The organism is Sinomonas cellulolyticus (assembly GCF_014656475.1).
Taxonomy (GTDB): domain Bacteria; phylum Actinomycetota; class Actinomycetes; order Actinomycetales; family Micrococcaceae; genus Sinomonas; species Sinomonas cellulolyticus.
In genome coordinates this window covers 1-57,101 of the sequence record NZ_BNCM01000004.1, presented here as the reverse complement: position 1 = coordinate 57,101, position 57,101 = coordinate 1, and the positions used below count along the sequence as shown (strand labels likewise).

Below are 57,101 nucleotides of genomic sequence, written 5' to 3'. Positions count from 1 at the left end.
CGGCTCGCCGCGGCGGCCCTTCCCGGTTCCCTGCAGTATTTCCAGGCCAATTTCCTCCCGGCCAGCATCGAGGACGTCTTCGACCAGCTTGTCGGAGAACCGATCGAGGTCCTGGTTCTCGGGCCGGACCTGCGCTCCGAAGATGTGTTCACCTTCGCTGCGGCGGTAGATGCCCGTCACCCCCACGTCAGCGTCATCTACGCCGCACAGCCGACGCCCGAACTTGCTCTCTCCGCGATGCGTTCGGGTGTGCGGGACATCGTCATCCCTGCGGCAGACGCCGAGGCCCTCCGCAGCCACCTTGAGCAGGCTGCATCGGCGGCAGCCTCACGACTCGCCGTGGCTCCAGTACCATCCACCCTGGACGCCGAATCTGGAGGGAGTCACGGCCGCATCATCGCCGTCATGTCGCCGAAAGGCGGGGTCGGCAAGACGACAATCGCCACGAACATCGCGGTCGGCCTCGGGAAGATCGCTCCGATGTCCGTGGTCATCGTCGATCTGGACCTCCAGTTCGGCGACGTCGCGAGCGGCCTCATGCTCAACCCCGAGCGCACGATTGTGGATGCGGTAGGCGGCCCCATGGACTCGCTCTCGCTCAAGACGTATCTCAGCGCGCATCCGACGAACATCTATGCCCTGTGCGCTCCGCGGAACCCGGCTGACGCCGACCGGATCAGTCCCGATCAGGTAGCTGAGCTGGTCAAGCACCTTGCGGTCGAATTCCAATACGTGGTCATCGATACCTCACCGGGACTCGGTGAGCACGTCCTTGCAACCTTGGACCAGGCCACGGACGTGGTGTGGGTATGCGGCATGGATATTCCGAGCGTGCGGGGCCTCAAGTCGGGTCTCGAAATCCTCAACGAGCTGCACATGCTGCCCGAGCATCGACACGTGGTCCTCAACATGGCAGACAAAAGGGCCGGGATTTCCGTACAGGACGTCGAGGCAACGCTCGGCGTGCCCGTCGACATCGTACTTCCCCGCTCGCGGTCGCTGCCGCTCTCGACTAACCGGGGCGTCCCCGCCCTCCAGGACGGCCTGCGAGATCCAGCAGTCAAGGGGCTGCGCAAGCTCGTCGAGCGCTTCAAACCCCAGTGGGATTCCCGTGAGCACAAGCAGCTCCACCGGCGGGCGGTGTTCCAGTGAGCCTGTCCCGGCGCCTGATCGAGGCGAAAGGAGATGTTGTCCTCGGACGGGAAGCCGCCCCTGAGCCTGATGCCTCGACCGAGATGCTCGCACCGAGCCCCCACTCGCCCGCGCCGTCCAAGCTCTCGACCCGCGTCGAGGCGAAGGCGGCCGCCGACGCGGAGGCACGCCTCGCCGTTCACGAGATCGCCACGGCCGGCGGCGTGCGCGCCAGCCAAGCGCTGCGCGATCTCAAGGGCAAGGTCATGAGTGAACTCTACGACCATGTCGGCGGCCGCATTACCGACTCCTCGTTGAGTGAGGCAGACCTCAACGACTATGTGCGAACCGAGCTCAGCGAAGTGGTATCCACCCAACAGGTTCCGCTGACCGCAAGCGAGCGCGATCGTCTCATCGATGAGGTCATGGACGATGTCCTCGGCCTCGGTCCCATTCAGAGGTATATCAACGATCCGTCCGTGACCGAAGTCATGGTCAACCGCGCAGACCAGGTCTACATCGAACGTCACGGACAGCTGTTCCCGACCGAGACGACCTTCACCTCCGAGGAGCAATTGCGTCGCGTGATCGATCGCATCGTCTCTAGAGTGGGCCGACGTATCGACGAGTCCTCGCCGCTGGTCGACGCGCGTCTCTCGGATGGGTCGCGCGTCAACGCGATCATCCCACCGCTCGCGGTCAACGGATCATCGCTGACCATCCGCAAGTTCTCGCGTGAGGCCCTCAGCGTCAAGCGCCTCATAGAGCTCGGTACGCTCAATCCGGAGATGACCGAACTGCTTCGTGCGTGCGTGCAGGCGCGAATGAACATCATCGTGTCCGGTGGCACCGGCACCGGCAAGACGACGCTACTCAATGTCCTTTCATCCTTTATCCCCCACAACGAACGCATCGTCACTATCGAGGATGCGGTGGAACTCCAACTCCAACAGGATCATGTGGTCCGACTCGAAAGCCGGCCGCCCAACATTGAAGGCACAGGGGCTATCACGATCCGCGACCTTGTGAGGAATTCCCTGCGCATGAGGCCCGACCGCATCGTGGTCGGCGAGGTGCGTGGCGGCGAGACGCTAGACATGCTTCAGGCCATGAACACGGGCCATGACGGCTCCCTGTCCACCGTTCACGCGAACTCGCCGAGGGATGCGATCGCCCGCCTCGAGACCCTAGTTCTGATGGCAGGCATGGACCTTCCGCTGCGCGCCATCCGGGAGCAGGTGTCCTCGGCAGTGAACCTGATCGTGCACCTGACCCGTTTACGAGACGGCACCCGTCGCGTCACGCACGTCACTGAAGTGCAGGGCATGGAGGGTGACATGGTGACGCTTCAGGACGCGTTCCTCTTCGACTACTCTGCTGGCCTGGACGCCAACGGGCGCTTCCTCGGCAGGCCGATTCCCACAGGCGTCCGCCCGCGCTTCACAGAGCGCTTTGCCGAGCTCGGTATACAGATCAGTCCGAGTATCTTCGGCCAGCACTACGGAAGGGTGTGATGCACATGGACTCTCCGATCATGCTCGTCGCAGGTCTCCTCGCCGCCTATGCCGGACTCATCGGCCTCGTGCTGGTGTTCTACAAGTCTCGTCGCACAGTGGCTCCAGGGCGGAGGAGACCCGCCGTGCCCCAGAACGGGAGCACTGCGCTAGCCAAGCTCACGGATTCAGCCGTTGGGGCGATCAACAGATCTCTGCGTGGACGCCAGCTCCGATTCATCCAAGCCGACAAGTTCGAGCAGGCGGGCGTCAGGTTCAGCTTGGGCGATTTCCTCATCATCTGCGGTGCGGTCGCGCTGGTCGGCGGGATCTTGGGGTTGGTCCTCGGCGGCCTCGGGCTGGGGATCGTGCTGTTCCTCATCGCGCCGCTCGGTCCGCTGATATGGCTCAATCTCAAGGCGTCGAAGCGCCAAGCAAAGTTCGCCGACCAGTTGCCGGACACTCTGCAGATGCTCTCCGGGAGCATGAGAGCCGGTCACTCGCTATTACGTGCTATCGATGCTGCAGCAGAAGAGGCTGAAGCGCCAATGGGGGAGGAACTCCGTCGAGTGGTTAATGAGACCCGTATCGGAAAGGATCTCGTCGATTCGCTGCTCGAGACTGCGGGGCGTATGAAGAGTGAAGACTTCCTCTGGGCAGCGCAAGCCGTGGAAACCCAGCGTGAAGTGGGCGGCAACCTCGCCGAGGTTCTCGAGAACGTGAACGACACGATCCGCGAACGAGCCCAGCTGGCACGCCAGGTGCGGGCGCTGAGCGCGGAGGGACGCATGTCTGCCCTGATCCTCGTCTCCCTCCCGATCGTGCTGCTGGTCCTCGTTTCAGCGACGAATCGATACTATGCAGCAACGTTCTTCACGACCGCCCCTGGCTGGCTGATGCTGGGCATGATTGCCATCCTTCTGACGATCGGTTCGATTTGGCTCAGCATCCTCATCAAGCCGAAGTTCTAGGAGGAGGTCCAACGTGACACCACTCGCCCTTGCAGCGGTCCTCGCAATCGTGATTCCCCTCAGCTACCTCACTTGGACGCTCGTCGCCACCGACCGCTCAGCTCGGCGCAGCATCGAAATCAACCTCGGCCTCGTCAAGGGCGGTCCGAAGCACTCCTCCGTGCCGATGTCGGAGCGGCTCCGGGAGCTTTCCCGGAAGGTAACGCCCTCGGGATACACCGCCAAGCTGGACAAGCGACTCGCCGCCGCAGGCAGGCCCAAGGCGTGGCCGCTGGATCGCGTGCTCATGGCCAAACCACTTCTGGCGCTCGGCGGCTTTGCCTTCGCCCTCTTGTTCTTCTTCGCCCTGCGGGATCCTTCGTTCTGGTCGTTCGTGCGGACCGCCTCCCTGACGGTCTCCGCCTACTTCGTACCAGATCTGCTGCTGAAGAATACCGCAGAGAAGAGGCGGGCAGCCATGCAGATCGCTCTCCCGAACGCTCTGGATCAGATGCTCATCTCGGTCGAGGCGGGAGTCGGCTTCGAGGCAGCGCTGAACCGTGCCGCGGAGAACTCAAGCGGTCCGCTCGCCGAAGAGTTCGTGCGGACGCTCCAAGATGTGCAGGTGGGCCGTTCCCGCCGTGAGGCCTATCTCGATTTGGCAGAACGCGCCAGCTTCCCCGAGCTCCGCTCGTTCCTCCGCGCGGTGGTACAGGCGGATGAATACGGGATCGCCATTGCAAACGTGCTTCGCACGCAGGCCAAGGAGATGCGGATCAAGCGACGCCAGCGTGCGGAGGAGCACGCGATGAAGATCCCTGTAAAGATTCTCTTCCCGCTGATCTTCGCCATCCTGCCGGCGCTCTTCATCGTGGTCCTCGGCCCCACAGTGTTGAGCATCATGAAGATCTTCGGCGGCTAGACCGATGGTTCCCGAGAGCGACCGTGGACTCTGGCACTTCGACCAGGCTGCCACCTCGGTTAGGACCCTCCTCGGCCTGCCATAACAACTGCCCGTGCACGGGCACCACAGCGGGGGCCCCCTCCCGGCACCCAGAACCAGGAGGGGGCTCCTCTAATTTTCTCAAGTCGCGTCCCCCGCGCCTACACTGAGGCGGGCTCTTCTCGGACAGCGCTCACCGAGACTCCGGTCGGGAGCGCGAGGACCGCATATGTCGCTCCTGCCGCTGCTCACTCGTGCAAAAGACTCGTAGCCTGAGAGCACTGCGGAACTTCAAGTAACGACAATCCACGAAGTTCAGGGCGACACAATGAGAGGCATCATCGTAGCGTTCATCTCCTACGGCACAGCCGTCAACGACTTCCTCTTCGGACTGTGGCTGGCCACGAAATGGTCGGCTCCGGGATGGAAGCACTTCGCGGCCGCAGGCTCGGTGTTCATGGCCATGAACGTGGTGATGCAGGTCCTCGTCGGCTAGTAGCATTGACCGCCGGTAATGCTGCAGTAACGGCTCCCTTCGTATCCTCCGTAATCAGTCGGAACGCACTCCCCTGGTTCGCACCCAACCTCCCCCAGCGTCCCGACCAGAAGGAGCCAGCGATGTACAAGTTGCTTCGTGCGACGGCGACTGCGGCCGTGGCCGCAGGTGCTCTGGTCGCTTCCCCGGCCCTCGCGCTGGGAGCTGGGGTCAGCCCCTCCACCGTCACTCAGAATGTCAACCCCGGCGACACGATCCACGTCGCGAAGACGGTGTCCACACCAACCATCCCGCCCAAGCCCGACATCGTGCTCGTCGTGGACTCTACGGGCAGCATGGGCGGAGCCATCGGCAACGTGAAGACCGAGATGGGCAACATTGTCTCCACGGTCCAGACCGCCCAGCCCGATGCTCAGTTCGCGATCGCCGACTACAAGGACTTCCCTCCCTTCAGCTCGGATCCCTACGGCTTCCGTGTTGATACTGACCTCACCGGGTCCGCGGCGACCGCCCAGGCAGCCGTGAACTCGATCTCCGCGGGGGGCGGCGGCGATACCCCCGAGTCCCAGCTCAATGCCCTGTGGCAGATCGGATCCGGTGGCAATGCCATCACCTTCCGTCCGGGATCCTCCCGCATCGTCGTGTGGTTCGGCGACGAGTACGGGCACGACCCGAGCAACGGGCATACCCTCGCCGACGCCATCGCATCCCTGAAGGGCGTCGACGCGAAGGTCCTCGCCCTCAGCGTCGGGGCCGACCAGCTCGACGCGACCGGCCAGGCCACGGCGATCACCACCGCCACCGGCGGAACGCTCACGACCGGCATCCCCGCCGGCGGTGTCTCCGACGCCATTCTCTCGGGCCTGTCCAACCTGCCCGCCGAGGTCACCGCGAGCACCACCTGCGACACAGGCCTCAGCATCGCCTTCAGCCCCGCCCTGCCGCAGACCGTGCCAAGCGGTACGGACCTCACGCTTGACGAGGCCATCACCGTGGCCGCGGACGCGCCCCAGGGTTCGACGCTGAACTGCACCACGTCGTTCAAGATCAATGGCGCTGATGCGGGTGACGCCTTCAAGCAGACGGTTGCCATCACGGTCAACGACGTGACCCCGCCGACCGTCTCGTGCGGCCCGGGCGTGAATCCCGACGGCAAGGCGGTGCCCGGCTACCAGCAGGCCGGCTTCTACCAGATGGTCGCCGCAGACAACCTGCCCGGCGTGACAGTCAGCATCAAGGACGACGTAACGGGCACGACCTTCGGACCGTACGACCCCGGGACGTACTTCAAGCTGACCCAGGCCCCCGGAACCTCCGCCTCCACGGTCACGCCGTTCGAGGGCGCGGTGCCGTGGCAGTTCACCTTCAAGGGCGACGCGACCCTCACGGCCACCGACGCCGCGGGCAACACAACAACGGCAACCTGCACGGTTCCACCGAAGCAGAAGTAGCCGCACGCTAGGCGCTGAGGGCCCGGCCGCTAGGCCGGGCCCTCAGTGCCTCACTGCGTTGGCACCCGCACTGCCCAGCCGCGCCCAGTGCGCGTACCCTGAAGAGGCCTCGGGACTGCTGGACTGGATAGGCAGTCTCGAAAGCGATTCGCGTTAGAGGGCGTCGTGGGCGGGTAAGACCGCGGACAACGACCATACAACTCAGGCAAGTGCAATGAGAGACATCCTGCTAGCCCTCATCTCCTACGGCGCAGCCTTTGACAGCGCCCTCCTCGGGCTCTGGCTGGCCGCGCGATGGCCCGCCCCCGGATGGAAACAGTTCACCGCCGCGGGCTCGCTGTTCATGGGCATGAACGTCGTGATGCAGATCCTCATCAGCTAGCGCCCGGCCAGCGGCTCCCGCAGCGCCCGCGTGAGCTCGGCCCGCTCGGCCATCTCGGCGGCCGACTCCGGGTATCCGACCTCCTCCAGCACCAGCGGGTGCGGGGGCGCCAGGCGCGTCTTCGCGTCCCGCACCCGCGCGAGCATCCGCTCGTGCAGCCACTCCACCGACTCGAGCCCCTCCCCGACCCGCAGGGCCGAGCCCACGAGGGCCCGGACCATGTTGTGGCAGAAGGCGTCCGCCCGCACCCGGGCGACCACCACGCCGTCGTGCGCCCGCTCGAAACCGAACTCCTGCAGCGTCCGCACCGTGGTGGAGCCCTCGCGGGGCTTGCAGAACGCCAGAAAATCCTGCAGCCCCAGCAGCTGGTCCCCCGCGGCATTCATCCTGTCCACATCCACCGATGCCCGGTGCCAGAGCGTGATACCCCGCAGCACCGGGTCCCAGTTCTCGGGCCGGTCCGCGATCCGGTAGGAGTAGCGCCGCCACAGCGCGGAGAACCGCGCGTCGAAGCCCACGGGAGGCACGACGGCGCCACGCACCACGAGCGCGCCAGTCTCCTCCCCCAGCACCCGACTCAGCGCCCCGTGCAGCCGCCGCACGAGGACGTCCTGGGGCTCGTCGGAGGACCGCCGCGCAAGCCCTTCCCACTCCCGCTGCGTCAGGTCCAGGTGAACAACCTGACCGCGGGCGTGCACCCCGGCGTCCGTCCTGCCGGCCACGACCACCCGCACCGGACGGCGGATGATGAGCTCGAGCGCGTCCTCCAATGCCCCCTGTGCCGTGCGCCGCCCGGGCTGCACGGCCCACCCGCTGAACGGCGCGCCGTCGTACGCCACGTCCAGCCGGACGCGCACGAGGGGAGAAGTCATCCCACCAGTCTAGAGAGCCGCAACGCCGGGACCCTGGTCGTGGACACCGAGACGCAGCGAGGCCCCCGTTCCCAGGACTGGGAACGGGGGCCTCGCCGTGCGTCATCCGCCCCGTGTGCCGGAGCGGATCAGCGGCTCACTTGGAGCGCTTCTCGGCGTTCTCGTTGGCAGCAGCCTCGGCCTCGGCGGACTCGGCCTCGGAGGCCTGCTCGCGGGCAGCCTCGCCGGCGGCCTCAGCCTCGGCGGCCTCGTCCTTGACGACCTCGGTCTCCGACTCGGCGACCTCGGCCGCGGGGGCCTCAGTCTCCTCGACCTCGACTGCCGGAGCCTCGACGGTCGGCTCCTCGACGGGGGCCGCCTTCGAGGTGGCCTTCTCGGCCTCCTTCACGACGCCCTGCTTCGCCGAGACCGGCTCGAGCACGAGCTCGATGACCGCCATGGGAGCGTTGTCGCCCTTGCGGTTGCCGATCTTGGTGATGCGGGTGTAGCCGCCGTTGCGCTCCGCCATCTGCGGGGCGATCTCGGTGAAGAGCTCGTGGATGATGCCCTTGTTCGTGTTGGTGCGGGCCGAGATGGCGGCCTGGACACGGCGGCGCGAGGCGAGGTCGCCGCGCTTCGCGAACGTGATGAGGCGCTCGGCCACCGGGCGGAGGCGCTTGGCCTTCGTCACGGTCGTGGTGATCCGCTTGTGCTCGAAGAGCGCGGCCGCCAGGTTGTTGAGCATGAGGCGCTCGTGCGCCGGGCCACCGCCCAGACGCGGACCCTTGGTGGGTGCAGGCATTGTTGTTCTCCTGTTGTGGACCGCCGCCGATTCTCACCGGAGGCGGGAAAGTTACTTAGAGCTCGTCGTCGCCGTACGCGGCGTCGTCCTCGTCGCCCGCGGCAGCGCGGGCGGCCAGGGGATCAAACCCGACAGGCGAGTCCTTCAGCGAGAGGCCCAGCTCGAGGAGCTTGGCCTTGACCTCGTCGATCGACTTCGCGCCGAAGTTCCGGATGTCCATCAGGTCCGCCTCGGAACGGGCCACGAGCTCACCCACGGTGTGGATGCCCTCGCGCTTGAGGCAGTTGTACGAACGCACGGTCAGGTCGAGGTCCTCGATCGGGAGGGCCATGTCCGCGGCGAGGGCGGCGTCCGTCGGGGACGGGCCGATCTCGATGCCCTCGGCAGCGGTGTTCAGCTCGCGGGCGAGGCCGAACAGCTCCACCAAGGTGGTGCCTGCGGAGGCAACGGCGTCGCGCGGCTTGATGGCCGGCTTCGTCTCGACGTCGACAATGAGCTTGTCGAAGTCGGTGCGCTGCTCAACACGGGTCGCCTCGACGCGGAACGTCACCTTGAGGACGGGCGAGTAGATCGAGTCCACCGGGATCCGGCCGATCTCCGCGTCCGCGGACTTGTTCTGCGCCGCGGACACGTAGCCGCGGCCGCGCTCGATGGTCAGCTCGAGCTCGAACTTGCCCTTGGAGTTCAGGGTGGCGATGTGCAGATCCGGGTTATGGATCTCCACGCCGGCCGGCGGCGCGATGTCCGCGGCCGTCACGACGCCGGGGCCCTGCTTGCGCAGGTACGCGACGACGGGCTCGTCCTGGTCCGAGGAGATCGAGAGGCTCTTGAGGTTCAGGATGATCTCGGTGACATCCTCCTTGACCCCCTCGACCGTCGTGAATTCGTGCAGCACGCCGTCAATCCGGATGCTGGTCACTGCCGCCCCCGGGATCGAGGACAGCAGGGTGCGGCGCAGCGAGTTGCCGAGGGTGTAGCCGAAGCCCGGCTCCAGCGGCTCGATGACGAATCGGGAGCGGTTCTCGGAGACTACTTCTTCAGACAGGGTGGGGCGCTGTGCAATGAGCACTGGGTTTTCCTTTCAGGAAGCATCCGCTATATGACGCAACACAGATGGATGGAAAAGGGTCTGACTAAGTAATGAAGCCGGGCGGGTGGCCACGCGAGGCGAGGCGGCGCCGTCGTGCGCAGTCTCCTGCGCACGACGGCGGGCGGTCGCCTCTCGCGGGCCGGTCCAGCCGGCCCCGGAACCTGTTAGACGCGGCGGCGCTTCGGGGGGCGGCAGCCGTTGTGCGCGCTCGGGGTCACGTCCTGGATGGAACCGACCTCGAGGCCGGCGGCCTGGAGTGCACGGATCGCGGTCTCGCGGCCCGAGCCCGGGCCCTTGACGAACACGTCGACCTTGCGCAGGCCGTGCTCCTGGGCGCGCTTCGCGGCGGACTCGGCGGCCTGCTGCGCGGCGTACGGGGTGGACTTGCGGGAGCCCTTGAAGCCGACCTCGCCGGCCGAGGCCCACGAGATCACAGCACCGGTCGGGTCCGTGATGGACACGATGGTGTTGTTGAAGGTGCTCTTGATGTGCGCCTGACCGAGCGCGATGTTCTTCTTGTCCTTACGACGCGGCTTGCGGGCCGACGTCGCACGAGTCTTCGGGGGCATTTAGCTCTCTCCTACCTGAAGTTGTGGGTGACGCGGGCCGCTATCAGCGGCCGGCCTTCTTCTTGCCGGCGACCGTGCGCTTCGGGCCCTTGCGGGTACGAGCGTTGGTCTTGGTGCGCTGGCCACGGACCGGGAGCCCCCGGCGGTGGCGCAGGCCCTCGTAGCTGCCGATCTCGACCTTGCGGCGGATGTCGGCGGCCACTTCGCGGCGGAGGTCACCCTCAACCTTGTAGTTGCCCTCGATGTAGTCGCGCAGCTGGACCAGCTCGGCGTCCGTGAGGTCCTTGACCCGCACGTCCGCGCTGATGCCAGTGGCAGCGAGCGTCTCCTTCGCACGGGTGCGACCCACGCCGTAGATGTAAGTGAGCGCGATTTCCAGCCGCTTTTCGCGGGGAATGTCAACGCCAGCGAGACGAGCCATATCGGCGGTTCTCCTTGTGTATTCCGGAGGTGGTAGGCAGTACACCCGCTCTGTCTCGAGCGGCCCCAGCCTCCGGGCCGGGGGTTAGCTGTCCGGGCCCATTCGTCCCAGCGCAGCTTGTGCTGCCTTCTCTAGTTATTGCGTGGGCGTTGCCCGAGCAGGTTCTCGTGAGGAGAAATCAGCCCTGGCGCTGCTTGTGGCGCGGGTTCTCGCAGATCACCATGACCCGGCCGTTACGGCGGATCACCTTGCACTTGTCGCAGATCTGCTTGACGCTCGGCTTGACCTTCATGGCTCTTCCTTTGCGTGCTTACTTGTAGCGGTAGACGATACGGCCGCGGGTCAGGTCGTACGGGCTGAGCTCCACCACTACGCGGTCCTCCGGGAGGATGCGGATGTAGTGCTGACGCATCTTCCCCGAGATGTGAGCGAGAACAACGTGCTTGTTCGTCAGCTCAACGCGGAACATCGCGTTGGGCAGCGCTTCAGTCACGACGCCCTCGATCTCGATGACACCGTCCTTCTTGGCCATAGCCTCCGCTAACTGTTGGTGCCGCCGGGCGCGCGTGGCCCCTGGCGGACGTGTATGGTTTCTTGACTGGCATCCCCCGCCTCCCGTCAAAAGGGCATGGGAGGGCCGACAGCCAACACACAACTGTACGCCGTTCGGGCCGGGAAGTTAAATCCGCCCATGGTACACGGCACGGCTGTCGGCGCGGCGGCGGTGGGAGGACGCCGGGATCACGCACCACCTGGGGGGAAACACATGGCGGAAACCGTCCCGCGGCGCAACGCCGCGGTCTACATCGACCTCGAGAACCTCTTCGGAGGGTACTCGAAGAGCGTCGGCTCAGTGCCGCTCGCGCAGATCGCACAGCAGCTGAAGCGCATCCTCGCCTCGGACGCCGGGACCCGGACCACCTCGATCCGGGCCTACGCGAACTGGTCCCTGCCGGCCATGCAGGCCTACCAGCGGGACCTCCTGGCCAGCGGCATCGAGGCCGTCCAGGTCTTCTCGTTCACCCAGGACGTCAAGAACGCCGCGGACCTCCAGCTGTGCGTCGACGCGCTTGCCGAGGAGCGGGACCGGCCATGGACGGAGACGTTCGTGATCGTCAGCGGCGACGGCGGGTTCGTGCCGCTGGTTCGGCGGCTGCGGCAGCTCGACAAGCGGGTCATCGTGGCCTCCACCAACCACCCCGCTGCCGGGACGGTCAACCACCTGCTCGCCTCCGCCGCGGACGAGTACCACGTGCTCAACGTCGCCGGGACGGTGACGGCCGTGGCTCGGGAGACGGACACTGCAGGTGCACCGACGGCGACGGCTCCCGAGCCAGCGGTCGCTGCGAAGGCGGCACCGAAGCCGCCGACCGTGAAGGCTGCCGGGGTCAGCGCGGCCGGGATCGCGAAGGCTGGGAGACCGACGCTGGAGCAGTACCGCGGCGAGATCCGCAGGGCCGTCAAGCGCGTGCCCGGGCTGCTCGTGGGAGGTGCCGTGGACGGCAGCCGGCTCGGGCAGCACCTGCGGAAGAAGTGGCCCGGCACAACCTTCAAGGACTTCGGGTCGGCAACCCTCGGCGGCTTCGTAGAGGCACACTGCGGCCTGACGATCCGCCGACCGGTTCCGGCCAAGAAGCCTCAGCCGACCGCCACGGCGCCAGCTTCGGCACCGCCAGCAGTCCCCCCGAAGGCTCCTGCCGGGAACCCCGACCAGGCGACAGTAACCGCGGAAGCCCCGGCCACGCCGTCGTCCGCCTCCCCGTCAACCAAGGCGCAGTATCTTCGCGCGGTCCGCATGACCTTGCAGCGCGGACCCCTAGCGGAGGCCTTGAACGCCGAGGGACGGGTTCACTTGGCCACGGTCGGCTCGGCGATCAGAACTCAGTGGCCCGACCTGACTCCAAAGGATGCGGGCTACCCCAAACTCCTCACAGCAGTCGAGGAGGCCCTCGTGGGGACGCCGTGGCGGCTCAGGAAGGAGGGCGTCATCACGGAAGTAGTGAGCACCGCGTACCCGCCCGCCACGCTGCCCACCGGAGGGTCATCCACATAGAGGTGGCCGAGCCACCATCATGGGTGTCAGCGACTCGACGATTGCGGTATGGATCATCTGCTGCTGGAGCTCGAGACACGCCGCGGCGTCGCCCGGACGCGTGACCTCCTCGCGGCGGGCATTACCGAAAGGACTATCCGAGCGGCGATCTCGAGGGGTCTGGTGATTCGTGCCGCGCGCGGCGTGATCGCTCTGCCGGGCGCGGATCCTCTTCTCGTCCGGGCCATCGCCACCGGCTCACTCCTGACCTGCGTGTCCGCGGTCACGAGCTACGGATTATGGCTCGTGCACGAGCCCGACAAGGTCCACATTCAACGCAAGGACGGGCGCTACACGTCGGAGCGTGCCGTGGTGCACCGGCGCACATGGGTGCCTGCAGAGCCCGGAAGCAATGTTGCCTCCCTGGCGGACGTGGTGCTGCACTGCCTCGAGTGCTTGCCCGAACTCGAGGCTCTCGTGGTCGTCGAATCCGCGATCCAGCGCGGGCTCTCCATCGACTTCCTCAAGAGCAGGCTCCCCGGACCCCGCAACGGGCGTGCCCGAGCTGTCCTGAATCTTGTAGACCGCGGAGCTGACTCGCTGGTTGAGACGCTTGCAAGGGAACTCATGCGCAGAGCTGGGCTCTACGTCGAGCCTCAGGTATACGTCCCGGGTGTCGGCTGGATGGACACCATCGTGGAGCGGTGCGTCAATGTCGAACTCGACGGCAAGACCCACGAGAAGCCCGCGAACCGGGCCAAGGACTATGCACGTGATGCCAGCGCACAGGCCCTCGGGTTCAGTGCCCTTCGCTTCAGCTACAGCGACGTGGTGCACCATCCCCAGCGCTTCCTAGCCCAGGTTGGTCGAGTAGTGCGCCGACGTCTCGCGCTCGGCGACCTCCCGGTCTACTGAGCTTGAGCACACGTAGGAAACTCCCCAGCCTTTCCCTTCAGGCTCATCGCGCCCAGAGCTGAGATTCGCGTGATCGCGTGGCCGGAAAGGCAAAGGTGGGGAGTCTCCGACGCGAAAGCTGGGGAGTTTCCGACGCCAGCAGCGGAGGCCCCGCCCGGCCCGGCCACCCGCCCCACCCGGCCGGCTCCCCAACCAGTCCCCCTACACCCCCGGGAACCGGTCCCAGCTGCCGGCCGGCGTCGTCACCGGCGTCGCCGAGCGGACCCCGTCCAAGATGGCCGCGCGCAGGGCGTTGGCCGCCGCGATCTGCACCGACATGAGCCCGACCACGCGCGCCGCGTCGGTAGAGCGGTCAAAGTCGATGCCCCCCGTGGACGCCCCGAACACCGTGTCCCCGTCAACCTGCGTGTGGCTTGGGTCGAGGGCCCTGGCCAGCCCAGCGTGCGCGGCGGTGGCGAGCCGCTGGCACTCGGCCGGGCTCAGCGCGGCATTGGTGGCCACCACCGCGATGGTGGTGTTGAGGTCGTCGCCGCGCATCGGCCCGAGGACACCGCCTGGCCAGTGCTCCTCGAGCACCTCGCCGCCGGCTCCGTCCAGCACGGGCATCCCGGCGGCATTGACCACGGCGAGCGCCCCCACCACGATCCCGTCGGGCAGCGAGACCTCCGGCGCCCCGGGTGGCCCCGGAACGGGGCCTCCGGGAAGCCGGACCGAGGCCATCCCCACCCCGCCCTTGTACCTGTTGCGGCCCAGCACGGCGCCGGTTCCGGCCCCGACGCAGCCGCGCGGACCGCCGTCGGGCGCGTCCTCGAGCCCCACGCACGCCGCGGCCGCCTCGAAGCCCATCGCCGCGTTGGGCCGTGCCGCGAAGCTGCCCCCGCGGCCGAGGTCGAAGATCACGGCGCCGGGCACGATCGGCACCACGCCGCCCAGCACCGGATAGCCCTGCCCCTGCGACTCCAGCCATTCCTGCACCCCGGACGCGGCCGCAAGGCCGTAGGCGCTCCCGCCGCAGAGCACGATCCCGTCCACGGTCTGGACGAGGGTGGAGGGATTGAGGGCGTCCGTGTCGATGGTCCCCGGACCCCCGCCGCGCACGTCGACCCCGCCAGTGCTGCCCGGCGGAAGCACGACGGCGGTGACTCCCGTGAGCCATCCGTCCTCCGTCCGCTGTGCATGCCCCACCCGGATACCGGGCACATCGAGAAGGGATCCCATGGGCACCATTCAAACCCGGCGCTGCGCCGCGCCTCAATGGTGTGGCGCAGGCCACTGCCTACACTAACCAAATGTGAACTCTTGGATACGGGCGGTGGAATTCCTCGAATGATGCCCCCGATTCCGGCCTGCGGGGCACGAGCCTCGTGGTCCACTACTCGGGGGCCCTCTGTCACGACCTACCACTTCTTGAAGGAAAACGCTTGTCAATGTCCCACCCCCCTTGCAGGATTCATGCATGAGCGAGACGACAATGGAGCGTCGCAAGGGCGCCGCCACGCCACGAGGAGGGCGCCGGAAGTTCTCGGGCCGCACTCGCCGCGAATTCTTCATCTTCCTCGCGTTCGCCCTTCCGAACCTCGTGCTCATCGCGGTCTTCATCTACCGGCCGCTGTTCGCGAACCTCCAGTACTCGTTCCTCGACTGGACGCTCGGCTCGAAGACCGCGCAGAACATCGGCTTCGAGAACTACGCGACGTTCTTCGGCAGTGACGACGCCCCGCGCGTCCTGGGCACCACGGCGGTCTTCACGGTCCTCACCGTGGGCCTCTCGATGGTCCTGGGGCTTCTGGTTGCCCTGGCGCTCAACGCGAAGGTCAGGGGCACCACGTTCGCGCGCTCCGCCGTGTTCGCCCCCTACGTCCTCTCCGGCGTTGGCGTCGGCCTCGTGTGGATGTTCATCTTCGACCCGGGCTACGGGGTCCTCGCCTGGTTCCTGCGCGGAGTCGGTGTGGCGAGCCCGCAGTGGTTCAACGATCCGCAGCTCGCGCTGACCATGGTGATCATCGTCTACGTATGGAAGAACCTCGGCTACTGCGCCGTGGTGTACCTCGCGGGGCTGCAGTCCCTCCCACCGGACGTCATGGAGGCCGCGTCGCTCGACGGCGCGGGTGCGGGCCGCCGCTTCCTGAGCATCAGCCTGCCGCTCCTCTCCCCCACGACGTTCTTCCTCCTCATCACCACGATCCTGTCGAGCCTGCAGGCCTTCGACCTCATCAGGATCATGACCCCGCTCGGCAACGGCACCAGCACGCTGATCTACGAGGCCTACATGCAGGCCTTCGGCTCGTACAACCGTGCCGGGTACTCGGCGGCGATCTCGGTGATCCTGTTCGTGATCCTGCTCGTGGTCACGGTCGTCCAGATCCGCTTCGTCGAGAGGAAGGTGCACTACGCATGACAGCCCCCGCACCCCTCACCGTCACCGAGACGGCGGGCGCTCCCGAACGGCCCCGCCCGTTCTCCTCCCAGAACCTGGTCCGGACGATCGCCGGCGGCTACGTGCCGCTCATCGTCGCGACCCTCATCGTGGCCCTGCCGCTGCTGTGGATGGTCCTGAGCTCCTTCAAGACGCCCGGGGAGATCGTGACGACGGAGCTGAAGCTCCTGCCGCAGTCAGTCAGCCTCGACAACTACAGCACCGCGATGACCACCGTCCCGTTCGCCCGGTTCTTCCTCAACTCGACGATCGTCACGGCGGTGGGCGCCATCGTGAAGGTCACGCTCGCGATCATGACGGCCTACGCGCTCGTGTTCGTGCGGTTCCCGTTCAAGAACATCATCTTCATCCTCATCCTCGTGGCCCTCATGGTGCCCTCGCAGGTCTCGATCCTGCCCAACTACGTGCTCATCGCGAGCATCGGCGGGAAGAACACACTCTGGGGCATCATCCTCCCGGGCCTCGGCACCGCGTTCGGCACCTTCCTGCTGCGGCAGCACTTCATGACCCTGCCGGCCTCCATCCTCGAGGCGGCTGAGATCGACGGGGCAGGCCACTGGAAGCGCCTCTGGAGCATCGTGGTCCCCGTGTCCGTGCCGTCCATCGCCACCGTGGCGCTCGTGACCATCGTGTCCGAGTGGAACGACTACATCTGGCCGCTCATCATCACCGACAAGCCGGAGGTCATGACGCTCCCCGTGGGGCTCACGCTCCTGCAGAACTCCGAGAGCGGCACGGGCTCGTGGGGCATCCTCATGGCCGGAGCCGTGCTCGTGATCGTGCCCGTCCTCATCGTCTTCGCGATGCTCCAGCGCTACATCGTGGCCGGCCTCACCCAGGGCTCCGTCACCGGGTAGCGCACCACACCCCAAAAGCACCCAGCACCCCAACGAAAGGCACCCACCATGTCATTCCGACTCGACCGCCGACATTTCCTGGCCCTCGCCGGAGCGGGGACAAGCGCCGCGGCGCTCGCCGCGTGCGGCGGACCCGACACGTCCGGCGGCAGCGCCACGTCGGCGGCGGCTGACATCGACTTCAAGGACGTCAAGCCGGCCGGCAGCATCGACTTCTGGTCGAACCACCCGGGCAAGTCCGAGGACATCGAGAAGGAGCTCGTGGCGAAGTTCCAGGCCGCGAACCCGGGCATCAAGGTCAACCTCGTCACCGCGGGCTCGAACTACGAGGAGATCGCCCAGAAGTTCCAGACGGCGCAGGCCGCGAACTCGGGGCTCCCCGGCGTGGTGGTGCTCTCCGACGTGTGGTGGTTCCGCTACTACCTCAACGGCAACATCATCCCGATGGACTCCGTGAACAAGCAGCTCGGCGTCAACCTGGCCGTCTACCGCGACTCCCTCGTGCAGGACTACCAGTACGCGAACAAGCAGTGGGCCATGCCGTATGCGCGTTCCACGCCGCTGTTCTACTACAACAAGGACCACTTCAAGGCCGCGGGGCTGCCTGACCGCGCACCGACCACCTGGGCCGAATTCGGGGAGTGGGCTCCCAAGCTCAAGGCCGCCTCGGGGGCGCAGTACGCCTACATGTACCCCGCTCTCGCGGACTACGCGGGCTGGACCCTGCAGAACAACCTGTGGGGCTGGGGCTCCGGCTGGTCCAAGGGCTGGGACATCACGTGCGACTCGGACGACGCCGTGGCCGCGATGCAGTGGGTCCAGGACTCGGTGTACAAGGACAAGTGGGCGGGCGTGTCCTCGAAGGACTCCTCGGCCGACTTCGGCGGCGGGATCACCTCGGCGACGATCTCCTCGACCGGCTCCCTCGTGGGCGTGCTGAAGACCGCCAAGTTCAACGTGGGCGTGGGCTTCCTCCCGGGCGGCCCCAAGGCCACCAAGCCCGTCTGCCCCACCGGCGGCGCGGGCCTCGGCATCCCGTCCGGCATTTCCAAGGAGCAGCAGCTGGCCGCGGCGATGTTCATCAAGTTCGTGGGCCAGCCGGAGAACGCCGCGGCCTTCTCGGGCGCCACCGGCTACATGCCGGTCAACAAGTCCGCCGACATGACGGCCGTCCTGGCCAAGACCCCGCAGATCCAGACTGCGATCGACCAGCTCGCGGTCACCAAGGTCCAGGACAACGCCCGCGTGTTCCTGCCCGGCGCCGACCAGGAGATGGCCAAGTCGGTGGCGAAGATCGTCACCCAGCAGGCCGAGGTCAAGGCGACGATGTCGGACCTGAAGAAGACGCTCCAGGGGATCTACGACAAGGACGTCAAGCCGAAGCTGAAGTCCTAGTTCCGACCGCACCATCGCATGACGACGGCGCCGCTCCCCGGCTGGGGAACGGCGCCGTCGCTCGTGGTGGACGGACCGAGGGGTCAGATCCGGACTACGAGCTTGCCGCGCACGTGGCCTCCCTCGAGGGTCCGATACGCCTCGGCGGTCTGGGCGAGATCGAACACCTCGGCGACCTCGACCCTCAGCCGTCCATCGGCGGCGAGCTGGGCCAGCTCAGCCAGCTGGAGCGGGTCGGGGCGGACCCAGACGTACTGGCCGCCGTAGAGGTCGCGGGCGCGGGTGTCCGTGACCGAGGCGACCATGCCGCCGTCGCGCAGCAGCTGTGGCACGGTGTCCAGCGCGCCGTTGCCCACGAAGTCGAGGATCACATCGAAGCCCTCCGGGGCGAGCCCGCGGGCGGCCTGCACGAGCCGGTCGCCGTACTCCACCGGTTCCGCCCCCAGGGAGCGGAGGTACTCGTGGTTGCCCTCCGAGGCCGTCCCCACCACTCTGGCACCGGCCAGGCGGGCGAGCTGCACCGCGTAGGAGCCCACGCCTCCAGCCGCTGCATGGATGAGCACCGTCTGCCCCGGCGAGACGCGTGCGCGACGCACGGTCTGGAGCGCGGTGAGCCCCGTCAGCGGGAGGGCCGCGGCGTCCTCGAAGCTCAGCGTCGGCGGCTTCAGGGCGAGGGTCCGCACGGGCACCTCGACGAACTCGGCGAGCGTGCCACCGGAGATGACATCCTTGCGGGCGTAGGCGAGCACCTCGTCCCCCTCGGAGAGCTCAGGGGTGTCGAGTCCCGGCTTCACGACCACGCCAGCCACATCCCAGCCGGGGACCGCCGGGAACACCGTGTCGATGACACCCTTCAGATAGCCCTCGCGGGCCTTGTAGTCCACGGGGTTCAGGCTCGCCGCCTTGACCTGGACGAGCACCGAATCGGAGCCCGGGTGCGGGGTGGGAAGGTCCTTCAGCTCGAGGACGTCAGCGGATCCGAAGCGTTCGTATGCAATGGCCTTCATACCTGTGGCGAACACGGCGCAGGCCGGAGGCATTCCCCGGGCGGGTCAGCCCGCGGGGATCGGGACCGGGGTCACGCCGAGCGGCACGAGCTCGGAGGCTCCTCCGTCCTCGGCCGTGAGGACCCAGATCCCGCCGGAGTGGCGCGCCACCGAGTGCTCCCACTGGGAGGCATGGGCGCCGTCCGTGGTCACGACAGTCCACTCGTCGTCCAGTGTCTTCGTGTCGATCGAGCCCCGCACGAGCATGGGCTCGATCGCCAGCGCCATGCCGGGCTTGATCTTCGGCCCGCGGTGCCCGGTCCGGTAGTTGAGCACGTCCGGGGCCATGTGCATGGCAGAGCCGATGCCGTGGCCCACGTAGTCCTCGAGGATGCCGAGCGGCGCGCCCTCCTGAGCGCTGACGAAGTCGTCGATCGCATCGCCGATGTCCCCGACGAACGATCCCTTCGCGAACGCGGCGATGCCCCGCCACATCGCCTGGCGCGTGATCTCGGAGAGCCTGACGTCCTCCGGGTCGCCCTCGCCCACGATGACGGTGCGCGCCGAGTCCGCGTTCCAGCCGCGCACGATGCAGCCGCCGTCGATTGAGACGATGTCCCCCTCCGCGAGCTTCCGGGGGCCGGGGATGCCGTGGACCACCTCGTCATTGACGGAGACGCAGATGTGCTTCGGGTAGCCGTAGTAGCCGAGGAAGTTGTACTGGGCGCCCGCCGCGTCGACGACCTCGGCGAAAGCGGCGTCGACTTCATCCGTAGAGACGCCGGGCACGGCGGCGGCCACCGCCGCGTCCAGCGCGCGGCTCAGCAGGACGCCTGCCTCCGCCATGATCCGCAGCTGCCCGTTGTTCTTGTACTCGATCTTCCGCTGGCTGCCCACAGCCGTCCTTCCTCGTTCCGATCCCCACAGTGGCGAGGCGCCGCCCGCGGGACATACCCTCGGACGGCGCCACGCGTCGTCGTGCCTGAATCCCCTGCCCTACGAGGCGGACTTGACCGACTCGATCGCGGCCAGCACCCGCTCGGTGACCTCATCGATCGCGCCGATGCCGTCCACGCGGGTCAGGGTGCCGCGGTCCGCGTACTGGGACACGACCGCCTCGGTCTGCGTGTGGTACAGGTCGAGCCGGTGGCGGATCACGGCCTCCGTGTCGTCGCTGCGGCCCGTCTCCTTGGCGCGGTTCAGCAGGCGCGCCACGAGCTCGTCGTCGTCGGCGGTGAGCTGCAGCACCACGTCGAGCTGCTGCCCGTTCTCGGCCAGGACCCCGTCGAGGTACTCCACCTGCGCGACCGTGCGGGGGTAGCCGTCCAGGAGGAAGCCGTTGGACGCGTCGTCCTCGGAGAGACGGTCGCGGACCATCTTGTTCGTCACCGAGTCCGGCACGAAGTCGCCGGCGTCCATGTACTTCTTGGCCTCGATGCCGAGCGGCGTCTGCTCCTTGACGTTGTAGCGGAAGATGTCTCCCGTGGAGATCGCCACGATGCCGAGGCGCTCTGAGATCCGTTCCGCCTGGGTGCCCTTGCCGGAACCGGGCGGGCCAATAAGGAGCATTCTCGTCATCGCAGTAGTCCTTCGTAGTGTCGCTGTTGGAGCTGCGCATCGATCTGCTTGACCGTCTCCAGGCCCACGCCCACCACGATCAGGATCGAAGTGCCGCCGAACGGGAAGTTCTGGTTGGCACTGACGAGCACGAGGGCGATGAGGGGGATGAGAGCCACGATGCCGAGGTACAGGGACCCCGGAAGGGTGATGCGCGAGAGTACGTACTGCAGATAGTCCGCAGTGGGCCGGCCGGCACGGATGCCGGGGATGAACCCGCCGTACTTCTTCATGTTGTCGGAGACCTCTTCAGGGTTGAAGGTGATCGCGACATAGAAGTAGGTGAAGAAGATGATCAGGAGGAAGTACGCGACCATGTAGACCGGGTGGTCACCGCGCGTGAAGTTGTTGTTGATCCACTCGACCCAGGGCGCCGGCGCCGAGCCGTCGTGCGGCGTGTTGAACTGCGCGACGAGGGCCGGCAGGTACAGCATCGACGAGGCGAAGATGACCGGGATGACGCCCGCCATGTTCACCTTGATCGGAATGTACGTGCTCGTCCCGCCCACCGTGCGGCGGCCGATCATGCGCTTCGCGTACTGCACCGGCACACGCCGCTGCGACTGCTCCACGAAGATGACCAGCGCCATCGTGATGAGGCCGATCACGAGCACGATGAAGAACGTGCCCGGGCCCTTCGACGTCCAGATCGCGCCGAGCGAGGAGGGGAACTGCGCGGCGATCGAGGTGAAGATCAGCAGCGACATGCCGTTGCCGATCCCCTTCTCGGTCACGAGCTCGCCGAGCCACATGATGAGGCCCGTGCCCGCCGTGAGGGTGATGACCACAAGGATCGTCGCGATGATCGACGTGTCCGGGATGATCGGCAGCTGGCAGTTGGGGAACAGCTGGCCCGAGCGGACCAGCGAGACGAGCGTGGTCGCGTTCAGCAAGCCCAGCGCTATGGTGAGGTAGCGGGTGTACTGCGTGAGCTTCGTCTGCCCGGACTGGCCCTCGTCATACAGTTCCTGGAACCGCGGAATGACCACGCGGAGCAGCTGCACGATGATGCTCGCCGTGATGTACGGCATGATGCCCAGGGCGAAGACCGAGACCTGGAGCAGCGCCCCGCCCGAGAACAGGTTGAGCATCTGGTAGATGCCCGTCTGCTCGCCCTGCACCTGCGGGGAGAGGCACGTCTTGACGTTGTGGTAGTCCACGCCCGGGCTGGGGATGAATGCTCCCAGCCGGAAAATGGCGATGATCGCCAGCGTGAACAGCAGCTTGCGCCGCAGGTCGGGCGTCCGGAATGCCCGGCCGATCGCAGAAAGCACGCTTCTCCTCCCCCGTGTCGAGGAATGTCGAGTCGTCGCTCCGAGACACGGGTCAGTGCTTCGGAGATGAAGGTCTAGCTCTTGAGTTTAGCGCACACAGGGGTGCGCTCCGGCGCGAGGGGCCACGGACAGCGTCGAGCGCCCCTCCCCCGCGGCCGCCGTGGCGCCGCGACGCGAGAGGGCCCCGGCCGCCGTCGTGCGTGATGCACGACGACGGCCGGGGCCCTTGCGCTGTCAGCACCCGCAGGTGCCCACGCGCCTCATCAGAGGACGGTCGTGGACCCACCCGCGGCGGCGATCTTCTCCGAGGCGGACGCCGAGAAGGCGTGCGCCGTGACATCCACCTTGACGGTGATGTCGCCGGAGCCGAGGACCTTGACCGGCTCGTTCTTGCGAACGGCGCCCTTGGCCACGAGATCCTCCACCGACACGGAGCCGCCCTCGGGGAACAGCTCCTCGAGGCGGTCCAGGTTCACGACCTGGTACTCGACCCGGAACGGGTTCTTGAAGCCGCGCAGCTTCGGCAGGCGCATGTGCAGCGGGAGCTGCCCACCGGCGAAGCCGGCGCGGACCTGGTAGCGGGCCTTGGTGCCCTTGGTGCCACGGCCAGCGGTCTTGCCCTTGGAGCCCTCGCCACGGCCCACGCGGGTCTTGGCGGTCTTGGCGCCGGCGGCAGGACGCAGGTGGTGGACCTTGAGAGCGGTCGACTTCTCAGTCTCGTTCTTCTCTGCCATTACTTCGCCTCCTCAACCTTCACGAGGTGCGGAACCGTGTTGATCATGCCGACCGTCACGGCGTCGGCCTTGCGGGTGACCGTGTGGCCAATCCGCTTGAGGCCGAGCGAGCGGAGCGTCTCGCGGTGGTTCTGCTTGGCGCCGATGACGCCCTTGATCTGAGTGATCTCCAACGTGGCGTCGGAGGGAGCCAGGTTCTTCGCCATGACTCATGCACCTGCCTTCGTGTTCATCAGGTTCCGCACGAGGGCAGCCGGAGCCACCTCGTCCAGAGCCAGGCCACGGCGGGCGGCCACGGCCTGCGGCTCCTCGAGGTTCTTCAGCGCCTGAACCGTCGCGTGGACGATGTTGATGGCGTTGGAGGACCCGAGGGACTTGGACAGGACGTCGTGGATGCCCACGCACTCGAGGACGGCGCGCACCGGACCGCCGGCGATCACACCGGTACCCGGGGCGGCCGGACGGAGCAGGACCACACCAGCGGCGGCCTCGCCCTGCACGAGGTGCGGGACGGTGGTGCCGACGCGGGGCACGCGGAAGAAGGACTTCTTGGCCTCCTCCACGCCCTTGGCGATGGCCGCGGGGACCTCCTTGGCCTTGCCGTAGCCGACGCCGACCATGCCGTTGCCGTCACCCACCACCACGAGGGCGGTGAAGCTGAAGCGACGGCCGCCCTTGACGACCTTGGCAACGCGGTTGATGGTCACCACGCGCTCGATGAACTGGTTCTTCTCGGCGTCACGGTCGCGGTTGTCGCGGCCGCCACGGCCACCGCGATCGCCACGGCCCTGACCGCGGCCCTCGCCCCGGCGGCCGCCGCGGCGGTCCTCGGTGGCGGGAGCGGTCTCAGCAGCCTGGGCTGCGTTCTGCTCGGTCACGTTAACCTTCTCTGCGTTTGCGTTCTCTGCGGTCACAGGGCCAGCCCACCTTCACGTGCGCCGTCCGCGATCGCAGCCACGCGGCCGTGGTACTTGTTGCCACCACGGTCGAACACGACGGCCTCGATGCCGGCGGCCTTCGCACGCTCGGCGATGAGCTCGCCGACGCGCTTGGCCTTGGCGGTCTTGTCGCCATCGAAGGAGCGCAGATCGGCCTCGAGGGTCGAGGCGGAGACCAGCGTGATGCCCTTGGCGTCGTCGACGACCTGGACGAACACGTGGCGCGAGGAGCGGTTCACCACGAGACGGGGACGCTCGGCAGAGCCGACGACCTTCTTGCGGAGGCGGAAGTGACGGCGAGCCCGAGCCTGCTGCTTGGACTTGGCGACGCGCTTCTTGTTGATGCCCAGAGCCATGGTTACTTACCAGCCTTTCCGACCTTGCGGCGGACAACCTCGCCGGCGTACCGGATGCCCTTGCCCTTGTACGGGTCGGGCTTGCGCAGCTTGCGGATGTTGGCAGCCACCTCGCCCACCTGCTGCTTGTTGATGCCGGCGACCGAGAACTTCGTGGGGTTCTCGACCGTGAACGTGATGCCCTCGGGGGCCTCGACGTTCACCGGGTGGGAGAAGCCGAGCGCGAACTCGAGGTTCGAGCCCTTGGCCTGCACGCGGTAACCGGTGCCGACGATCTCGAGCTTCTTCTCGTAGCCGTTCGTCACGCCCTCGATCATGTTCGCGATCAGGGTGCGGGTCAGGCCGTGCAGCGAGCGCGAGAGGCGCTCGTCGTTGGGGCGCGTCACCGAGAGGGTGGCGTCGTCGAGCGAGACCTCGATGGGGCTGGCCACAGTGTGGCTCAGCTCGCCCTTGGAGCCCTTCACGGTCACCACGGAGCCGTCGATCTTGACCTCGACGCCGGCCGGGACGGTGATGGGGAGACGTCCAATGCGGGACATATCTTCTTCCTTCCTTCCCTTACCAGACGTACGCGAGGACTTCGCCGCCCACGCCCTTCTTGGCGGCCTGACGGTCGGTCAGGAGCCCAGAAGAGGTAGACAGGATGGCGATGCCGAGGCCGCCCAGCACGTGCGGGAGGTTCGTGGACTTCGCGTACACGCGGAGGCCCGGCTTGGAGATGCGGCGGACACCGGCGATCGAACGCTCGCGGTTGGGTCCGAACTTGAGGTCCAGGGTCAGCTTCTTGCCAACCTCGGCGTCCTCTTCCTTGTAGCCGGCGATGTAGCCCTCGGCCTTCAGGATGTCAGCAACCCGGACCTTGAGCTTCGACGACGGCATGGTCACCGAGTCGTGGTAGGCCGAGTTGGCGTTGCGCAGACGCGTCAGCATGTCTGCGACGGGATCAGTCATAGTCATTGTGGGCTCATGCCCTTCCTCGTGCCGGTTTCCGCTGGGAGCGTGCGGTCGGAGCCGCAGATCCCAGTGGACCTTTCACGTAGTGATTCAGTCTTCGTTCTTGAACGGGAAGCCGAGGTGCTTCAGAAGCGCACGGCCCTCGTCGTCGGTCTTCGCGGTCGTGACAACCGTGATGTCCATGCCGCGGAGGCGATCGATCTTGTCCTGGTCGATCTCGTGGAACATCACCTGCTCGGTCAGGCCGAACGTGTAGTTGCCGTTGCCGTCGAACTGCTTGCCCGAGAGGCCGCGGAAGTCGCGGATACGGGGCAGGGCGAGCGTGACGAGGCGGTCCACGAACTCCCACATGCGGTCGCCGCGGAGCGTCGCGAAGGCGCCGATGGGCATGCCCTCACGGAGCTTGAACTGGGCGATCGACTTGCGGGCCTTCGTGACCTGCGGCTTCTGGCCCGTGATGAGGGTCAGGTCGCGCACAGCGCCCTCGATGAGCTTGGAGTCCTTCGCGGCGTCGCCGACGCCCATGTTGACGACAACCTTGACCAGGCGCGGGACCTGGTTGACGTTCTCGTACTTGAACTCCTCCTGGAGGGCGGACTTGATGGTCTCGGCGTACTTCGTCTTGAGACGAGGGACGACCTTCACCGGAGTCTCGACAGTCTCAGTCATCAGATGTCCTTCCCGGTGGCCTTGGAGTAGCGGACGCGCACAGTCTTCTTCACGCCGTCCTTCTCCACGGTTTCCACACGGAAGCCGACGCGGGTCGGCTTCTTGGTCTCGGGGTCCACGAGGGCCACGTTCGAGATGTGGATCGGAGCCTCGACCTGCTCGATGCCGCCGGTCTTGGTGCCGCGCTGCGACTGGCCCACCTTGGTGTGCTTGGTCACGCGGTTGATGCCCTCGACGAGGACGCGGTTCTCAGCGACGAACACCTTCAGGACCTTGCCCTGCTTGCCCTTGTCGCCACCCTTGTCCTGCTTGGTGCCGGTGATGACCTGGACGAGGTCGCCCTTCTTGATCTTTGCGCCCATGAGTCAGAGCACCTCCGGAGCCAGCGAGACGATCTTCATGAACTTCTTGTCGCGCAGCTCGCGGCCCACCGGGCCGAAGATGCGCGTGCCACGGGGATCGCCGTCGTTCTTGAGGATGACGGCTGCGTTCTCATCGAACTTGATGTAGGAGCCGTCCGCGCGGCGGCGCTCCTTCTTGGTGCGGACGACGACGGCCTTGACCACGTCGCCCTTCTTGACGTTGCCGCCAGGGATCGCGTCCTTGACGGTGGCGACGATGACGTCGCCGATGCCTGCGTAGCGGCGGCCGGATCCACCGAGAACGCGGATGGTCAGGATTTCCTTCGCACCCGTGTTGTCGGCGACCTTGAGCCGCGACTCCTGCTGAATCACTTCTACTCCTTACGTCTCGCCGGTTCTCGCACTGCGGTGACGCTGCAGGCGAGCCTTGCGGAACGGTTGATGGGGCGTCTCTCGACCCGCCTGGATGTGGCCAGAACGGGCCTGAATCACCGTGCCGGACGCATGTGTCCCCTTCCTGCCCGAGGACAGCGCCGGGGCGCTCCCCTTCGGCAGAAGGGCATTATGCGGTGGCACGATGGTTCACGAGGTTTGTGACGGCATGGCAAAGCCAGCCGTACAAGCTCAATATCGTACCACGGGGCGCGTGTCCACCCCGAATCCCTTGGGCCACGCCCGGGCGGCCGAGCCGGCACGCGCACGACGCCGCCGGGCTGGCCCGCACGAGGCGCGCACCCGCCGTCGTCCGCGCACGCCGCGCAAAAGCCGCCTTCTCGCCGTGTAGCGCTCCCGTCGCCGGCTCACCGGCGAAAAGCCGCCTTCTCGCCGCCGCGCCAGATCCGCAAGTCCGGGTGCCAGAGTGCGCACGCACCGCGACCGCTAGATCGCAATGGCAGCACTCAGCTTCGGGCGAAGGCCGCCTTCAATAAGCCGAGCCCTCAGAAGAGCGGGGCGTTCGAGTTCGGCCCACGTCCACCGCAGCACGGGCCGACCGGATGCGAGGAGCCGATTCTCCCTCCGCTTCTCGCGCCGGATCACGGCCATCGCGTCTTCCCCCGGATGCAGCGCGGCATTGAAGTACTTCCCCCAGCCATCGAACTCGCCCACGCGCTCGAGGTTGAGTTCCGGCGCCACCTCGAGACCGGGCGGCCATGTGAAGTCGGTCCGCCCGATGAATCCGGCTGCATCGGAGTGCTCCACTTGAAGCAACGGCTCCTGAAACCCGAACAGCAGCATGATCGCCCTGCTCACCGACTCCCCCGGCGACTCGGCTCCGACTCGTGCCAGCCTCGCGGTGGTCTCGACCCGCCGCCGATGTGTGTCGTACTGGAGGTTGTCGATGGCTGAGGTAATCGGTGCCCTATCAAGTAACGGAACGCTCGGCTCCCGCCGCAGCAGTCCGTCCGCCACGGTGAGCGCCCGCGCGAACTTGCCGTGGATCAGGGTCTCCACCAGGGCCACCTCTGGTGCGACCGTGAGGTGTCCATCGGTGTCCACCGGATCTATAGAGGCGTGAAAGTGCCGTCGTACCGGCACGGAAGGAACCGACCGCGCTCGACGTGCCATGTCCGTCGAGCCGCGAACGTCGAAGGGCGAGGATGAAACGCCCAACCTGGACCGCGACGTCGTCGCCACATCGATTGTGGTCGGCGCCTTAACCACCGGAATTCCGTCGAGGAAGAGTGCCGTCTCGCCGCAGAAGACGGCTCCCGGGTTCGCCCACGCAAACGCTTCGAGTGTCAGGCGGAAACGAGCCACGTCGTCCAGCGCGACCCATTGCTCTGTCGGGTAGTAGCTACCGCGTCGAATCCGGACAAGGTCTCCGGCCGCAAAGGGCCGGCGCGGGTCGTATTCGCGCGACAGCGCACCGGAGATCGGGTCAACGGGATGTGCTCGAGGATCGCCCATGCCACCATCCTCCGGACATCGAGGACCATCGTGCACCCTGCGGGCCCTCCATGTGGATACCCGGGATGATCGCCCGGAGGCGCTGCTCTCCCGCCCAGGTGCCAGCCGACGCGGTGCCGGCCGCCCCCAGCGCCAGCCTCCCCGGTGCCGACCGCAGATCGCGGCGAAAGCGCGGCTTCTCGCCCTCAAGCCGGCGAAACGCAGGCTACCCGGCGAAAAGGCGGCTTCTCGCCCCGGACCCCGCACCGCCCCGGAACGGCGGAAGGCCCGCTCCCTCGCGTCGAGGGGACGGGCCTTCCGGCACAGTGCGGGAACCGCGAGGTGGCCTACTTGGCCTTCTCGAGGATCTCGACGAGGCGCCACCGCTTGGTGGCGGACAGCGGACGGGTCTCCGCGATGAGAACCAGGTCGCCGATGCCGGCGGTGTTGTTCTCGTCGTGGGCCTTGCGCTTCTCGGTACGGCGGATGACCTTGCCGTACAGCGAGTGCTTCACGCGGTCCTCGACCTCGACCACGATCGTCTTGTCCATCTTGTCGGACACGACGTAGCCGCGGGCGGTCTTGCGGTAGCCGCGCTGCGGGGCAGCGTTCTCCGTCACGTTCATCTCTTCGCTCACTTGGCGTCCTCCTCGGCAGCCCCAGCCGACTCAGTCTCAGCCGACTCAGCCTTGGCAGCCTTCTTAGCCGCCTTCTTCGAATCCTTCGTCTCGACGACCGCGGGGGTCGCCTCGGCACGGATGCCGAGCTCGCGCTCGCGCAGGATCGTGTAGATGCGGGCGATGTCCTTCTTGACCGCGCGGAGGCGGCCGTGGTTCTCGAGCTGGCCGGTGGCCGACTGGAAGCGCAGGTTGAACAGCTCTTCCTTGGCCTTCTTGAGCTCCTCGAAGAGGCGCTCGTTGTCCAGCTGGTCGAGCTTCTCAGCCGTCAGGTCCTTCGAACCGACTGCCATTCTCATTCACCACCTTCGCGGCGCACGATGCGCGCCTTCAACGGGAGCTTGTGGATGGCGAGGCGCAGGGCCTCGCGGGCCACCTCGTCAGAGACACCGGAGAGCTCGAAGAGCACGCGGCCGGGCTTGACGTTGGCGATCCACCACTCCGGAGAACCCTTACCGGAACCCATGCGGGTCTCGGCAGGCTTCTTGGTCAGCGGACGGTCAGGGTAGATGTTGATCCACACCTTGCCGCCACGCTTGATGTGACGGGTCATCGCGATACGAGCGGACTCGATCTGGCGGTTGGTCACGTACGCCGGCGTGAGGGCCTGGATGCCGTACTCGCCGAAGGTGACCTTGGTGCCACCGGTGGCAGCGCCGGAACGACCCGGGTGGTGCTGCTTGCGGTGCTTCACACGACGCGGGATAAGCATTTAAGCCTCTCCTCCTTCTGCTGCCGGAGCAGCTGCCTCGGCGGCCGGAGCAGACTCGGCCGCGGGAGCGGACTGAGCCTGGCGATCGCCAGACGGACGACGACGGCGCTCGCCACCGGCGCGGCCGGGACGGTCGCCGCGGTCGCCACGGCCACGGGACGGAGCGGCGGCCGCCTGGGCCGCGAGCTCCTTGGAGGTCACATCGCCCTTGTAGATCCAGACCTTCACGCCGATGCGGCCGAAGGTGGTCTTGGCCTCGTAGAAGCCGTAGTCGATGTTCGCGCGGAGCGTGTGCAGCGGCACACGGCCCTCGCGGTAGAACTCCGAGCGGGACATCTCGGCGCCGCCGAGGCGGCCCGAGCAGGCGATGCGGATGCCCTTGGCGCCGGCGCGCTGCGCCGACTGCATGGCCTTCTTCATGGCACGGCGGAACGCGACGCGGCTCGAAAGCTGCTCCGCGACGCCCTGGGCGACGAGCTGGGCCTCGATCTCGGGGTTCTTCACCTCGAGGATGTTCAGCTGGACCTGCTTGCCGGTGAGCTTCTCGAGCTCGCCGCGGATGCGGTCCGCCTCGGCGCCGCGGCGGCCGATGACGATACCCGGACGGGCCGTGTGGATGTCCACGCGGACGCGGTCACGGGTGCGCTCGATCTCGACCTTGGCGATGCCGGCGCGCTCCATGCCGTTGGTCATGAGCTGGCGGATCTTGACGTCCTCGCGGACGAAGTCCTTGTAGCGCTGACCCGGCTTGCTGCTGTCGGCAAACCAGTGCGAGACGTGGTCGGTGGTGATGCCGAGTCGGAACCCGGTCGGGTTGACCTTCTGTCCCATTTAGCGGGCCTCCTCGTTCTCGGGCGTCGCGACGACCACAGTGATGTGGCTGGTTCGCTTGTTGATGCGGTACGCGCGGCCCTGGGCACGCGGCTGGAACCGCTTCATGGTCGGACCCTCGTCGACGAACGCCTCAGAGATGTAGAGGTCGCTCTCGTCGAACGCGACGCCGTCGCGGTCGGCGAGGACACGGGCGTTGGCCACCGCCGAGGCGAGGACCTTGTACACCGGCTCCGAAGCCGCCTGCGGGGCGAACTTCAGGATCGCCAGAGCCTCATTCGCCTGCTTGCCACGAACAAGGTTGACGACGCGCCGGGCCTTCATCGGCGTTACGCGGATGTGGCGCGCAATTGCCTTGGCTTCCATTGCTATCCTTCTCTTTCTCAGAGCTCAGCGCTGCTGCTGCCTTGCGGCAGGATCAGCGGCGCTTGCCCTTCTTGTCGTCCTTCACGTGGCCGCGGAAAGTCCGCGTCGGGGCGAATTCGCCGAGCTTGTGCCCGACCATCGACTCGGTGACGAAGACCGGGATGTGCTTGCGCCCGTCGTGCACGGCGATCGTGTGCCCGAGCATGTCGGGGATGATCATCGAGCGGCGGGACCAGGTCTTGATGACGTTCTTGGTGCCCTTGTCGTTTTCCTTGGCGACCTTCACAAAGAGGTGCTGGTCAACGAAAGGACCCTTCTTCAGGCTGCGTGGCATGTGTCCAGGCTCCTATCGCTTGTTCTTGCCAGTACGACGACGACGGACGATGAGCTTGTCGCTCGCCTTGTTCGGGCGGCGGGTGCGGCCCTCGGGCTTGCCGTTGGGGTTGACGGGGTGACGTCCACCGGACGTCTTGCCCTCGCCACCGCCGTGGGGGTGGTCAACAGGGTTCATCGCCACACCGCGGACGGTCGGGCGAACGCCCTTCCAGCGCATGCGGCCGGCCTTGCCCCAGTTGATGTTGGACTGCTCGGCGTTGCCGACCTCGCCGACCGTCGCGCGGCAGCGGACGTCGACGTTGCGGACCTCACCGGACGGGAGGCGGAGCTGGGCGTACTTGCCCTCCTTCGCCACCAGCTGGATGGAGGCGCCGGCCGAGCGGGCCATCTTCGCGCCGCCACCGGGGCGGAGCTCGACGGCGTGGACGACGGTGCCGACCGGGATGTTGCGCAGCGGCAGGTTGTTGCCGGGCTTGATGTCGGCGTCCGGACCGGACTCGACGATGTCGCCCTGGGACAGCTTGTTCGGCGCGATGATGTAGCGCTTGGTGCCGTCCACGAAGTGCAGCAGCGCGATGCGCGCGGTGCGGTTGGGGTCGTACTCGATGTGCGCGACCTTGGCGTTGACGCCGTCCTTGTCGTGGCGACGGAAGTCGATCAGACGGTACTGGCGCTTGTGTCCACCGCCCTTGTGGCGCGTGGTGATCTTGCCGGTGTTGTTGCGGCCGCCCTTCTTGGGGAGCGGACGAACCAGGGACTTCTCCGGCGTCGAGCGCGTGATCTCTGCGAAGTCGGCCACGCTCGAGCCGCGACGGCCCGGGGTGGTCGGCTTGTAGTTACGGATTGCCATTTACCTGTTCCTCGTTAAAGTGGTCTCCGCTCAGGCGAGCGGACCGCCGAAGATGTCGATCGTGCTGCCGTCCTTGAGAGTGACGATGGCACGCTTGGTGCTCTTGCGCTCGCCCCAGCCGAACTTGGTGCGCTTGCGCTTGCCGGGCCGGTTGAGCGTGTTGATCGAGTCGACCTTGACCGAGAAGATGCGCTCGATCGCGATCTTGATCTCGGTCTTGTTCGACCGGGGGTCCACCAGGAAGGTGTACTTGCCCTCGTCGATCAGGCCGTAGCTCTTCTCGGAGACGACGGGCGCGAGGATGACGTCGCGCGGGTCCTTATAGCTGGATGCGTTCACTTGGAAGCCTCCTCGTTCACAGTGCCCTGCGCCGTGGACTTGGAAGCCACGAACGCGTCGAACGCTGCCTTCGTGAAGACCACGTCGTCGGAGATGAGCACGTCGTACGTGTTGAGCTGGTCGGCGTAGATCGCGTGGACCTGGGTGAGGTTGCGGAGCGACAGGGCCCCGACCTCGTCGGCACGGTCGATCACGACGAGCAGGTTCTTGCGCTCGGAGACCGCGCGCAGCGCGGTCAGCGCGCCCTTCGTGCTCGGCTTGTCGCCGGCCACGAGGGACTCGAGGACGTGGATGCGGCCGTTGCGTGCCCGGTCCGACAGGGCGCCGCGGAGGGCGGCGGCCTTCATCTTCTTGGGGGTGCGCTGGCTGTAGTCGCGGGGGGTCGGCCCGTGCACAACGCCACCACCGGTCATGTGCGGCGCGCGGATCGAGCCCTGGCGGGCGCGGCCCGTGCCCTTCTGCTTGAACGGCTTGCGGCCGGCGCCGGACACCTCGCCGCGGGTCTTCACCTTGTGCGTGCCCTGGCGTGCAGCGGCCAGCTGGGCGACGACAACCTGGTGCAGCAGCGGCACGTTGGTCTGGACGTCGAAGATCTCGGCGGGGAGATCGACCTTGACAGTGTTAGCCATGAGTTCAGGCTCCCTTCACGGCGGTGCGGACGAGGACGACCGAGCCGCGGGCACCGGGGAGGGCGCCCTTGATGAGGAGCAGCGAGTTCTCGGCATCCACCGCGTGGACGGTGAGGTTGAGGGTCGTCTGGCGCACGTTGCCCATGCGGCCGGCCATGCGGAGGCCCTTGAAGACGCGGCCCGGGGTGGCGCAGGCACCGATGGAACCGGGCTTGCGGTGGTTCTTGTGCGCACCGTGGGAGGCACCGACGCCGGAGAAGCCGTGACGCTTCATGACACCGGCGAAGCCCTTGCCCTTGGTGGTGCCGACGATGTCGATCTTCTGACCGGCCTCGAAGGTCTCCACGGAGAGCTCCTGGCCCAGCTCGTACGACTCGGCGTCGGCGGTGCGGACCTCGACGAGGTGGCGGCGGGGGGTCACGCCGGCCTTCTCGAAGTGTCCGGTGAGCGGCTTGTTGACCTTGCGGGGGTCGATCTGGCCGTAGCCGATCTGGACGGCGGTGTAGCCGTCGGTCTCGGCGTTGCGCAGCTGGGTGACGACGTTGGAGTCGGCCTTAACGACAGTGACGGGGATGAGCTTGTTGTTCTCGTCCCAGACCTGGGTCATGCCGAGCTTCGTGCCCAGCAGGCCCTTCACATTGCGGGTTGCGGTCATAGTTCTCTCAGCACCTCCCTCTTAGAGCTTGATTTCGATGTTGACGTCTGCCGGCAGGTCGAGGCGCATGAGCGAGTCGACGGCCTTGGGCGTCGGGTCGATGATGTCGATCAGCCGCTTGTGCGTGCGCATCTCGAAGTGCTCGCGGCTGTCCTTGTACTTGTGCGGAGAGCGGATCACGCAGTACACGTTCTTCTCCGTGGGCAGCGGAACGGGGCCCACCACCGTCGCGCCTGCGCGCGTGACCGTCTCAACGATCTTCCGAGCCGAAGTGTCGATGACCTCGTGGTCATACGACTTCAGCCGGATGCGGATCTTCTGTCCCGCCATATCGCCTGACTCGCTTTCGTCGTCTCTAACACTGCACTGTTCTGTTGGCTGTGGCTGCCGAGGCATTCAAGGTCGCGACCACCACAGGCCGCATTGCCTGAATCCGGATTCCCGGGTTCCTCAGACAACCGGCCCTCTCCGACCCCCGCGGTCGGGCGTGTCGCGCCGCTGGCGCACACAAGCCCCTAGCCTTGTTCGCGAAGGTGGGTCATATTTGGGCTCCGACTTGGACCCTGCACCCGGCATTATCCGGGTCGGGACGCGACGGGGCGCTTGAACAACCCTTCAAGTGTGCCAGAGATCTGGCCGCGGCGCCAATCGAGGCCGCGGCGGTCCGCGGTCAAGGCGTCCGCTACTCCTCGCGGTTCGCGCGGCGGATCCGGCGGTACCGCTCGATCTCGCTCTTGAAGTTCTTCCGGATCCAGAAGTATCCGGCCACGACCGCGACGACGAGCGCAAGCACGACGATCCAGTTCACGGCAGGCCTTTCCCTCAGACTCCCCTACCGTAGCAGGGTGCCTCGGGGGCGCCGGGCCAGCCACCAGACGGCGCCGGCAATGATCGCGAGGCCGAGGACGGCCAGGAGCGCATAGACGTAGGCCCGCACCGACCAGAGCACGCACGCTACTACCCCCAGCGATCCCCAGACGGTGAAGCGGCGTTCGTTGAGCACGAGCCCCGCCAGTGTGAGCACCGCAAAGGCCACGAGCAGCCAGACCTGCTCGGCGTTGTCGCCCGAGAACAGGGTCGAGATCCCCGTCAGGCTCAGCAGGGCCGCCGAGCCCTCGAGCCAGAGCCTGCCGAACACAGTCGAGCGGCGCACGTAGTAGCGCAGGAGTGCCACAAGCGCGGTGAGCACGACGTACCACTGGGCGAGCCAGAATCCGCTCACCTCAACAGCTTCGGCGAAGACCGCACGCTGCACGGCTCCCGCAACGAGCACGGCTCCTGCCTCGGCTCCGAGCCGACGGTGCCGGCGCGGCAGCTCCGCGACAACGACCGCGACGAGGGCAACGGCGAGGTACGGCAGGACGACGGCGGCGGGCGGCTCCCAGCAGGCCGCAGCCGAGACGGCGAGCGCGACGCCCGCCATCCCTGCGATCGCCCACCGGCGCCTCGGCTCAGCCTCGATCCGGGCGAGTGCCTGGACGCGCGTGCCCATTGTGCCGGGCCAGCGGCCGGACCACCTCAGGGCGAGGGCGATCGCCGCGGGGACGAGCGTGCCGACCGTGGTCTGCGCAGGGACCTGCCACGTGCTGGAGAGGTTCAGGAGGTCCCGGGCGATATCCACTCCGGCGGCCAGTGCCAGGAGGACGCCGAGGGGGAACGTGGAGGCGACGACGGCTCGCGCGCGCCAGACGTACCCTGCAACGATGAGGACGGCGGCGCAGGACGCGAGTGCGACGCCGAGGACCCACGACCGTTCTGGAGCCGCAGCCGCGACCGAGGACGCGGCGAAGGCCGCGGCGCCCGCCGTCCACGCCCACGGCCACCGCTCGCCGGCGCGGCCTCCGGCCGGCTCCCACCGGACCATCCCGGCGACATGGACTGCGGCGCCGGCAACGAGGAGTAGCGTGACGGCCTGGCCGGTCAGCGGCGGAGCAGCGAGGATCTGTGCCGGGTCGAACCGGAACAGCGGACCGAGGGCCACGACGCCGAGCAGGAGGCCCGCGACGCCCACGTAGCCGGCGGCGGGCCGCCCCCTGAGCGTCGCCACAGCGCTCACGACGACGAGGATCGCCTCAAGCAGCACGACCCACCTGCCGCCCTCCGGGCCCTGGCGGGCGAAGGCGAGGTACCCGAGCGGCAGCACGAGCTGGCTTGCGAGGCCCGTCCAGTAGGCGGCTTCCTGGAACGGAAGTGCGCCGACAGAAGGCGAGAGGAGCCTGCGGACCGGGTGCTGGGCGGCAAGGGCCGCGGCGAGCGCCACGCTCACCCACGTGTCCGACGCCGTGGCGTCCTGGGCGACGAGCACCGCGAGCACCAGGGGCAGCGCGCGGGCGGCGACCAGGTGTGCCCCCTTGGAGGCTGGCTGGGGGGCCAGGAAGACCATGGCGGCCGAGTACACCGCGAAGAGGCCTACGAGCACCTCGAGCATCCTCAGGTCGCGTGAGGCCGAGAGGGCTGTCAGGATCAACGCCGCGGGGGCGAAAGCGACGGCCGCGGGCCGCAGCCGCAGCACCAGGCCCGCGATGGCAGCCGAGGAAGCGAACGCCACGACGAGGAAGGCGCCGAGCGGGCGGAGCGAGTCCGCCGACCCGGAGGCGTAGTCAATCTCCGACGCGGCGGAGACCGTGGGAAGCGCCACGAGGGCCAGGACGACCGTGGCGTCGTCCAGGGTCCAGGGCAGGATTCCCCCGAAGCGTCGGCCCCGCAGCTCGAACACGAGCGGCACGGCGATCTGGGCGAGGACGACCACGGCGAACACGTCCGAGCCCGTCACGGGCTGACCGAGCACCGACGGATGCCAGCCGTCCTGCACGAGCTCGCGGAACATGCCCAGCGCCAGGGCCGTCCCGGCGGCGCGGGCCAGCCAGATGTACACCCAGCGGACCAGCCGGACCGACGAGCGCCATGCGGAGAGGCCCAGAGCAGCAGTGAGGAGCACGAGGACGGCGTTGGAGAGGCGCCCCTCGCCGAAGACGAGCGCCTCGAAGGCAAGGAGTGCGAGGAGCACCCCCGGCGCCACCTCCCCCACGGCGGAGCGCGAGCCGGACGGCCGCGCGAGGAACTGTCCCGCCCAGAGGGCCGCGGCCCCTGCGCACAGAACGATGACAGCTGGGCCGAACAGCGGCGAGACGGCGCTGCCCGGTCCCGCGGACGAGGGGTCGGCGAGCCCCACGACGGCCACGGACAGGATGCCCAGGGCAAGGAGCGTCCAGACCATCGGGGCGCGGAGGAACTCCGCGCGGCGCGCGGCACCGAGCACACCGGTGATAGCCAGCTGGAGCGCGACGGCGACGGTGAGGGCCAGCGCCGTGGCTGCGGCACGGCTGCCGGGGCGGAACGAGTCGGGCAGTGCCGCCGAGACGACGGCAGGGACGACGAAGAGGGAAACCGCCCGGGCAGCCGCCGCGAAGTGGGGCCGTTGCCAGTCCAGACTCGATCCGACCGCCGCGACGGGCGGCCAGACCGCGCGAGCGGTGAAGTAGAGCAGCCCCTCGACGGCGAGGAAGGCCAGCGGCCAGCGGCCCAGGTCCATGACAGTGAGGACAGCGAATGCGACGACTGGGAGCCAGTCTGCGTGGCCGCCCCAACGCCAGGCGGTGAACTGTGCCGTGAGGGCGAACACGGCCACCGCCACGACCAGCGATCCTCTCGCCGCGGGCACAGCAGCGGCCGAGACTCCGGCCACCAGGAGGGCCTGGACGAACACTGCGGCGGCCTGCTCCACCAGCACAGCACGCCGGGACAGTCCGAGCCCCTCCTCGCGCCGCCGTCCCAGGACGGCGGAGGCAAGGGTCCCGAGGGCCAGGACGAGGACCGCGGCAAGGGCCGCCGCCGAGCGCTCGGTGGGGCCGAGAGACGGCACTCCCGCGTCCACCGCCTGCGCTGCCCACACCGCGGCGGCGAGCACCGCCGTCGCGCGCCCGCCCCACCATTCAAGACGGCGCACGCCCGCCGCCCCGGGAAGGAAGGACGTCACGACAAGATAGAGGCTCATCGCCGCAACCAGGGCGGGGTACTGCCACCGGTCCAGCGTCCCGGCCGTGAGCGTGGCGGCCACGAAGGTCGTGGGAACAACATAGGGGTGCAGCCACGCCACCGGACGCAGGAACAGGGGCGGCACCCACCGGGGCTCGAGCACGGCGACCAGGGTAAGGAGCGCGGCCACGCCGATGAGCCCCGCATAGTCGGCTGCGAGGGCGCCGCTGAGTTCCTCGGTACCGGACCACGAGGCCGAGAACACGAAGGTCAGGCTCAGGAACACGAGCACGCGGCTCTCAAGCCGCAGCGCGGCGAAGCCGAACGCGATGAGCCCGACGATGCTCGTGATGAGCCACGAGAGGTTGGGGCGGTGCAGGACGACGATGTCGAGGCCGAGGCCCGCGACCGGCAGCAGCGCCAGGCCCGTTCCAGCAAAGGCGACGGCGGCCGGCCGGAGCCTCGGGAATCGCGCGTGGACCACGAGGCCGGCCGCGTAGAACAGCGCGGTGACGCCGACGAGACCGGTCAGCCGCACGCCGTCGTCCACCCCGCTGTTCGTCAGGAACAGCGCGGCCGCCGCGACGATGAGGAGGGCGGCAAGGTAGAGCGAGATGTTGGCGCTCTGGATCCCGCGCCGCTCCCTGCGACGAGCGGCCTCCTGCGCCTGCTCCTCCGCCGACTTCAGGGGAACCTGCCCACCCCAGGGAAGGGACGGCACCGCCCGGGGCGGCGCAGGCATGAACGGCGGAGCCGGAGGGCCAGTCACGACTGCCGCCGGCGCGGGGACCACTGCCGCCGGCGCGGGGACCACTGCCGCCGGCGCGGGGACTGGACCCGGAACGGAGGCCTGCCGCGTGGAACGAACGGCGCCAGCGGCCCGCGCGGCGAGGACCCCCGGCTCCCCCGCCCGCTCGGCCACAGGAACGCCGAGGGCCTGCATGGCATCGTCCCAGCCGACGCGATGCCCGACGAGGAACCCGGACCGATGGCCCTCGAGGTAGCCCTCGTCGTGACCCGCCGCGTACCCGGCGTCGAACTCGGAACCGCCGTCCTGCCCCGCTGGCCTCACGTCCACGACACTCCGCCTCCGCTGTGTGGGCCGCTGGACCGGCCATTACTCCATTGACTGGAATTACAGTAACGGCCAGCGGGCTCCTCCCGATAGAGCACAAAGAACCCCGCTGCGTGTGCAGCGGGGTTCTTTGGGATCAGGCCCAGACCATCAGGTCCGGGGCCAGCAGCTCCGGGGGGAGACTACTTGATGATCTTGGTCACGCGGCCCGAGCCAACGGTGCGGCCACCCTCACGGATAGCGAAGCCGAGGCCCTCCTCCATGGCGATGGGCTGGATGAGCTGGACGGTCATCTCAGTGTTGTCGCCGGGCATGACCATCTCAGTGCCCTCGGGGAGGGTGATGACGCCGGTCACGTCCGTGGTGCGGAAGTAGAACTGCGGACGGTAGTTCGAGTAGAACGGGTTGTGACGGCCGCCCTCGTCCTTGGAGAGGATGTAGACGTTCGCCTCGAAGTCGGTGTGCGGGGTGATGGAACCCGGCTTCACGACGACCTGGCCACGCTCGACGTCCTCGCGCTTGATGCCGCGGAGCAGGAGGCCACAGTTCTCGCCGGCCCACGCCTCGTCGAGCTGCTTGTGGAACATCTCGATACCAGTGACCGTGGTCTTCTGGATCGGGCGGATGCCGACGATCTCGACCTCGGAGTTGAGGGCGAGGGTACCGCGCTCGGCGCGGCCGGTGACGACCGTGCCACGACCGGTGATCGTGAAGACGTCCTCGATCGGCATGAGGAAGGGCTTGTCGCGGTCACGAACCGGGTCCGGAACGTTCTCGTCGACGGCCTCCATGAGCTCCTCGACCGACTTGACCCACTTGGGATCGCCCTCGAGAGCCTTGAGGCCCGAGACGCGGATCACCGGGGCGTTGTCGCCGTCGAAGCCCTGCGAGGAGAGGAGCTCGCGCACCTCCATCTCGACGAGGTCGAGGAGTTCCTCGTCCTCGACCATGTCGGCCTTGTTCAGCGCCACGAGCAGGTAGGGGACACCGACCTGGCGGGCGAGCAGAACGTGCTCGCGGGTCTGGGCCATCGGGCCGTCAGTCGCAGCAACCACGAGGATGGCGCCGTCCATCTGCGCCGCACCCGTGATCATGTTCTTGATGTAGTCAGCGTGGCCCGGAGCGTCGACGTGAGCGTAGTGGCGCTTCTCCGTCTGGTACTCGATGTGGGAGATGTTGATGGTGATGCCGCGCTGGCGCTCCTCCGGAGCGGAGTCGATCTGCGCGAAGTCACGCTGCTCGTTGAGATCGGGGTACTTGTCAGCAAGCACCTTCGAGATGGCAGCAGTCAGCGTCGTCTTGCCGTGGTCAACGTGGCCGATGGTGCCGATGTTGACGTGCGGCTTAGTCCGCTCGAACTTTGCCTTCGCCACTTGTTCCTCCTAGAACTGATTCAGAAGACTGCTCCCAGCCGCGACTGTCGCAGCTGAAACTCTCGCAAGTCTACTGTGGGCTGTGTTTTTTCGTGAAATCACGCGGGAGCTGCTCCCCCGCGCGGAGGGCGACCCGCCGCCGTCGTGTGCTGCTCTCCGGGAGGAAGAGCACTCGCGACGGCGGCGAGCCGCTGTCCAGAACTACTCGCCGCGCGACTTCTGGATGATCTCGTCAGCGACGGCCTTCGGAACCTCGGAGTAGCTGTCGAACTGCATCGAGTAGACAGCGCGTCCCTGGGTCTTCGAGCGAAGGTCGCCGATGTAGCCGAACATCTCGGACAGCGGCACGAGTGCGCGGATGACCTTGACGCCGACAGCGTCCTCCATGGCCTGGATCTGGCCACGGCGGGAGTTCAGGTCGCCGATGACGTCGCCCATGTACTCCTCGGGCGTACGGACCTCGACGGCCATGAGCGGTTCGAGGAGCACCGGGTTGGCGCGGCGTGCGCCCTCCTTGAACACCTGCGAACCGGCGATCTTGAACGCCATCTCCGAGGAGTCGACGTCGTGGTAGGCGCCATCCGTGAGCGACGCCTTCACGCCGACCATCGGGTAGCCGGCCAGGATGCCGAACTGCATGGCGTCCTGGATGCCCGCGTCCACGCTCGGGATGTACTCGCGCGGGACGCGGCCACCGGTGACGGCGTTCACGAACTCGTAGAACGTGCCCTCCGACGTGTCGAGCGGCTCGAACGTCACCTGCACCTTCGCGAACTGGCCGGAACCGCCAGTCTGCTTCTTGTGCGTGTAGTCGACCTTCTCGACCTTCTTCTTGATGGTCTCGCGGTAGGCCACCTGCGGCTTGCCCACGTTGGCCTCGACCTTGAACTCGCGGCGCATGCGGTCCACCAGGATGTCCAGGTGGAGCTCGCCCATGCCGCCGATCTCGGTCTGGCCGGTCTCCTCGTTGAGGGAGACGGTGAACGTCGGGTCCTCAGCGGAGAGCTTCTGGATGGCGGTGGAGAGCTTCTCCTGGTCGCCCTTGGTCTTCGGCTCGATGGCCACGAAGATCACGGGCTCGGGGAAGGTCATCGACTCGAGCACGATCGGGTTGTTGATATCGCAGAGCGTATCGCCGGTCGTGGTGTCCTTGAGGCCGATCACCGCGTAGATGTGGCCGGCGTGGACCTCATCGACGGGGTTCTCCTTGTTGGCGTGCATCTGGAAGAGCTTCCCGATGCGCTCCTTCTTGCCCTTGGTCGAGTTCAGGACCTGGATGCCCGAGGTCGCCTTGCCCGAGTAGACGCGGATGAAGTTGAGCTGGCCGAAGAACGGGTGCGCAGCGATCTTGAACGCCAGCGCCGAGAACGGCTCGTCCTCGCTCGGCTTGCGCGACAGCTCGATCGACTCGTCCTTGGGGTCGTGGCCGATCATGGCCGGGACGTCCAGTGGGGACGGGAGGTAGTCGATGACGGCGTCCAGCATCGGCTGCACACCGCGGTTCTTGAACGCGGAGCCACAGAAGACCGGGTAGATCTCGGAGTTCACCGTGAGCTTGCGGATGCCCGCCTTGAGCTCCTCGACGGTGAGCTCCTCACCCTCGAGGTACTTCTCCATGAGCTCCTCGGACGCCTCAGCGACGGCCTCGACGAGCTCGTGGCGGTACTGCTCGGCCTTCTCCTGAAGGTCGGCGGGGATGTCCTGCGTCTCGTAGGAGGCGCCCATGGTCACGTCGCCCTTGGCGTCGCCCGGCCACACGAGGGCCTTCATGGTCAGCAGGTCGACGACGCCGACGAAGTCGTTCTCGGCACCGATCGGCAGCTGCATCACGAGCGGCTTCGCGCCGAGGCGCTTCACGATCGTGTCCACGGTGAAGTAGAAGTCAGCGCCGAGCTTGTCCATCTTGTTGACGAAGCAGATGCGCGGAACGTCGTACTTGTCCGCCTGGCGCCACACCGTCTCCGACTGCGGCTCCACACCCTCCTTGCCGTCGAAGACCGCAACGGCGCCGTCGAGCACACGCAGGGAGCGCTCGACCTCGACCGTGAAGTCCACGTGGCCAGGGGTGTCGATGATGTTGATCTGGTTCTTGTTCCAGAAGCAGGTCACGGCGGCAGACGTGATCGTGATGCCGCGCTCCTTCTCCTGCTCCATCCAGTCAGTCGTCGAAGCGCCGTCGTGCGTCTCGCCGAGCTTGTGGTTCACACCCGTGTAGAACAGGATGCGCTCCGTAGTAGTGGTCTTGCCGGCATCGATGTGCGCCATGATGCCGATGTTTCGGACCTTGCTGAGGTCGGTAAGCACGTCGAGTGCCACGGTGTCTCCCTGTTTGTCCCTGATTGGCTGCGCATTCGCCGCCGGCCCTTGTGGGGCCGGCGGCAAACCCTGGTTCTACCAGCGGTAGTGTGCGAAGGCCTTGTTCGACTCGGCCATCTTGTGGGTGTCCTCGCGGCGCTTCACCGCGGCACCGAGGCCGTTCGAAGCGTCGAGGATCTCGTTCTGGAGACGCTCGGTCATCGTCTTCTCGCGGCGGGCCTTGGAGTAGCCCACGAGCCAGCGCAGGGCCAGCGCGGTGGCGCGGCCCGGCTTGACCTCGACCGGAACCTGGTAGGTGGCGCCGCCGACGCGGCGCGAGCGAACCTCAAGGGTCGGACGGACGTTGTCCATGGCCTTCTTGAGGGCGGCGACGGGATCGCCGCCCGTCTTCTGGCGGGCACCCTCGAGGGCGCCGTAGACGATGCGCTCGGCGGTCGACTTCTTGCCGTCCACGAGGACCTTGTTGATGAGCTGCGTCACGAGCGGCGAGCCGTAGACCGGGTCGACGACGAGAGGACGCTTCGGGGCAGGACCCTTACGAGGCATTACTTCTTCTCCTTCTTGGCGCCGTAGCGGCTGCGGGCCTGCTGGCGGTTCTTGACACCCTGGGTGTCAAGGGCGCCGCGGACGATCTTGTAGCGGACACCCGGAAGGTCCTTCACACGGCCGCCGCGGACGAGCACGATCGAGTGCTCCTGGAGGTTGTGGCCCACACCCGGGATGTAGGCCGTGACCTCGACGCCGCCGTTGAGGCGGACGCGCGCGACCTTGCGGAGCGCGGAGTTCGGCTTCTTCGGGGTCGTGGTGTACACACGGGTGCACACGCCACGACGCATGGGGCTGCCCTTGAGGGCAGGGGCCTTGGTCTTGGAGACCTTCGGCGTGCGGCCCTTGCGGACCAGCTGCTGAATAGTAGGCACTTTCGCTCCGTCTTCGTACTTGCGTACTTTGTACTTGCGTACTCGGTTTGGAATTCCGCCCACGTGACCCCTGGAGCGGGGCTCGGTAGACGCTGTCGGTTGCTTCACACTTCCGCGGACAACCGACCGTAGGCGTGCAAAAGTGTGGCATTCGTTGCGCACCAACCCCGCAACCCGGAAACAGGCCCCGTCGCTCCCAGCGCCTGCGCACCCGGTCTGACGGCCTTCATCCACTGCCACACAGAAACAATCGAAGAAAGCTTATCACGACGGCGCGCGGGCACCGAATCGCCGGCACCCTCCCTGCGCGAGGGGTGCGCACACGCCGGCGGCCGGCTCCCCGCGGTGGGGAGCCGGCCGCCGTCGTGCGGGCCGGACGCCTGGTCAGGCCAGGGCGTCAGCCTCTGCGCCGGCTCAGCGGTAGTCGCCGCCGAGGTCGTAGTCGTCCAGCGGGATTGCGTGGAACTCCTGCGCCCCGTCGCCGTTCAGCGGATCGTACGCGAAGTCGCTGAACGCGCTCGGACCGGTGAAGAGCGTCGCCTTGGCCTCCTCGGTGGGCTCCACGGTGATGTCCGTGTACCGCGGAAGGCCGGTGCCGGCAGGGATGAGCTTGCCGATGATGACGTTCTCCTTGAGGCCCAGCAGCGGGTCGCTCTTGCCCTCCATGGCGGCCTGCGTGAGCACGCGGGTCGTCTCCTGGAAGGACGCGGCCGAGAGCCAGGACTCCGTGGCGAGCGACGCCTTGGTGATGCCCATGAGCTCGGGACGGCCGGAGGCCGGCTTCTTGCCCTCGGACACCACGCGGCGGTTCTCGTCGCGGTAGCGGCGGCCTTCGGCGAGCTCGCCGGGGAGCAGGTCGGTGTCGCCGGACTCGATCACCGTGACGCGGCGCAGCATCTGGCGGACGATGACTTCCACGTGCTTGTCGTGGATGCCGATGCCCTGGCTGCGGTACACGCCCTGGACCTCGTCGACGAGGAACTTCTGCGCCTCGCGCGGACCCTGGATGCGCAGGACCTGCTTCGGATCGACCGGGCCGTTGACGAGCTTCTGCCCGACCTCGACGTGCTCGCCGTCCTCGACCAGCAGGCGCGAACGCCGGGAGACCGGGTAGGCGATCTCCTCGGTGCCGTCGTCCGGGGTGAGGACCAGGCGGAGCTGCTTCTCGGTGTCCTCGATCGCGATGCGGCCGGCGGCCTCCGAGATCGGGGCCACACCCTTGGGGGTGCGGGCCTCGAAGAGCTCCTGGATACGCGGCAGACCCTGGGTGATGTCCTCGCCGCCGGACGCCGAGACGGCGCCACCGGTGTGGAACGTACGCATGGTCAGCTGGGTGCCGGGCTCGCCGATGGACTGGGCTGCGATGATGCCGACGGCCTCGCCGATGTCCACGAGCTTGCCGGACGCGAGCGAGCGGCCGTAGCACTTCGCGCAGGTCCCGACGGCGGACTCGCACGTGAGGACCGAGCGGACCCGGATCTCGGTGATGCCCTTGGTGATGAGCTGGTTGATCAGCACATCGCCGAGGTCGGCCCCGGCCTCCGCGAGGACGTTGCCCTCCGAGTCCGTGACATCCACCGCGAGCGTGCGGGTGTACGCCGTGTTCTCGACGTTCTCCTCGCGCATGAGCTCGCCGTTGTGGTCCGGCACGGCGATCGTGACCATGAGGCCGCGCTCGGTGGCGCAGTCCTCCTCGCGCACGATCACATCCTGCGAGACGTCGACGAGACGACGCGTCAGGTAGCCCGAGTTGGCGGTACGGAGAGCCGTATCGGCCAGACCCTTGCGGGCGCCGTGCGTGGCGATGAAGTACTCGAGCACCGACAGGCCCTCACGGTACGAGGACTTGATCGGGCGCGGGATGATCTCGCCCTTCGGGTTGGCCACGAGGCCGCGGATACCGGCGATCTGGCGGACCTGCATCCAGTTGCCTCGAGCACCGGAGGAAACCATGCGGTTGATGGTGTTCATCTTCGGCATGGACTCGCGCATGACCGACGCGATCTCGTTGGTCGCCTTGTCCCAGATCTCGATGAGCTCCGAGCGGCGCTCCTCGTCGTCGATCAGACCACGGTCGTACTGGCTCTGGATCTTCGCGGCGCGGTCCTCGTAGCCGGCCAGGATGGCAGGCTTCTCCTCCGGCACGGCGATGTCCGAGATGGCGACCGTGACACCCGAGCGCGTGGCCCAGTGGAAGCCGGCGTCCTTGAGGTTGTCCAGCGTCGCCGCGACCACGACCTTCGGGTACCGCTCGGCGAGATCGTTGACGATCTTGGAGAGCTGGCCCTTGTCCGCGACAGCCTCGACCCACGGGTAGTCCTCGGGCAGGGTCTGGTTGAAGACGACCTGGCCGAGCGACGTGGCGATGAGCGCCGGCGTGCCGGGCTCCCAGCCCTCAGGGGCCGGACGGTCCTTCGACGGCACGAAGCCGTCGAGGCGGATCTTCACCTGGGCGTTGAGGTGCAGCTCGCGGGCATCGTGCGCCATGATCGCCTCCGCCACGGAGGAGAACACGCGGCCCTCGCCGACGGCGCCCTCACGCTTGGTGGTGAGGTGGTACAGGCCGATGATCATGTCCTGCGACGGCAGGGTGACCGGGCGGCCGTCCGACGGCTTGAGGATGTTGTTCGAGGAGAGCATGAGGATGCGCGCCTCCGCCTGGGCCTCGGGGCTCAGGGGAAGGTGCACGGCCATCTGGTCGCCGTCGAAGTCGGCGTTGAACGCCGCGCAGACGAGCGGGTGCAGCTGGATCGCCTTGCCCTCGACGAGCTGCGGCTCGAACGCCTGGATGCCGAGGCGGTGCAGGGTAGGTGCACGGTTGAGCAGCACCGGGTGCTCGGTGATGATCTCCTCGAGCACGTCCCACACCTGCGGGCGGTAGCGCTCCACCATCCGCTTGGCGCTCTTGATGTTCTGCGCGTGGTTGAGGTCCACGAGCCGCTTCATGACGAACGGCTTGAACAGCTCGAGCGCCATCTGCTTGGGCAGGCCGCACTGGTGCAGCTTCAGCTGCGGGCCGACGACGATGACCGAACGGCCCGAGTAGTCGACGCGCTTGCCGAGCAGGTTCTGGCGGAACCGGCCCTGCTTGCCCTTGAGCATGTCCGAGAGCGACTTGAGCGGGCGGTTGCCGGGGCCCGTGACCGGGCGGCCGCGGCGGCCGTTGTCGAACAGCGAGTCCACAGCCTCCTGCAGCATGCGCTTCTCGTTGTTGACGATGATCTCCGGCGCACCGAGGTCAAGCAGGCGCTTGAGGCGGTTGTTGCGGTTGATCACGCGGCGGTACAGGTCGTTCAGGTCGGAGGTCGCGAAGCGGCCGCCATCCAGCTGGACCATCGGGCGCAGCTCCGGCGGGATCACCGGGACGGCGTCGAGGACCATGCCCTGCGGCTTGTTGTCCGTGGTCAGGAACGCGTTGACGACCTTGAGGCGCTTGAGCGCACGGGTCTTCCGCTGGCCCTTGCCGTTCTGGATGATGTCGCGGAGCGACTCCGCCTCACCCTCCAGGTCGAACGTCTCGAGGCGCTTCTGGATCGCCTCGGCGCCCATGGAGCCCTCGAAGTACATGCCGTAGCGGTCGCGCAGCTCGCGGTAGAGCGCCTCGTCACCCTCGAGGTCGGCGACCTTGAGGTTCTTGAAGCGGTCCCAGACGGACTCGAGCCGCTCGATGTCCGCATCCGCGCGCTTGCGGATCGTGGCCATCGTCTTGTCGGCGAGGTCGCGGGCCTTCTTCTTGTCCGCGGCCTTGGCGCCCTCGCCCTCGAGCTTCGCGAGCTCCTCCTCGAGGTCCCGCGCGACCGCGGCGATGTCGGAGTCGCGGTTGTCCACGAGGCGCTTGCGCTCGAGGTCATGCTCGGCCTGGAGGTTGGGCAGCTGCTCGTGGCGGCGCTCCTCGTCGACCTTGGTGATCATGTACGCCGCGAAGTAGATGACCTTCTCGAGGTCCTTCGGGGCGAGGTCGAGCAGGTACCCGAGGCGCGAGGGGACGCCCTTGAAGTACCAGATGTGCGTGACGGGCGCGGCGAGCTCGATGTGGCCCATGCGCTCGCGGCGGACCTTGGCGCGGGTCACCTCGACACCGCAGCGCTCGCAGATGATGCCCTTGAAGCGCACGCGCTTGTACTTGCCGCAGTAGCACTCCCAGTCACGGGACGGGCCGAAGATCTTCTCGCAGAAGAGGCCGTCCTTCTCGGGCTTGAGCGTGCGGTAGTTGATGGTTTCCGGCTTCTTGACCTCGCCGTGCGACCAGGCGCGGATGTCATCCGCGGTCGCGAGGCCGATCTGCATGAGGCCGAAGGAGGATTCGCTGGACAATATGGTCCCTTATCTCTCGTGTCTGGAAAGTCTTGTGCTGCCGATGCGGCGGAGGATCAGACCTCTTCGACGGAGCTGGGCTCGTCGCGGGACAGGTCGATGCCCAGTTCCTCCGCGGCAGTGAAGACTGCATCGTCGGCGTCGCGCATCTCGATCGTCTGGCCGTCGGCGGAGAGGACCTCCACGTTCAGGCACAGCGACTGCATTTCCTTGATGAGGACCTTGAAGGACTCGGGGACGCCCGGCTCGGGGATGTTCTCGCCCTTGACGATCGCCTCGTAGACCTTGACACGGCCGTGGATGTCGTCCGACTTGATCGTCAGCAGCTCCTGGAGCGTGTACGCCGCGCCGTAGGCCTCGAGCGCCCACACCTCCATCTCGCCGAAGCGCTGGCCGCCGAACTGCGCCTTACCACCGAGCGGCTGCTGGGTGATCATCGAGTACGGGCCGGTGGAGCGGGCGTGGATCTTGTCGTCCACGAGGTGGTGGAGCTTCAGGATGTACATGTAGCCCACCGAGACCGGGTCCGGGAACGGCTCGCCGGAGCGGCCGTCGAACAGCTGGGCCTTGCCGGAGGAGCCGATGAGGCGCTCTCCGTCGCGGGTGACGTTGGTGGAGTCGAGCAGCCCGGAGATCTCCTCCTCGCGGGCACCGTCGAACACCGGCGTGGCCAGGTTCTGGTTCGGGCCGACTTCGCGGGGCATGTTGGGCAGGCCCTTCATCCACTCCGGATCGCCCTCGACCTTCCAGCCGGTCTTGGCGATCCAGCCGAGGTGGAGCTCGAGCACCTGGCCGACGTTCATGCGGCCCGGAACGCCGAGCGGGTTGAGGACGACGTCGACCGGGGTCCCGTCGGGGAGGAACGGCATGTCCTCGACCGGCAGGATCTTCGAGATGACGCCCTTGTTGCCGTGGCGGCCGGCGAGCTTGTCGCCGTCGGTGATCTTGCGCTTGGCGGCCACGTAGACGCGGACGAGCTGGTTGACGCCCGGGGGCAGCTCGTCGTCGTTGTCACGGTCGAACACGCGCACGCCGATCACGGTGCCGGACTCGCCGTGCGGGACCTTGAGGGACGTGTCGCGGACCTCGCGGGACTTCTCGCCGAAGATCGCGCGCAGGAGGCGCTCCTCCGGGGTCAGCTCGGTCTCGCCCTTAGGGGTGACCTTGCCGACGAGGATGTCGCCTGCCTCGACCTCGGCGCCGATGTGGATGATGCCGCGCTCATCGAGCTGCGCGAGCACCTCCTCGGACACGTTGGGGATGTCGCGGGTGATCTCCTCGGCGCCCAGCTTCGTGTCGCGGGCATCGATCTCGTGCTCCTCGATGTGGATCGAGGACAGGACGTCCTCGGCCACGATCCGCTGGGAGAGGATGATCGCGTCCTCGAAGTTGTGGCCCTCCCACGACATGAAGGCAACGAGGAGGTTCCGGCCGAGGGCGAGCTCGCCCTGGTCGGTGGCCGGACCGTCGGCGATGATGCCGCCGACCTCGAGCCGGTCGCCCTCGTTCACGAGCACGCGGTGGTTGTAGCAGTTGCCCTGGTTGGACCGGGCGAACTTGCCGATGCGGTAGTTCGTCTCGGTGCCGTCGTCGTTGAGCATCACCACGAGGTCCGCGGAGACCTCGGTGACGACGCCCGCCTTCTTGGCCACGACGACGTCGCCCGCGTCGACGGCCGCCGCACGCTCCATGCCGGTGCCGACGAACGGCGCCTCCGAGCGGACGAGCGGCACTGCCTGGCGCTGCATGTTCGCACCCATGAGGGCGCGGTTGGCGTCGTCGTGCTCGAGGAACGGGATGAGGGCGGTCGCGACCGACACCATCTGGCGCGGGGAGACGTCCATGTACTCGACCTCGTCGGCCGGGACGAGCGTGGGCTCGCCGCCACCGCCGCGCTGGCGGACCAGGACCATCTCCTCGGCGAAGGAGCCGTCCTCGTTCAGGGGAGAGTTCGCCTGGGCGATCTGGACCTCGGCCTCGTCGTCCGCCGTGAGGTAGTCCACGGCGTCGGAGACGATGCCGTTGGTCACCTTGCGGTACGGGGTCTCGATGAAGCCGAACGGGTTGATGCGCCCGTAGGAGGCGAGCGAGCCGATCAGGCCGATGTTCGGGCCTTCAGGGGTCTCAATGGGGCACATGCGGCCGTAGTGCGACGGGTGGACGTCGCGGACCTCCATGCCGGCGCGGTCACGGGAGAGGCCGCCGGGGCCCAGCGCCGAGAGGCGGCGCTTGTGGGTCAGGCCCGAGAGCGGGTTGTTCTGGTCCATGAACTGCGAGAGCTGGGAGGTTCCGAAGAACTCCTTGATCGCAGCGACCACCGGGCGGATGTTGATGAGCGTCTGCGGCGTGATGGCCTCGACGTCCTGGGTGGTCATGCGCTCGCGCACCACGCGCTCCATGCGGGACAGGCCCGTGCGGACCTGGTTCTCGATGAGCTCGCCGACGGCGCGGATGCGGCGGTTGCCGAAGTGGTCGATGTCGTCGACCTCGACGCGCACGTCGACCTCGGCGCCGTCACGGGTGCCCTTGATCGACTTCTCGCCGGCGTGCAGCGCGACGAGGAACTTGATCATGGCGACGATGTCCTCGATGTGGAGGATCGACGCCTCGGGGTCCGAGAGCGGGCGGTCGATGCCGAGCTTGCGGTTGATCTTGTAGCGGCCGACCTTCGCCAGGTCGTAGCGCTTCGGGTTGAAGTACAGGTTGTCCAGGAGGGCCTGCGCGGCGTCGACCGTCGGCGGCTCGCCCGGGCGGAGCTTGCGGTAGATGTCGAGGAGGGCGTCCTCACGGGTCTCCGTGGTGTCCTTCTCGAGAGTCGCGCGCATCGAGTCGTACTCGCCGAACTCCTCGAGGATCTGGCCCTCGGTCCAGCCGAGCGCCTTGAGCAGCACGGTGACGGACTGCTTGCGCTTGCGGTCGAGGCGGACACCGACCTGGTCGCGCTTGTCGATCTCGAGCTCGAACCACGCGCCGCGGGACGGGATGATCTTCGCCGTGAAGATGTCCTTGTCGCTGGTCTTGTCGGCGGTGCGCTCGAAGTAGGCGCCCGGGGAGCGGACCAGCTGGGAGACCACGACGCGCTCGGTGCCGTTGACCACGAACGTGCCCTTGTCGGTCATGAGCGGGAAGTCGCCCATGAACACGGTCTGCTGCTTGATCTCACCCGTGTTGTTGTTCATGAACTCGGCCTTGACGTACAGCGGGGCCGAGTAGGTGGCGTCGCGGTCCTTGCACTCCGCCATGGTGAACTTCGGGTCGGCGAACTCCGGATCGGAGAAGCTCAGGGACATGGTGCCCTGGAAGTCCTCGATCGGGGAGATCTCCTCGAAGATGTCGGAGAGGCCGGAGGTGGTGGCGACGCTGTCGTCCCCCTCGGCCTGTGCCTTCGCCACGCGGGCCTGCCAGCGCTCGTTCCCGACGAGCCAGTCGAAGCTCTCGGTCTGGAGGGCGAGGAGATTCGGAACATCCAGCGGTTCGTGAATCTTGGCGAATGAGAGCCGACGGGTTGCGCCGTCGCTGGTAGCGGTTTGGGTTTCAGAGGTGCTCGAGGCGACCAAGAGGGATCCTTCCACAGACCTTCAGGATTGTCCGCACCCTCCCCCGACGAGGCATGATCCACCGAACCGTGTTCAGTTGGGGCGGGTCAGCCGGCCCGAGAGCCCACCGCTATATGAAGGCACCGCAGTCGTTAAAAGGGAGAACGCAAAGAACTACCATACCCCATGGAGGCGCGCGTGTCTACCGCAGACTCCGCTCGTGGTCAAGTGCCCCCCTGTGACAAGGACCGCACGAGGATCGTTGCGGCAACACTGTACACCCGGGCGCCAGTTCCAATGCGCCGCGCTCGCTGTAGCCTGATTCACAGGAGCGCAGACACGCGCAGACCGCGAGGAAACATGGGCAAGAACGAAGAACGAGGAGACTGCTGTGGGCACCACCGCTGAGAACAACGACGACGTTGTGATCCTGTCCGCCGCGCGCACCCCGCAGGGACGCCTCAACGGGCAGCTGGTCACCTTCACTGCCGTGGACCTGGGGGCGCACGCCATCACCGCCGCACTCAAGCAGGCCGGGGTGGGTGCGGACGCGGTCGACGCCGTGATCATGGGCCAGGTCCTGCAGGCCGGGGCCGGCCAGAATCCGGCCCGCCAGAGCGCGATTGCCGCGGGCGTGGGCTGGAACGTGCCGTGCGTGACGATCAACAAGGTGTGCCTCTCGGGCCTCACGGCCGTGATCGACGCCGCCCGCCTCATCCGCGCCGGCGACGCCACCGTCGTGGTCGCGGGCGGCCAGGAATCCATGTCCCGGGCGCCGCACGTGCTGCCCGGCTCGCGCCAGGGCTGGACCTACGGGACGGTCGGCGCCCTCGACGTGGCGGCCCACGACGGCCTGACCGATGCCTTCGACGGGCAGTCGATGGGTCTGTCCACCGAGTCGCGGAACCTCACGCTCGGCATCGACCGCAAGTCGCAGGACGAGGTGGCCGCGGCCTCCCACGTGCGCGCGGCGATCGCGCAGAAGGAAGGCGTCTTCGACGACGAGATCGCGCCGATCCAGGTCAAGCAGCGCAAGGGCGATCCGATCACCCTCACCCAGGACGAGGGCGTCCGCCCCGGCACCTCGGTCGAGACGCTCGCGCCCCTGCGCCCGGCCTTCGCCACGGACGGGACCATCACGGCGGGCAACTCCTCTCCCCTGTCCGACGGCGCGGCGGCACTCGTGCTGACCTCGCGCGCCTACGCCCAGGAGCACGGGCTGTCCTGGCTCGCCGTGGTCGGCAAGCCGGGGCAGGTCGCCGGCCCGGACAACTCGCTGCACTCCCAGCCCTCGCATGCCATCCAGAAGGCGCTCGCCCGCGCCGGTTGGACCACGGCCGACCTGGACTTCATCGAGATCAACGAGGCCTTCGGATCCGTTGCCGTGCAGTCCCTCAAGGACCTCGACTACCCGCTCGAGAAGTGCAACCTCCACGGCGGCGCGATCGCGCTCGGCCACCCGATCGGCGCCTCGGGCGCGCGCCTCGCGGGCCACGCCGCCCACGAGCTCGCGCGGCGCGGCTCCGGCAAGGCGGCCGTCTCCCTGTGCGGCGGCGGGGGCCAGGGCGAGGCGCTCCTCCTCTACCGGGACTGAGCCGTGGCCCGCGAGGAGGTGGCGCACGACGGCGCGGCGCCGGGTACCGCTCGAGGCGAGGGGCCGGCGTCGACCGCCCCCGAGAGCGGAGCGGCCGGTTCCGCGGAGGACGGCCATGTGCGGTTCCTCGAGGACGCCGCGGCGAGGGGCGTCTCCGTCGAGGTCGTGGAGCGGGGCCGTGCCCGCAGCCTCGAGGAGGCCGCCGCGAACCTCGGCATCGAGCCGCGGGAGATCGTGAAGTCACTCGTGGTGAAGCACCCCGACGGCTCCTTCCTGTTCGCCCTCATCCCCGGCGACCGGCAGATCTCCTGGCCCAAGCTGCGCCGGCTGCTGGGGGTCAACCGGCTCTCGATGCCGGCCGCCGACGTGGCGCTCGCAGCCACGGGGTACGAGCGCGGGACGATCACCCCGCTCGGCTCCACCACGGCGTGGCCCGTGTGGGCGGACGCGTCGATCAGGGGCCGGATATCGCTCGGGGCGGGCGCCCACGGCCTCAGCGCGTTCGTCGACTCGGGGGAGCTCTTCGACGCACTCGCGGCCACCGTGGAGGACATCAGCGACCCCGCCTGAGCGCATCTGACGCCCGGGCGAACTGTCTGTGAACGATTCCTTTCACAGGGCGTGTCGCGTCGCTGCGGCCATCGCAGGCGGCTTAGCGTGTCGCGATAGCGGCGCTGCACCCCGCCGCGCGACACCCCTAGATGAGGAGCCCTGTGAGCACGCCCCTGAACCCTGCCCTCTCCCGCCGTTCCGTCCTCACCGGCGCCCTCGTCGGGGGCACCCTGGCGCTGGGCGCGCTGCCCGCTGAGGCGAGCAGCGGCAAGACCTACCGCCTCACCGTGATCGGCACCGCGGACCTCCACTCCAACGTCCTGAACTGGGACTACTTCAAGAACGCGGACTACGCCGACAAGGCGGGGAACAAGATCGGGCTGGCCCAGGCGGCCACCCTCATCCGCGCGGTCCGCGACGAGCGCGGGACGGAGAACACCATCACCCTCGATGCCGGCGACACGATCCAGGGCACTCCTCTGGCCTACTACTTCGCCAAGATCCAGCCGGCCGTGGGCGGCGCGGTGCACCCGATGGCCGCCGCCATGAACGCGGTCGGCTACGACGCCGTGACCCTGGGCAACCACGAGTTCAACTACGGCATCCCGCTCCTGCGCTCGTGGGAGTCCCAGCTCGACTTCCCGCTCCTCGGCGCCAACGTCCACGACCACGCCACCTCCGAGCACGCGTTCAAGCCGTTCGTGATCAAGAAGGTCCTCACCAACAACGGCACGGTCCGGGTGGGCCTCGTCGGCTTCGTCACGCCGGGGTGCGCCATCTGGGACCGCGCCAACGTCGAGGGGCGCCTCGACTTCAACGGCATCGTCGAGGAGGCCAAGGCCGTCATCCCGCAGATGCACGCCGCCGGGGCGGACGTCGTCGTCGTCTCGTGCCACTCCGGCATGGTGCCCGGGTCCTCCTACGGTGACGCCCTCCCCTTCCCCGAGAACGCGTCCCAGCAGCTCGCCGAGGAGGTACCGGGCATCGACGCGATCCTCGTGGGCCACGCACACTCCGAGATTCCCCAGCGGTTCGTCACGAACAAGGCCACCGGGAAGCAGGTGCTGCTCTCGGAGCCCAAGTACTGGGGCATGCGCGTGACCGTCATGGACCTCGACCTGCAGAAGGTCTCCGGCACCTGGACCGTCTCCTCGGCGAGCGCGGCGCTCCTGGACGCCAAGACCGCCGCGCCCGACGCCGCCGTCGTGCGCGCCGTGGACGCCGCCCACCAGCGCGTCGTGCAGTACGTGAACCAGGTGATCGGCACTTCGACCGCGCCCCTGAAGACCGCAACCGGCTGCTGGGAGGACGTGGCCGCGATCGACGCGATCAACTACATCCAGGCGCACACCATCAAGGGCGAGCTCGCCGGGACCCCTGCGGCGGGACTGCCGGTGCTCTCGATCGCGGCGGCGTTCTCGCGCGGCGTCGACGTGCCGGCCGGTCCGCTGACGGTGCGCGACGTGGCGGGCCTGTACATCTACGACAACACGCTCCTGTCCATCAAGGTCACGGGAGCGCAGGTCAAGGACTACCTCGAGTGGTCGGCCCAGTACTACAGGACGGTGACCACGACCACGGTGGCCGCGGCGGACCTGACCAACGCTGTGACCGCGCTCGCGCCCTCCGGGACGCCGGACTACAACTACGACGTCGTGTTCGGCCTCGACGCGCCGCTCACCTACACGATCGACGTGGCCCAGCCCGTCGGGTCCCGGATCGTCGGGCTCTCCTACGGCGGCGCTCCGATCGACCCGGCCCAGGAGTTCGCCATGGCCATCAACAACTACCGCCAGAGCGGCGGCGGCAACTTCCCCCACGTGAAGACCGCGCCGGTCCTGACCAACAGCCAGCAGGAGATCCGCCAGCGGATCATCGACTACGTGACGCAGACCGGGGTCCTGGACGCCTCGCTGTTCGCGCACGTGGACTGGTCGCTCACCGCCAACGGCGCACCGCTGACCGTCGTGTGACTCCGGGTGGCCTCGGAGCGCCACCCGCCGGAGGCCGTGACACGAAGGGCCCGCAGTCCGTGAAGACTGCGGGCCCTTCGATCCGGAGCCGGGCTCCGGGAGAAGCTGGAGAGCTTACTTGAGGGTGACCGTGGCGCCGGCGGCCTCGAGGACCTCCTTGGCCTTCTCGGCGGCCTCCTTGTTCGCGCCCTCGAGGACGGCCTTCGGAGCGCCGTCGACGAGGTCCTTGGCCTCCTTCAGGCCGAGCGACGTGAGGGAGCGGACCTCCTTGATGACCGCGATCTTCTTGTCGCCAGCGGCCTCGAGGATGACGTCGAACGAGTCCTTCTCCTCCTCGACGGCGGCCTCGCCGGCACCGCCGGCCGGGCCTGCGACGGCGACCGCAGCAGCGGTGACCTCGAAGACCTCCTCGAACTTCTTCACGAACTCGGAGAGCTCGATGATGGTGAGCTCCTTGAAGGCCTCGATCAGCTCGTCCTGGGTGAGCTTCGCCATGGTTGGCGTCCTTTCGCTAGGTGGCGCTCCGCCGGATGTTCGCGGCGGTGCACCGGAGTATGTGGTGGGGAAGAGAGTCAGTTCTCTTCGGCGGGCGCCTCGGCGGCCTCAGCGGCGGGAGCGTCGGCGGCAGCCGGAGCGCCACCCTCCTCCTCGAGCTTGAGACGCAGGGCGTCGATGATGCGCGCAGCCGCGGCCATGGGCGCCTTGAGGACGCCGGCAACCTTGGCGAGCTGCAGCTCGCGGGACTCCAGGGCCGCCAGAGCGGCGACCTCGTTCGCGTCGAGCGCCTTGCCCTCGAAGAAGCCCGTCTTGATGATGAGCTGCTTGTTGTCCTTGGCAAAGTCGGTCAGGCTCTTGGCGGCCGCGACGGCGTCACCCTTGATGAACGCGATCGCGGTGGGGCCGGCGAGCTGGCCGTCGAACGCGTCGACACCCGCTTCCTTGGCAGCGATGGCGGTCAGGGAGTTCTTGACGACCGAGAACTTGTTCTCGGTGCCGAGCGAACGACGCAGCTGCTTGAGCTGGGCGACGGAGAGCCCACGGTATTCGGTCAGGACTGCAGCGCTCGACTCCTGGAAATCCTTGGTGATCTCCTCGACAGCTGCCACCTTGGTAGGCGTTGCCATAACCCTCCTTCCGGGGAACAGTGCCGGTGGGGGCGGCCCCTGAAATGCAAGAACGCCCCGCGCAGATGCACGGGGCGTGGCGTTCGGGGCTCATGGCCGCGAGCGGTTCGCTCGGTTCACCTGCGCAGGCCGCCCCGGTGTCGGGGACCTTCGGTGGAGATGCGCACCGCTTCTCGGCACACAGCATCCAACGACCGGCGGTCTTTGGTCCTTCTACTGTACGGGACGGCGCCGGGCAGGCAAAATCGGGTGGCGCACGACGCCGGCCGCTCGCCTCCCGCTCGCCTACCTGGCGCAGTCCCGTATTGGAAGCCGTAGCTATTCCCTGGTTTGCTGCTCTCGCGCGGTTCGCCTTGAGCATGAACGGTTGCCGTCACCTTGGGCGTCGTTGGAGTGTTCATGGGTGACTGCATCGATCGCGCACTTGAGCGACCCGCACATCAGGGACGGCTTGCTCGCTCCTGCCCCGGCCGCCGGCCTGCACCAGGCATTGGGACGTGTTCTCACCCTGGACCCGCAGCCGGACTGTGTGGTGATCACCGGTGATCTCGTCGATCAGGGGCGTCCGGAGGAGTACCGGGCACTGCGGGAGCTGATCGAACGCTTCCCGCTGCCCTTGCACCTGCTGGCCGGAAACCACGACGGTCGAAAGTGGCTCCTGGCGGAGTTCGGAGCCTCTCCGTTCATGGGCGGCTCAGAACGGGCCTACTACAGCGTGGACTACCCCTCATTCACGGTCATCGCCTTGGACTCGAAGATGCAGGGTTCCCCGGCAGGCCAACTGGGCGGCCAACAGCTTGCCTGGCTGGACACGGTCCTCGCCCGCAGGCCGCAGACCCCGGCCATCGTCTGCCTGCACCATCCCCCTATCGACGTCGGGATCCCCTTCCTGGATGGGATGAGACTCTTCGACGGCCAAGACCTGGCCAGTGTCCTCGGCCGCCACAGCAATGTCGCGCGTG

Annotated in this window: 59 protein-coding genes (1 of these 59 running past the window's edge); 16 read left to right on the top strand and 43 right to left on the bottom strand. The window is 67.5% G+C overall.

Annotated features, from left to right (window positions below):
• The 7 genes from IE231_RS06105 to IE231_RS06075 all read left to right on the top strand — a co-directional run.
• On the top strand, positions 1-1,152 hold the 3' portion of the coding sequence (locus IE231_RS06105; protein ID WP_189693060.1) for a CpaE/TadZ family protein. Its footprint begins 51 nt before the window's first position; only the last 1,152 of its 1,203 coding nucleotides appear in the window; its start codon lies beyond the left edge, outside the window; the stop codon is at positions 1,150-1,152.
• Positions 1,149-2,645, top strand: coding sequence for a TadA family conjugal transfer-associated ATPase (locus tag IE231_RS06100; protein ID WP_374189418.1), 1,497 nt, complete (start codon positions 1,149-1,151; stop codon positions 2,643-2,645). The genes IE231_RS06105 and IE231_RS06100 overlap by 4 nt, the downstream gene beginning before the upstream one ends.
• 5 nt (positions 2,646-2,650) lie before the next feature.
• Entirely contained in the window at positions 2,651-3,595 is a 945-nt protein-coding gene (locus IE231_RS06095; protein ID WP_229866534.1) for a type II secretion system F family protein, read from the top strand.
• A gap of 13 nt (positions 3,596-3,608) precedes the next feature.
• The gene (locus IE231_RS06090; protein WP_189693058.1) at positions 3,609-4,496 is read left to right on the top strand and encodes a type II secretion system F family protein; all 888 of its coding nucleotides are present in this window, start codon (positions 3,609-3,611) and stop codon (positions 4,494-4,496) included.
• A 349-nt stretch (positions 4,497-4,845) separates the two neighbouring features.
• The gene (locus tag IE231_RS06085; protein ID WP_189693057.1) at positions 4,846-5,013 is read left to right on the top strand and encodes a hypothetical protein; all 168 of its coding nucleotides are present in this window, start codon (positions 4,846-4,848) and stop codon (positions 5,011-5,013) included.
• Positions 5,014-5,135: 122 nt separating this feature from the next.
• On the top strand, positions 5,136-6,464 hold the full coding sequence (locus tag IE231_RS06080; RefSeq protein WP_189693056.1) for a vWA domain-containing protein: 1,329 nt from the start codon (positions 5,136-5,138) through the stop codon (positions 6,462-6,464).
• 214 nt (positions 6,465-6,678) lie between these two features.
• On the top strand, positions 6,679-6,846 hold the full coding sequence (locus IE231_RS06075; RefSeq protein ID WP_189693055.1) for a hypothetical protein: 168 nt from the start codon (positions 6,679-6,681) through the stop codon (positions 6,844-6,846).
• Here IE231_RS06075 and truA read toward each other — a convergent pair.
• The 7 genes from truA to infA form a co-directional block, all read right to left on the bottom strand.
• Positions 6,843-7,718, bottom strand: coding sequence for a tRNA pseudouridine(38-40) synthase TruA (truA, locus tag IE231_RS06070; protein ID WP_189693054.1), 876 nt, complete (start codon positions 7,716-7,718; stop codon positions 6,843-6,845). The two genes, IE231_RS06075 and truA, sit on opposite strands and share 4 nt — an antisense overlap.
• Positions 7,719-7,854: 136 nt before the next feature.
• Positions 7,855-8,499: a 50S ribosomal protein L17 gene (gene rplQ / locus IE231_RS06065; RefSeq protein ID WP_189693053.1), complete on the bottom strand. Its 645-nt coding sequence runs from the start codon at positions 8,497-8,499 to the stop codon at positions 7,855-7,857.
• Positions 8,500-8,554: 55 nt separating this feature from the next.
• Positions 8,555-9,568, bottom strand: a complete 1,014-nt coding sequence (locus IE231_RS06060; RefSeq protein WP_189693052.1) for a DNA-directed RNA polymerase subunit alpha — start codon at positions 9,566-9,568, stop codon at positions 8,555-8,557.
• Positions 9,569-9,753: 185 nt separating this feature from the next.
• The gene (rpsK, locus tag IE231_RS06055) at positions 9,754-10,158 is read right to left on the bottom strand and encodes a 30S ribosomal protein S11 (protein ID WP_189693051.1); all 405 of its coding nucleotides are present in this window, start codon (positions 10,156-10,158) and stop codon (positions 9,754-9,756) included.
• Positions 10,159-10,201: 43 nt separating this feature from the next.
• The gene (gene rpsM, locus IE231_RS06050; RefSeq protein WP_066499470.1) at positions 10,202-10,579 is read right to left on the bottom strand and encodes a 30S ribosomal protein S13; all 378 of its coding nucleotides are present in this window, start codon (positions 10,577-10,579) and stop codon (positions 10,202-10,204) included.
• Between the two features lie 178 nt (positions 10,580-10,757).
• Positions 10,758-10,871 carry a 50S ribosomal protein L36 gene (gene rpmJ / locus IE231_RS06045; protein ID WP_011775570.1) on the bottom strand — a complete coding sequence of 38 codons (114 nt, stop codon included), beginning with the start codon at positions 10,869-10,871 and terminating at the stop codon, positions 10,758-10,760.
• Positions 10,872-10,889: 18 nt separating this feature from the next.
• On the bottom strand, positions 10,890-11,111 hold the full coding sequence (infA, locus tag IE231_RS06040; protein WP_011775571.1) for a translation initiation factor IF-1: 222 nt from the start codon (positions 11,109-11,111) through the stop codon (positions 10,890-10,892).
• 234 nt (positions 11,112-11,345) lie between these two features.
• Between infA and IE231_RS06035 the strand changes: the two genes are divergently transcribed.
• Positions 11,346-12,632, top strand: a complete 1,287-nt coding sequence (locus tag IE231_RS06035; protein ID WP_189693050.1) for an NYN domain-containing protein — start codon at positions 11,346-11,348, stop codon at positions 12,630-12,632.
• A gap of 48 nt (positions 12,633-12,680) precedes the next feature.
• On the top strand, positions 12,681-13,526 hold the full coding sequence (locus IE231_RS06030; protein ID WP_189693049.1) for a type IV toxin-antitoxin system AbiEi family antitoxin domain-containing protein: 846 nt from the start codon (positions 12,681-12,683) through the stop codon (positions 13,524-13,526).
• Between the two features lie 201 nt (positions 13,527-13,727).
• On the opposite strand, the gene IE231_RS06025 is transcribed toward IE231_RS06030, so the two are convergent.
• Positions 13,728-14,744 (bottom strand): P1 family peptidase, encoded by a 1,017-nt coding sequence (locus IE231_RS06025; protein ID WP_189693048.1) that lies wholly within the window; start codon positions 14,742-14,744, stop codon positions 13,728-13,730.
• 253 nt (positions 14,745-14,997) lie between these two features.
• On the opposite strand from IE231_RS06025, the gene IE231_RS06020 reads away from it, so the two are divergent.
• From IE231_RS06020 to IE231_RS06010, 3 genes are read left to right on the top strand one after another with little or no spacing between them, the layout of a single operon-like run.
• Positions 14,998-15,924, top strand: coding sequence for a carbohydrate ABC transporter permease (locus IE231_RS06020; protein ID WP_374189423.1), 927 nt, complete (start codon positions 14,998-15,000; stop codon positions 15,922-15,924).
• Positions 15,921-16,820, top strand: coding sequence for a carbohydrate ABC transporter permease (locus IE231_RS06015; RefSeq protein WP_189693046.1), 900 nt, complete (start codon positions 15,921-15,923; stop codon positions 16,818-16,820). The genes IE231_RS06020 and IE231_RS06015 overlap by 4 nt, the downstream gene beginning before the upstream one ends.
• A 48-nt stretch (positions 16,821-16,868) precedes the next feature.
• On the top strand, positions 16,869-18,215 hold the full coding sequence (locus tag IE231_RS06010; RefSeq protein WP_189693045.1) for an ABC transporter substrate-binding protein: 1,347 nt from the start codon (positions 16,869-16,871) through the stop codon (positions 18,213-18,215).
• An 83-nt stretch (positions 18,216-18,298) separates the two neighbouring features.
• Here the strand turns inward: IE231_RS06010 and IE231_RS06005 are convergent, their stop codons facing one another.
• From IE231_RS06005 to rpoB, 33 genes are all read right to left on the bottom strand, one after another.
• On the bottom strand, positions 18,299-19,222 hold the full coding sequence (locus tag IE231_RS06005) for an NADP-dependent oxidoreductase (protein ID WP_189693044.1): 924 nt from the start codon (positions 19,220-19,222) through the stop codon (positions 18,299-18,301).
• Between the two features lie 45 nt (positions 19,223-19,267).
• Complete coding sequence (gene map, locus IE231_RS06000) at positions 19,268-20,098, bottom strand: type I methionyl aminopeptidase (RefSeq protein WP_189693043.1); 831 nt, start codon at positions 20,096-20,098, stop codon at positions 19,268-19,270.
• Between the two features lie 99 nt (positions 20,099-20,197).
• Positions 20,198-20,770 carry an adenylate kinase gene (locus IE231_RS05995; protein WP_189693293.1) on the bottom strand — a complete coding sequence of 191 codons (573 nt, stop codon included), beginning with the start codon at positions 20,768-20,770 and terminating at the stop codon, positions 20,198-20,200.
• Positions 20,771-20,775: 5 nt separating this feature from the next.
• Complete coding sequence (secY, locus tag IE231_RS05990) at positions 20,776-22,092, bottom strand: preprotein translocase subunit SecY (protein ID WP_189693042.1); 1,317 nt, start codon at positions 22,090-22,092, stop codon at positions 20,776-20,778.
• Between the two features lie 263 nt (positions 22,093-22,355).
• Entirely contained in the window at positions 22,356-22,826 is a 471-nt protein-coding gene (gene rplO, locus IE231_RS05985; RefSeq protein WP_189693041.1) for a 50S ribosomal protein L15, read from the bottom strand.
• A complete protein-coding gene (rpmD, locus tag IE231_RS05980) occupies positions 22,826-23,032 on the bottom strand; it encodes a 50S ribosomal protein L30 (protein WP_189693040.1) in 207 nt (68 codons plus the stop codon). Before rpmD ends, rplO begins: the two co-directional genes overlap by 1 nt.
• Positions 23,033-23,035: 3 nt before the next feature.
• Positions 23,036-23,704, bottom strand: a complete 669-nt coding sequence (gene rpsE / locus IE231_RS05975) for a 30S ribosomal protein S5 (protein WP_189693039.1) — start codon at positions 23,702-23,704, stop codon at positions 23,036-23,038.
• A 32-nt stretch (positions 23,705-23,736) separates the two neighbouring features.
• Positions 23,737-24,120 (bottom strand): 50S ribosomal protein L18, encoded by a 384-nt coding sequence (gene rplR / locus IE231_RS05970; protein WP_189693038.1) that lies wholly within the window; start codon positions 24,118-24,120, stop codon positions 23,737-23,739.
• A gap of 2 nt (positions 24,121-24,122) precedes the next feature.
• Entirely contained in the window at positions 24,123-24,659 is a 537-nt protein-coding gene (gene rplF, locus IE231_RS05965) for a 50S ribosomal protein L6 (RefSeq protein ID WP_189693037.1), read from the bottom strand.
• A 19-nt stretch (positions 24,660-24,678) separates the two neighbouring features.
• Positions 24,679-25,077, bottom strand: a complete 399-nt coding sequence (gene rpsH / locus IE231_RS05960) for a 30S ribosomal protein S8 (RefSeq protein WP_189693036.1) — start codon at positions 25,075-25,077, stop codon at positions 24,679-24,681.
• An 87-nt stretch (positions 25,078-25,164) separates the two neighbouring features.
• On the bottom strand, positions 25,165-25,743 hold the full coding sequence (gene rplE, locus IE231_RS05955) for a 50S ribosomal protein L5 (protein ID WP_189693035.1): 579 nt from the start codon (positions 25,741-25,743) through the stop codon (positions 25,165-25,167).
• On the bottom strand, positions 25,743-26,105 hold the full coding sequence (gene rplX, locus IE231_RS05950) for a 50S ribosomal protein L24 (protein WP_189693034.1): 363 nt from the start codon (positions 26,103-26,105) through the stop codon (positions 25,743-25,745). Before rplX ends, rplE begins: the two co-directional genes overlap by 1 nt.
• A gap of 3 nt (positions 26,106-26,108) precedes the next feature.
• The gene (rplN, locus tag IE231_RS05945; protein ID WP_043119386.1) at positions 26,109-26,477 is read right to left on the bottom strand and encodes a 50S ribosomal protein L14; all 369 of its coding nucleotides are present in this window, start codon (positions 26,475-26,477) and stop codon (positions 26,109-26,111) included.
• 507 nt (positions 26,478-26,984) lie between these two features.
• Positions 26,985-28,013 (bottom strand): hypothetical protein, encoded by a 1,029-nt coding sequence (locus IE231_RS05940; protein ID WP_189693033.1) that lies wholly within the window; start codon positions 28,011-28,013, stop codon positions 26,985-26,987.
• A gap of 326 nt (positions 28,014-28,339) precedes the next feature.
• On the bottom strand, positions 28,340-28,618 hold the full coding sequence (gene rpsQ, locus IE231_RS05935; RefSeq protein WP_189693292.1) for a 30S ribosomal protein S17: 279 nt from the start codon (positions 28,616-28,618) through the stop codon (positions 28,340-28,342).
• Between the two features lie 8 nt (positions 28,619-28,626).
• Entirely contained in the window at positions 28,627-28,962 is a 336-nt protein-coding gene (gene rpmC / locus IE231_RS18460) for a 50S ribosomal protein L29 (RefSeq protein ID WP_189693032.1), read from the bottom strand.
• A 2-nt stretch (positions 28,963-28,964) separates the two neighbouring features.
• Positions 28,965-29,381, bottom strand: coding sequence for a 50S ribosomal protein L16 (gene rplP / locus IE231_RS05925; RefSeq protein WP_189693031.1), 417 nt, complete (start codon positions 29,379-29,381; stop codon positions 28,965-28,967).
• Positions 29,382-30,212 (bottom strand): 30S ribosomal protein S3, encoded by an 831-nt coding sequence (gene rpsC, locus IE231_RS05920; protein WP_189693030.1) that lies wholly within the window; start codon positions 30,210-30,212, stop codon positions 29,382-29,384.
• Positions 30,213-30,578: a 50S ribosomal protein L22 gene (gene rplV, locus IE231_RS05915; protein ID WP_189693029.1), complete on the bottom strand. Its 366-nt coding sequence runs from the start codon at positions 30,576-30,578 to the stop codon at positions 30,213-30,215.
• 52 nt (positions 30,579-30,630) lie between these two features.
• Positions 30,631-30,912, bottom strand: a complete 282-nt coding sequence (gene rpsS, locus IE231_RS05910; RefSeq protein ID WP_189693028.1) for a 30S ribosomal protein S19 — start codon at positions 30,910-30,912, stop codon at positions 30,631-30,633.
• 12 nt (positions 30,913-30,924) lie between these two features.
• On the bottom strand, positions 30,925-31,764 hold the full coding sequence (rplB, locus tag IE231_RS05905) for a 50S ribosomal protein L2 (RefSeq protein WP_189693027.1): 840 nt from the start codon (positions 31,762-31,764) through the stop codon (positions 30,925-30,927).
• A gap of 30 nt (positions 31,765-31,794) precedes the next feature.
• Positions 31,795-32,103: a 50S ribosomal protein L23 gene (gene rplW / locus IE231_RS05900; protein WP_189693026.1), complete on the bottom strand. Its 309-nt coding sequence runs from the start codon at positions 32,101-32,103 to the stop codon at positions 31,795-31,797.
• Positions 32,100-32,732 carry a 50S ribosomal protein L4 gene (rplD, locus tag IE231_RS05895; protein ID WP_189693025.1) on the bottom strand — a complete coding sequence of 211 codons (633 nt, stop codon included), beginning with the start codon at positions 32,730-32,732 and terminating at the stop codon, positions 32,100-32,102. Before rplD ends, rplW begins: the two co-directional genes overlap by 4 nt.
• Positions 32,733-32,736: 4 nt before the next feature.
• Entirely contained in the window at positions 32,737-33,387 is a 651-nt protein-coding gene (rplC, locus tag IE231_RS05890; RefSeq protein ID WP_189693024.1) for a 50S ribosomal protein L3, read from the bottom strand.
• A gap of 21 nt (positions 33,388-33,408) precedes the next feature.
• Positions 33,409-33,717, bottom strand: a complete 309-nt coding sequence (rpsJ, locus tag IE231_RS05885; RefSeq protein WP_043119398.1) for a 30S ribosomal protein S10 — start codon at positions 33,715-33,717, stop codon at positions 33,409-33,411.
• A 352-nt stretch (positions 33,718-34,069) separates the two neighbouring features.
• Positions 34,070-34,195, bottom strand: a complete 126-nt coding sequence (locus IE231_RS18420) for a hypothetical protein (RefSeq protein WP_255429961.1) — start codon at positions 34,193-34,195, stop codon at positions 34,070-34,072.
• Between the two features lie 24 nt (positions 34,196-34,219).
• A complete protein-coding gene (locus tag IE231_RS05880) occupies positions 34,220-38,440 on the bottom strand; it encodes a hypothetical protein (protein WP_189693023.1) in 4,221 nt (1,406 codons plus the stop codon).
• A gap of 179 nt (positions 38,441-38,619) precedes the next feature.
• Complete coding sequence (gene tuf / locus IE231_RS05875; protein WP_189693022.1) at positions 38,620-39,810, bottom strand: elongation factor Tu; 1,191 nt, start codon at positions 39,808-39,810, stop codon at positions 38,620-38,622.
• 201 nt (positions 39,811-40,011) lie between these two features.
• Positions 40,012-42,126 (bottom strand): elongation factor G, encoded by a 2,115-nt coding sequence (fusA, locus tag IE231_RS05870; protein WP_189693021.1) that lies wholly within the window; start codon positions 42,124-42,126, stop codon positions 40,012-40,014.
• A gap of 75 nt (positions 42,127-42,201) precedes the next feature.
• Positions 42,202-42,672, bottom strand: a complete 471-nt coding sequence (gene rpsG, locus IE231_RS05865; RefSeq protein ID WP_077490634.1) for a 30S ribosomal protein S7 — start codon at positions 42,670-42,672, stop codon at positions 42,202-42,204.
• A complete protein-coding gene (gene rpsL, locus IE231_RS05860; protein ID WP_043119407.1) occupies positions 42,672-43,046 on the bottom strand; it encodes a 30S ribosomal protein S12 in 375 nt (124 codons plus the stop codon). Before rpsL ends, rpsG begins: the two co-directional genes overlap by 1 nt.
• Positions 43,047-43,460: 414 nt before the next feature.
• A complete protein-coding gene (locus tag IE231_RS05855) occupies positions 43,461-47,360 on the bottom strand; it encodes a DNA-directed RNA polymerase subunit beta' (protein ID WP_189693020.1) in 3,900 nt (1,299 codons plus the stop codon).
• 56 nt (positions 47,361-47,416) lie between these two features.
• Positions 47,417-50,917: a DNA-directed RNA polymerase subunit beta gene (rpoB, locus tag IE231_RS05850; RefSeq protein ID WP_189693019.1), complete on the bottom strand. Its 3,501-nt coding sequence runs from the start codon at positions 50,915-50,917 to the stop codon at positions 47,417-47,419.
• 370 nt (positions 50,918-51,287) lie between these two features.
• Here rpoB and IE231_RS05845 point away from each other — a divergent pair, with 370 nt between their 5' ends.
• From IE231_RS05845 to IE231_RS05835, 3 genes are all read left to right on the top strand, one after another.
• The gene (locus tag IE231_RS05845) at positions 51,288-52,490 is read left to right on the top strand and encodes an acetyl-CoA C-acetyltransferase (RefSeq protein WP_189693018.1); all 1,203 of its coding nucleotides are present in this window, start codon (positions 51,288-51,290) and stop codon (positions 52,488-52,490) included.
• 117 nt (positions 52,491-52,607) lie between these two features.
• Complete coding sequence (locus IE231_RS05840; protein ID WP_229866560.1) at positions 52,608-53,060, top strand: aminoacyl-tRNA deacylase; 453 nt, start codon at positions 52,608-52,610, stop codon at positions 53,058-53,060.
• A gap of 143 nt (positions 53,061-53,203) precedes the next feature.
• Positions 53,204-55,015 carry a bifunctional metallophosphatase/5'-nucleotidase gene (locus IE231_RS05835; protein ID WP_229866533.1) on the top strand — a complete coding sequence of 604 codons (1,812 nt, stop codon included), beginning with the start codon at positions 53,204-53,206 and terminating at the stop codon, positions 55,013-55,015.
• Between the two features lie 114 nt (positions 55,016-55,129).
• Here the strand turns inward: IE231_RS05835 and rplL are convergent, their stop codons facing one another.
• Both rplL and rplJ read right to left on the bottom strand, forming a co-directional pair.
• Positions 55,130-55,510, bottom strand: a complete 381-nt coding sequence (gene rplL / locus IE231_RS05830; protein WP_189693016.1) for a 50S ribosomal protein L7/L12 — start codon at positions 55,508-55,510, stop codon at positions 55,130-55,132.
• A 77-nt stretch (positions 55,511-55,587) separates the two neighbouring features.
• Entirely contained in the window at positions 55,588-56,139 is a 552-nt protein-coding gene (gene rplJ, locus IE231_RS05825) for a 50S ribosomal protein L10 (RefSeq protein WP_189693015.1), read from the bottom strand.
• A 403-nt stretch (positions 56,140-56,542) separates the two neighbouring features.
• Here rplJ and IE231_RS05820 point away from each other — a divergent pair.
• The coding region (locus IE231_RS05820) for a metallophosphoesterase (protein ID WP_189693014.1) at positions 56,543-57,101 on the top strand (559 nt) is incomplete at its 3' end.

Coding starts and splice junctions, on each gene's coding strand:
- rplE (WP_189693035.1), bottom strand. CDS start 25,743: ATGACTGAGACTGTCGAGACTCCGGTGAAGGTCGTCCCTCGTCTCAAG.
- IE231_RS06085 (WP_189693057.1), top strand. CDS start 4,846: ATGAGAGGCATCATCGTAGCGTTCATCTCCTACGGCACAGCCGTCAAC.
- rpsJ (WP_043119398.1), bottom strand. CDS start 33,717: ATGGCGGGACAGAAGATCCGCATCCGGCTGAAGTCGTATGACCACGAG.
- rplR (WP_189693038.1), bottom strand. CDS start 24,120: ATGGCTCTGGGCATCAACAAGAAGCGCGTCGCCAAGTCCAAGCAGCAG.
- rpsM (WP_066499470.1), bottom strand. CDS start 10,579: ATGGCTCGTCTCGCTGGCGTTGACATTCCCCGCGAAAAGCGGCTGGAA.
- rplJ (WP_189693015.1), bottom strand. CDS start 56,139: ATGGCAACGCCTACCAAGGTGGCAGCTGTCGAGGAGATCACCAAGGAT.
- IE231_RS06025 (WP_189693048.1), bottom strand. CDS start 14,744: ATGGGATCCCTTCTCGATGTGCCCGGTATCCGGGTGGGGCATGCACAG.
- IE231_RS05995 (WP_189693293.1), bottom strand. CDS start 20,770: ATGCTCCTTATTGGCCCGCCCGGTTCCGGCAAGGGCACCCAGGCGGAA.
- IE231_RS06005 (WP_189693044.1), bottom strand. CDS start 19,222: ATGAAGGCCATTGCATACGAACGCTTCGGATCCGCTGACGTCCTCGAG.
- rpmD (WP_189693040.1), bottom strand. CDS start 23,032: ATGGCGAAGAACCTGGCTCCCTCCGACGCCACGTTGGAGATCACTCAG.
- infA (WP_011775571.1), bottom strand. CDS start 11,111: ATGGCCAAGAAGGACGGTGTCATCGAGATCGAGGGCGTCGTGACTGAA.
- rplF (WP_189693037.1), bottom strand. CDS start 24,659: ATGTCCCGCATTGGACGTCTCCCCATCACCGTCCCGGCCGGCGTCGAG.
- IE231_RS06075 (WP_189693055.1), top strand. CDS start 6,679: ATGAGAGACATCCTGCTAGCCCTCATCTCCTACGGCGCAGCCTTTGAC.
- rpsK (WP_189693051.1), bottom strand. CDS start 10,158: ATGCCCCCGAAGACTCGTGCGACGTCGGCCCGCAAGCCGCGTCGTAAG.
- rpsC (WP_189693030.1), bottom strand. CDS start 30,212: ATGGGACAGAAGGTCAACCCGACCGGGTTCCGACTCGGCATCACCACC.
- IE231_RS06030 (WP_189693049.1), top strand. CDS start 12,681: ATGGATCATCTGCTGCTGGAGCTCGAGACACGCCGCGGCGTCGCCCGG.
- rplV (WP_189693029.1), bottom strand. CDS start 30,578: ATGGAAGCCAAGGCAATTGCGCGCCACATCCGCGTAACGCCGATGAAG.
- rplP (WP_189693031.1), bottom strand. CDS start 29,381: ATGCTTATCCCGCGTCGTGTGAAGCACCGCAAGCAGCACCACCCGGGT.
- rpmC (WP_189693032.1), bottom strand. CDS start 28,962: ATGGCAGTCGGTTCGAAGGACCTGACGGCTGAGAAGCTCGACCAGCTG.
- rplQ (WP_189693053.1), bottom strand. CDS start 8,499: ATGCCTGCACCCACCAAGGGTCCGCGTCTGGGCGGTGGCCCGGCGCAC.
- rpsQ (WP_189693292.1), bottom strand. CDS start 28,618: ATGAACGTGACGGAGAACGCTGCCCCGCAGCGCGGCTACCGCAAGACC.
- rplB (WP_189693027.1), bottom strand. CDS start 31,764: ATGGCAATCCGTAACTACAAGCCGACCACCCCGGGCCGTCGCGGCTCG.
- truA (WP_189693054.1), bottom strand. CDS start 7,718: ATGACTTCTCCCCTCGTGCGCGTCCGGCTGGACGTGGCGTACGACGGC.
- IE231_RS06035 (WP_189693050.1), top strand. CDS start 11,346: ATGGCGGAAACCGTCCCGCGGCGCAACGCCGCGGTCTACATCGACCTC.
- rpsG (WP_077490634.1), bottom strand. CDS start 42,672: ATGCCTCGTAAGGGTCCTGCCCCGAAGCGTCCTCTCGTCGTCGACCCG.
- rpsH (WP_189693036.1), bottom strand. CDS start 25,077: ATGACTATGACTGATCCCGTCGCAGACATGCTGACGCGTCTGCGCAAC.
- IE231_RS06095 (WP_229866534.1), top strand. CDS start 2,651: ATGGACTCTCCGATCATGCTCGTCGCAGGTCTCCTCGCCGCCTATGCC.
- IE231_RS06010 (WP_189693045.1), top strand. CDS start 16,869: ATGTCATTCCGACTCGACCGCCGACATTTCCTGGCCCTCGCCGGAGCG.
- IE231_RS05940 (WP_189693033.1), bottom strand. CDS start 28,013: ATGGGCGATCCTCGAGCACATCCCGTTGACCCGATCTCCGGTGCGCTG.
- IE231_RS06020 (WP_374189423.1), top strand. CDS start 14,998: ATGGAGCGTCGCAAGGGCGCCGCCACGCCACGAGGAGGGCGCCGGAAG.
- IE231_RS06015 (WP_189693046.1), top strand. CDS start 15,921: ATGACAGCCCCCGCACCCCTCACCGTCACCGAGACGGCGGGCGCTCCC.
- rpmJ (WP_011775570.1), bottom strand. CDS start 10,871: ATGAAGGTCAAGCCGAGCGTCAAGCAGATCTGCGACAAGTGCAAGGTG.
- rplL (WP_189693016.1), bottom strand. CDS start 55,510: ATGGCGAAGCTCACCCAGGACGAGCTGATCGAGGCCTTCAAGGAGCTC.
- rplX (WP_189693034.1), bottom strand. CDS start 26,105: ATGGGCGCAAAGATCAAGAAGGGCGACCTCGTCCAGGTCATCACCGGC.
- rplC (WP_189693024.1), bottom strand. CDS start 33,387: ATGACCGCAACCCGCAATGTGAAGGGCCTGCTGGGCACGAAGCTCGGC.
- rplO (WP_189693041.1), bottom strand. CDS start 22,826: ATGGCAGAGAAGAACGAGACTGAGAAGTCGACCGCTCTCAAGGTCCAC.
- rplD (WP_189693025.1), bottom strand. CDS start 32,732: ATGGCTAACACTGTCAAGGTCGATCTCCCCGCCGAGATCTTCGACGTC.
- rpsS (WP_189693028.1), bottom strand. CDS start 30,912: ATGCCACGCAGCCTGAAGAAGGGTCCTTTCGTTGACCAGCACCTCTTT.
- IE231_RS06080 (WP_189693056.1), top strand. CDS start 5,136: ATGTACAAGTTGCTTCGTGCGACGGCGACTGCGGCCGTGGCCGCAGGT.